We start from the raw sequence: 57,671 nt of genomic DNA, 5'->3' as shown, positions 1-57,671 counted from the left end.
ATACACGATTGCAACCCCAAAGTTCTTCCGGCCAGCGATGATTTTGACGCGGCGGAACATTAGTAAATCTGCGCGGTACGCGCCCCGGTCGAACTGCGCAATTTCGTTGGATGAGCGTGGCGGGAGAAGAAGCGAGCGCGACGCTGGTCGCATCGCGACAAAGAGGCCATCGAAGGATTGCTTTTCGGTTACGCCTAGTTTCACATGAAGACTCAACGGTGAGGCGTACGGAACAACGGCAACGCCCTTTGATGCGATGAGGTGATGGAAGTGTCAAAAATCCTGCTCATCGCGCCGACCTGCGATGGCGAAGATGTCGGCGAGGCCTGGGTGGCTTTTCAGTGGGCCCGGCGGCTTGCGGAACGCCACGAACTCACCCTGCTGACGTACCACAAGCGAGGCGCAACGCCGGCGGCGCAGCAGTTGACCGGTATCAAAATCGTGGAGTGGAAAGAGCCGCCCCTTCTCGGGCGAGCGGAACGGCTGAACAGTATGATGAAACCTGGCTACGTACCGTTCTACTTCCGCGCGCGGCGCTGGATTCGCGATGCCTTTGATCGGGGAGAGCGCTTCGATCTGGTGCATCAACCGGTTCCGGTGGCTATGCGCTATCCCTCGCCGGCGGCCAACCTGGGCTTGCCATTCGTTATGGGCCCAGTTGGAGGGGGACTGTCGTCTCCTCGGGGTTTCGCGACCGAAGAGGCGTCCACTCCATGGTTCATGGGAATGCGTCGGTTGGACGGCTATCGTTGGCGCTGGGATCCCCTACTGCGCGGCACATTTCAGAATGCAGATTGCGTGCTTGGTATCGCCGGATATGTGAAGGAACAGCTCGCCGGAATTCGTCTGCGACGCTTCGAAGTCATGAGTGAAACCGGCCTTGATGAAGTTCCGCCGCCCGTCAACCGGGTGGGACGTTCGGGACCGACGAAGCTGCTTTACGTTGGGCGTCTCGTCCGGACGAAGGGCGCGCGCGATACTATTCGTGCCATGGCCCTTGTGAAGGATCTTGCGGTCGAACTCGACATCATCGGGGAGGGGCCCGAGCGCGGTGAATGCGAGGCCCTCATTGCGTCGCTTGGCCTGAACAAACGTGTCACTCTGCATGGATGGCGCGCGAAGGAAGAATTGCCCGAATTTTATCGGCGCGCTGACGTATTCGTCTTTCCTAGCTATCGCGAGCCAGGCGGAAATGTCGCGTTGGAAGCTATGGGATATTCGCTGCCGCTTGTCGTCGTTGACCGCGGTGGACCAGGAAGCGCCACGTCGGAGCGCTGTGCGATAAAGCTTCCCATCACCACGCCCGAAACACTTGCGGCTGACGTCGCTGCAGCTATTCGCAGGCTTGCGATCGATCCGGCGCTGCGCCGCCAGATGGGGTCGGCTGCTCATGAGCATGTCACACAAACCGCCCTATGGTCAGCGAAACTCGACCGAATGGATTCAATCTACATGGATATCATTGGCGCAACTTCGCAAGAAGATATCAGACGGCCTCTCTGAATGTGAGGGCGGCGCGTAGCGCCGCTCGGTGCCCCGGCCCTAACACAACCCGCATGCTTTCGCCGACGATGATGGCAAGGCGAAACAGGATAGTGGCTATCGGTCCGTGATGCCGTCGATAGTAGCGGACGCGATTAGCGGTCATCAGTGCAGACAAGTGAGGGCTGCAATGGTAAGCGCCGCCGATGTGAACCGCGCGCGCATTTGTATCATAAACGACTGAAAGGGCCGACCGGCGAACCCTTTCCATGTAGTCGACTTCCTCACTGTACAGAAAAAATGACTCGTCCCAGTCTCCCACAATCCGCCGCGCCCGTGCTGAGATGGCAAGAATGGCGCCCGTCGCCCATTCGATGCGACCACCTTGCTGATAAAGGAGCGGGTCGGCAACGATCTCGCCTAACCCGATGCGGGCGGCAAGCTTTGTTCCGATCAGCGCGTCCGACCATGCCGTTATCGCAGATGGCTCACGTCGTAAAGAACGGCAAATCTTACCGTCCTCGCCAAGGATCTGTGGCGCCACCACGCCGACCGACGCCTCGGCCAGCCGATCGACCAATTGACGCGCCGCGCCGGGGCGAAGCCGCACGTCCGGATTGAGGACCAGAAGATCCGCGCAAGGCGCGACTGTAGCCGTGGCGGCGTTGATGCCTGCCGCGTAGCCGGCATTCCGGCCCATTCTGATGATCTTGGCGCCGATGGGGTGGGCAATTGCCAGGTCGGCCGAGCCGTCGCGCGAGGCATTGTCGACGACGATCACTTGGTAATTCGCGATCCCTTCAAGTCCCGCAGGCAGGGAATCGAGCAAGCCCGGCAGCACGGACGCGCTGTTGTATGTGACGATCACCACGGCGAGGCTGCCCGCCTCATTTGGTTCCGGCACGGCAGGGTTGCGCTGTCGACCATCCACTTGCGGCCTGTCCATTTTGTGCCCTCATATGTCCCGATCGCGAAGCCTCTCGTGATCTTTGCAGGAAGATCGCAAGCGCCAAAAGACTGTCGAGAGAGGTAGGGGTGTCGGCCTAGCGCAGACGCTGCGTCATCCAGAAAGTCAGGTGGACCGTGGCATGCGTCATCCTCTCGGAGTACGTCAGCACCATTGTCGGCAAGCGTGGCTGCGCTCCGTAAGTCTTTGAGTGCACTGGATTATCCTGCCTGATTTTCTAGGATGTTTGAGGTTTCGACGGTCCATCGACCCGTATTCGCCGAGCCTTTGGCCGTCCTTGCCGTTTCCGCAGGATAGCGACGCTCGGGAAAGCCCACATGTCGATCGAGTTTCAGCATTCGTTGCCTCCGAGAGCGGAGAGCGCACCAGGAGGCAGCAAGCTGACACGGCAATTCACGGCTGGTCCGCTCGAAAGGCTGCAGGCGCTTGAAGAAGTCTCACCTGACGCCCGCATCCGGGTCGACGAACTGATCGCGCTGGCAATGCGCGGCCTGCCACGGATGCGCAAGAAGGGGTTGTTCGCGCACACGGTGCGCGCCACTAAATCCAACTCGGGATGGTCGGAGCACCCTGAAGGCGAGAGTCTTCGCTATACGGCGATGGTCGCGCTCGGATTGTCCAAGTTGGATGAAACGGCGCAGCGGCAGGTTCTCGACGGCAACACCGCCGTCGATCTGGCGCGAACGGCGGAAGCCCGCGCTGAAGCGACCGACGATCCAGGGGCAATCGCGCTTGCCGCATGGGCCGCGGCGGAGGCGGGGCATTTTCATGCTTCCCGGCTTTTCCGCAAGCTTTCCGCGCTGCTTGCCTCACAGTCGTCGATCGCCACCGTAAATTGCGCATGGGCGCTCATTGCCGCGCTCGCCGGAAGGCCTTTCGGCGACACGCGAGAATTGGCCACCTTTGCCGCGAGCCGCCTGCTTGGCGGCCAGGCGGCGTCAGGACTCTTTCCGCATGTGCTGTCCGCCTCGATCAATGGCCGCCTGCGCGCGCATATCGGCTGCTTCGCCGATCAGGTCTATCCGATCCAGGCCCTTTCGCGACTGCACTCTGCGCACGGTCATCCCGTTGCCATAGCGGCGGCCGAGGCATGCGCCGCGCGAATCTGCTCACTGCAAGGATCAGCCGGGCAATGGTGGTGGCATTACGACAGCCGCGACGGAAGCGTGGTCGAGGGCTATCCGGTCTACAGCGTGCATCAGCACGCCATGGCGCCGATGGCACTGCTCGACCTTTGGGAGGCGGGGGGGACCGACCATTGGCGGGCACTCGTCAGCGGACTGGGCTGGCTCGATCGCCATCCGGAGGTTCTCGCGCCCCTCGTCGCCCATGACAAGAACGTTATCTGGCGCAAGGTCGCGCGCCGCGAGCCCAACAAGGCCGTGAGGGCGATCTCCGCCTTCACCACGGCGCTGAAGCCCGGCATGCATCTTCCCTGGCTGGACGCGGTCTTCCCGCCGAGCCAGGTCGATTACGAATGCCGCCCCTACGAGTTGGGATGGCTTCTCTATGCATGGCTCTCTGGAGAGCGTGCGGTGAGCAGGGCTCCTGGAGAGGGGGATGGTAATGCCTGACCTGTTGCAGAGATCCGAGATGAACCCCAACCGCCAACTATTGTTCGGCATGTATCTGGATGCCGTACGAATGGATGATGTGATCGAGGCCTGCCGCAGAGCGCTCGTCACGCGCAGCCCGATGCTGCTCGGGGTGCTGAACGCCGCCAAAATCGTCAAACTGCGCAGGGATACGCTGTTGCGCAATTCGCTCATGGAATGCGACCTTCTGTTGGCCGATGGCCAATCGATCGTATGGGCCAGCAAGCTGCTCCGGCGGCCACTGCCGGAGCGCATCGCGGGCATCGACATTTTTGAGCGGCTCCTCTCGCTGGCCCACAGGGAAAACCGGTCCATAGCGCTTCTGGGTGCTCGGCCTGAAGTGTTGCAGAAGCTGCAGGAGCGACTTCGCGAGCGCTTTCCCGGACTGCGGATCGCATGCAGCTACGACGGCTATTTTCAGCCGAGCGAGGCCGGTCGGATAGCGGCGGGGATCAGGGACTCCGGCGCGGACATGTTGTTCCTCGGAATGACGTCCCCCAAGAAGGAGATCTTTCTCGGCAAATATGGTCCGTCGCTCAACGTTCCTGTGCTTCACGGCGTCGGTGGATCGTTTGACGTGCTGGCGGGTATCACCAAGCGGGCGCCGCTTGCCTGGCAGCGCGTCGGAATGGAATGGGCATATCGCCTGCTTCAGGAGCCGCGTCGGCTGGCGTGGCGATACCTGACGACCAACGCGACCTTCATCCAGCTCTCGCTCAAGGAATTCGTCCATCCCGCCCCTGCGTTTGGACCCGAGAGGATCACGGGCAAATGACCGGCAATTCAAGCCAAACCCACCCGACGGATGCGGAGCATGTACAATGAGTGAAGCGTTCAGAGGCCGGCTGGCGATACTCGGCATGGGTTACATAGGCCTACCGACGGCCGTCGCGATTGCAACCCGAGGTGTCGACGTCATCGGCGTCGACATAAATCCCGCCACGGTCGCGGCCGTATCCCGCGGCGAGGTGCCGTTCGTCGAACCCGATCTCGCCATCGCCGTCAGCGGCGCGGTCGCCATGGGCCGGCTTACCGCGACGTCGGAGATACCGGAGGCGGATGCCTTCATCATCGCCGTCCCGACGCCCTTCAACGAAGACAGGACGGCTGATCTGTCCTATGTGGAGGCTGCGGCCAAGCAGATTGCTCCCAGGCTGCGCCCCGGCAACATTGTCGTGCTGGAATCCACATCGCCCCCAGGCACGACTGAAAAGGTCGGGGGCTGGATCGGCGACCTGCGGCCCGATCTGAGGATGCCTCGTGACGGCGAGACGGGCGCGGACATATTCGTCGCCCACTGCCCCGAAAGGGTGCTGCCCGGCCGTATCATGATTGAGATCGTCACGAACGACCGCGTCGTCGGCGGCCTGACGCCAAGATGTGCGGAGAAGGCCGCATCCATCTACCGTCTGTTTGCTCAAGGCGAAATTCTGCTCACGGATGCGGCAAGCGCGGAAATGGCAAAGCTCGTCGAAAACGCCTATCGCGACGTAAACATCGCCTTCGCCAACGAGCTTTCGCTGATCAGCGAGTCGCTTCACATCGACGTTTGGGAAGTGATCCGGCTCGCAAACCGGCATCCGCGGGTCAGCATTCTCAATCCCGGTCCCGGGGTGGGCGGGCACTGTATACCGGTAGACCCCTGGTTCATCGTTTCTGCAGCTCCGCAATTGTCCCGGCTGATCCGCACGGCACGCGAGGTCAATGATCGTCGACCGCACGACGTGGCCGAGCGCGTGGTGGCGAAGGCGCAACGGTTCCGGGCGCCAACGATCGCCTGTCTTGGGCTGACCTTCAAGGCGAACGTCGACGACGTGAGAGAGAGTCCGGCCGTCGAAGTCGTCGGCCTCATAGCCAAGGCCCTGCCGGAGGTCGAGATCTTCGTTTCGGATCCCTATGTGAGCACTCTACCGGGCCCGCTGTCAGGGTACTCCAACCTGCGCCTCGAGGGCGCTTACCAGGCCGTGGAACGGGCCGATATCGTTGTGCTGCTGGTCGAACACGAGCCTTTCAAGGCGATGCGACACACGCGCCTAGGCGGCAAAGTCGTCTACGACACACGCGGGGCGTGGCGCTGACTGCAGTTCGGCGGAATCGGGACCTGCGTCGAATTCCACCGGCAGACTTCCGACGCCGAAAAAGTGCTCGATCGCCCGGGTCGAGCGCATCGCAGCCTGCCCGTCTCCATAGGGGTTCACCGCGTGCGCCATGGCCTGATAGGCCGCCCGGTCGGTCAGCAACGTCGTCACTTCGCGCACGATGCGATCTTCGTCGGTGCCGACAAGCCGCACGGTGCCGGCGGCAACGGCCTCGGGACGTTCCGTCGTCTCCCGCAGGACAAGCACCGGCTTCCCGAGGGTCGGCGCCTCTTCCTGGACGCCGCCGCTATCCGTCAGGACGATCGAGCAGTCGCGCATCGCCCAGACGAAATCGCAGTAGTCAAGCGGCCGTGTCACCACGACATTGTCGAGGCCGACCAGCGGCGGAAGGAGCACGTCGCGCACGACTGGATTGAGGTGCGCGGGCAACAGGAACACAACCTCCGGAAATGCAGCTGCAAGCCGGGCAATGGCACGGGCCGTTCGCGCCATCGGCTCTCCCCAGGACTCACGTCGATGCGCCGTGATCAGGACGCTCCTCCTACCGGAAATCCTCTGCGTGTCAGGGTTGTCGAGTGGGCTATTGCGGGACGCGACATGGAGCAGGGCGTCGATGACCGTATTGCCGGTGACGACGATGGCGCGCTCGTTCACGCCATCGTACAGGAGGTTGGCTTTTGATGTCTGCGTCGGCGCCAGATGCAGGGAGGCGAGTTGCGTCGTCAAGCGGCGGTTCAATTCTTCCGGAAACGGATTGTAGCGGTCGCCCGTTCTCAGCCCGGCTTCGAGATGGATCAACGGAACCCTTCGATAGAAGGCGGCCAATGCCGCCGCAAAGCAACTGGTCGTGTCGCCCTGGACCAGCACGGCATCGGGCGCCTCGACCTCTATCACGCCGGCGACACCGCCTAAAACACGATTGGTGATATCCTCCAGCCTTTGTCCCTGCGTGAGGATGTTTAGGTCATGGCTCGGGCGGATGTCGAACAGGCTGTTGACCTGGTCGAGCATTTCGCGATGTTGGCCCGTCACGGCGACGATGGGCGTGCAATGGGGCGAGCGACCGAGTTCGGCGATCAATGGTGCCAATTTGACGGCCTCGGGGCGTGTCCCATAAACAATCAACACTTTGCGCATGCCGGCCTCTCCTTCTGACCATGCTGGACGCTGGGATCGTGTTAACCTTGGTGGTCCCCCTCGGTCGGGCGCGATCAATTTCCATCCGTGAACCCCACGCCTGCTCGCGTCAGTTCCCGCGCCGCTCAGCAATTGGTTCGCGCGGCGCGTCAGTAGCCGCGGTGATGGCGGCAGTTGTTCAGCACGACACCAAGTACGTTGCTTTTCTCTGACAGATACTGCTCGCAGGAATCGACTTCAGCGAGAGTGGTCCGCTCGGCCGCCGCGACCAGGATCACGCAGTCGACGTTCGGCAAAAATGCTATGACGTCGTCGGTGGCAAGCATGGACGACATATCGTACAGGATGACATCCGGGTTCATCCTTTGCCGCAGTTCCCGCAAGACCCTTGTCGTCTCGGGGCTTTGAAGCGTTTCTGCTGAAAATTGCACGGGCTGTCCGTTGACGCCGACAGCCAGATTGCTGTCGTGGCGCAGGAAAATCTCGTTGATGTCGCTCTTGCCGTTGAGGAAGTTTTCAAACGGAGGCGAGCCCGTCACCCCGAGCCTCTCGCCGATCTGCGGCCGTCTCAAATCCACGTCGACAAGCAGGGTGCGGCAATCCTTCTGGTCCGCCAGGCTGAATGCCAGGTTCAACGCGAGGAAGGTTTTGCCACAGCTAGGCGCAGGGGAGGTAATCGCGACGGACGTCCAATTGTTCTGCCGCAACGTTTGCAGGATCTTCGTGCGCATCATGTCGAATGGAGTGCGCGCTGCGGTCGATCGGTTGATGGTAACAACGCGATTTTGGGCGAGGATCGCGGGATCGATGCGAAGTGCGGGCAGGCTGTCCCAAAGTACTTCACTCTCGATCCGCGTGCAGGCGTGAATTGTCTGTTCCGAAGCTCGATCTATGGCGCGGACCTGGACGATTCCCTGGAGCGATGTGGAAATACTTTCCATGGTTTGCTGTTGTTCCTTATCGTATAATTATTGTCGTTATTTCAATAGTACAATATTATAGCATGCTTGCACGTATCAATTTGAAATAAATTTCTGAAAAATAAGATCAATTGGTGAGTAGTAGTAATGAATGGTGGCCAATGTACCTGGAATACCTGCGGCGACGAGCGCAGCCGCTATGCCTCGCGCCACCCCTCGCTTGCGGCTGGCGGCGCGCGCCTCGGCTGGCGTCGGGATATGCGGAATGGTTGCGAGCGGTTGGTATTGAAGCAATTGGGCCAATTCCGATGGCCTGCGTACAGTCCTGTTCAGGATTTCAAGAAGCGCCACCAGGGCGAGACTGAGCCCGATTCCTGCCGCGGCGCCGATGGCGACGATACGTCGCCGCTTTGGGCTTATCGGTGACTGAGGTGGCGACGCTGGCTCCAGTAGCGAAAAACGCCCGCCATCGGAGCGCAGTTCAATCTGTTCGCCGATGAGGGCCTCCGCGCGCCGCGCGATCGCGGCGTTGTATTGCGTCTGAACGTTCAGCCTGTTCCGTTCGAGCGAGTTTAGAGCCGTCTCGCTAGCCGGTGTCGCCACGATCGATTGCGTCAGATCGGCAATGCTTTGCGTGATTGCGGTCTTCTCCCGACCTATGATCTCCAGGCGCTGGTCGGTGTCCGAAAGCTGAAGCTCAAGTCCGGACAGGGCCTTCTTGCTCGCCGAGGTGTCCGTTGCCTGATTGGACATCAGCCCACGCTGCAGCGACACGATCCGAGCGCGGAGCGCTATGATATTGGGGCTGTTTTCCGAAAAGATCGCGAGTTGCTCGGCCAAGGCGCGGTTCAGATCCTGAAGCATCTGCTGCTCGGGCGTGACCGGGCCGCTGACGGCCGACGGAGTGCCTGTGGCATAAGCATCCGTGAGACTGCTGCGCCTGCTGCGAAGAGCAGCCTCCTCTCGCTCGAGCAAAGTCAGCCGCTCTTGCTGGCTGATTTGCTGCCGGCGCCGGAAATCGAGACTCTCGGGCAGCGTGTCCTTGTTCTTGCTCTTGAATTTGAGGATGTCGGCCTCGAGCCGGTTCAGCTCGGATCCAAGCCGCGCAACCTCTCGGTCGAAAAATCGCAAGGTGTCGCCCGCGCGGTCTGTGCGCTGGCGCTGGTTGCTGCGCAGGATCATCGCCACGAGCTCATTGACGGTCTTCGCCGCCAGCACTGGCTCGCCAGCCTCGAAACTCACGTCGAAGATGCTCGTTCCGGTCTTGGCGCTCAGACTGTCCAACTGTTCGAAAGTGATGCGGGACCGCATGTCCTCGACGATATCCTCGCTGGAGAGCTCCTCGCCGCCCGATAGCTTCTCGCCCGATAGATTGTTGCCGTAGAAATCGAGCTTGTCTGCCAGCGCCAGAAGGTACTCGCGCGTGGTGATCTGCTGCTGGATGATCTGGAACTGATCCACCGCAGTTGTCGGCACCGTCGAACGCGCAAGGTCCGCTGGAATCTGCGGCGCCTCTACGAGGATCTTGGCGCTGGCGCGATAGACTGGCGGTAGGGCGCGTGCGACCAGAACGGAGATTGCCAGCGCCAAGATGGTGATCGTAAGGACGTACGGCAACCTTCGCCAAAGGATCGAAATGTAGAAGCGTAAATCCACATCGCGCATCGCAAAGTGACCCGAACCTGGACTTGAGCGGCACAGTGCCAAGTGTTCATCTTCAAGCGGTTACGCGGCAGGTGATAGATGATCAATGGGGGGTGACGGAGGGCGCTTCCGCGTCCGGTACTAGTTCCTTCGAGTAGGCTCTTTCTACCTATGCCTTATGCTCGGATTCGCCTGACACATGACTATTCTCGTGCAGGTCTTTCAGCGCGGTTGGGTTTGTCTCTGCCGGACTGCGTCGGACCGGGTGCACGAGACGCGCCTGCAGGCGGCGCGTCTTTCCAGACACGCAGGCTCGCAGTGCCTTCGACTGCCGCACATTCCTGAAAATCGCCGCCGATTTGAGGCGCATGGGTCGGGCTCTCCCGGGACTGTCTGCGGGTCACGGCACTCAGCCGGTCCATGTCGGCCTTCAAGTGAAGTACCTAAAGCAGAAGGGACGCTCTGAGCAATCGGTCAGGCGGAGTGGTCTTCGCACCGTCGCCTCCATCGAAAGAAGGTAGACCATCACCTCGACGGCTGCGCTGTAAACCGGGAGTCGCCTAACCGTTCTCACCCAATCTGCTGCGGCCGTTCGCGCTTCAGGCGACTTCCAAAGATCGGCTCGCGCGGTCATGCTGTCTTAATCGGCTGCTCAGCCCGGTTGGGAAGGCTGGTCGACCGTCGCTTCTTCGTTCAACGCACGTAGGTCACAAATGCACGCTGCTCCACGTCTAAGCGTGGTCATCCCGCATCTCAACGAGCCTGACAATCTGCGTCGTTGTTTGCTCTCTCTCGATGCGCAGCGCACGGACGGCATTCCTTTCGAGATCATCGTCGTCGACAACGGTTCCGCCGAAAGGCCTGACGCCGTCTGCTCGAGTTTCATGGGGGTGCGCCTAGAGTACGAACTGGTTCCCGGTCCTGGCCCGGCCCGGAACCGGGGTGCAAGTGCGGCGCGGTCCGAGTTCCTGGCCTTCATCGATGCGGACTGTGTGGCGCAGCGCGGCTGGGTTCGTGCGATCGTAGAGTTCCTGGCAAGAAATCCTGATGTCGATGTGGTTGGTGGCGACATTGGAATTCTGTTGGCCGATCCGGAGCGGCCGACATCGATCGAACTCTATGAAAGCATCTACAGCTATCGCGCCCGTCTTTACGTCGAAAGTCACGGTTTTGCGGCCACCGGCAACATGGCGGTTCGAACGCAGGTTTTCCGTGACGTCGGTCCTTTTGGTGGCATTGCAACGATGGAGGATACGGAATGGGGCAGGCGCGCGACAGCGCTGGGTCACCGGCTGGCCTATCTGCCGGAGGCGAAAGTTCTCACGCCTTCCTGCAGGTCTTTCGCGGAGCTGGCGCGGCGATGGGACCGGCACGTCGCCCACGAATTCCGGAAGGTTGGCGATCGTCCGGCGGCGATGCTCCGCTGGCTGGCCGGCGGCGTGATGATCGGCGCCTCACCGCTGTTCGAGGGGTTCAAGATCCTGGTTTCGAACCATGTCTCGGGCAACCGCAACAGATGGCTCGCCTTGGTGTGCCTGATCCGAGTGCGGCTTTATCGCGCGGGGTTGATGTTTGACCTGGCGCTCCACCGAAACGCAGCCTCACTGGTTGAGAACTGGAACAGGGAAAAGACCTGAAACCATTTTCTGTATTACACGGGGAACAGGATAGAGTAGGTAGAGCTGAATTAAGCAACGTCGCCGCGTGGGAATAATAATCATGTCGTCGTGCAAATATAATATACTAGATCGAATTATCTAAAAGAGGTCTATTGATATCAAAGTCGCTAAATTATTAAGTTATATTGCTACAAGCAGATACTATTAATATTTGGCGACAACGCAAAAATGTATCTCCTAGCTCGAATTTATATTTGGGATAGGGCAGAGAGATCTGCGCTTGCGGTGAGTTCCACTATTGATCGTGGAGAGCGCAATGCCGAAGAATCCCAGGTTATATCCACACTGGCTTATCGCGCCGCCCGCATCGTCCGATTCAACAATCGGGCCGCGGCGGTCTTATCACGCGATCAAGCGTGGTTTCGACATTGTGTTCACATTGATGATCGCGCCATTTGCCCTGGCGCTCGTCGCGGTCCTGGTGCTGCTCATTCGCCTTGATGGGGAGAACGCTTTCTTTCGTCAGCCGCGGCTTGGCAAAGGAGGGCGGGTTTTCCATCTCTGGAAGCTTCGAACAATGGTTCCCGACGCAGAACGAAGGCTGCAGGAATATCTGGACGCCAATCCGCTGGCTCGCCTGGAATGGGATCGCACGCAGAAGCTTCAGAATGACCCGCGGGTCACGACGCTCGGCAAATATCTGCGCAAATATTCCGCCGACGAGTTGCCCCAGCTCTTGAATGTCCTTCTCGGTGACATGAGCCTTGTCGGCCCACGGCCGATGCTGCCGGACCAGCGGTCTCATTATCCGGGCAGTGCGTACTTCAGCTTACGTCCGGGGCTGACCGGGCTCTGGCAAATCAGCGAGCGCAATATGTCCAGTTTCGCTCAGCGCGCAACATATGACACACGCTACGCTGGCATCATGTCCTTCGGCACAGATCTCTCGATTCTGTCGCGGACCATCTTCGTCGTGCTGCGTGGCACGGGTTTCTGACCGCTATTCCCGCATTCTTAGGTTGTCGGCGTCCTTGTCCCCAAGCCGAGCGTCAAAGGCGCGCGAAAACATGTGTCGCGGCCGGCCTTCCTCCAATCTGCTCGGTTCAGTGATCCGGCCAGTTCGTTCCGTCGGTTGAGGGATCGCTGGGAAAAAGATCATTGATCTTATAGGCAACTTCCGTCCTGTTCGTCGCCTTGACCTTCTTCATGATGTTGCGGATGTGGACCTTGACGGTGCTTTCCCGAAGGTTGAGCTCATAGGCAATGATCTTGTTCGCTTTTCCGCGCCGTAGAGCCTCCACGACTTCGGCTTGACGCGCCGTGAACATGCCGGCCAAAGGACGCGTAACCGTGTTGCCCGTTTCGAGCAGCCGACGCATTGCGAATACGCTGCTTGCCGGAACGAAGGTCCCACCTGCCACGGCGAGGTCGATTGCCTCGATGCACACATCTATGCTGACCGAGGAAGGAATATAGCCCTTGGCGCCATACTCGAGTGCCTTCATTATCTGGGCGAGCTCGTCCGTATCGGCCAGTACAATCACCGGCACTGGTTCGAACTCGGATGCGAGCCTCCTTATTTCCTCGGCAACGGCCGGATCAACGATCTTTCGTCCGCCGACATTCAGCAGGATCGAGGATAGCGGAGGGTGTTGGTGTCGCTGTTGCCGCCATTCTTCGATCGATCCAAATGCCAGGACGCGCATGTCCGCCTTGTGGGACACTATGCTTTGCGCCAGGCATTGGCGATCAAGCGCCCGACTGTCAATAATCACAAGTAAACGCTCTGGCGCAGAAGTTTGTTCTGGAGCTTCGCCGATATTAGTGTCGGCTTGCGTGGGAATTTCATTCTGTATATCTTTTCCATTTGCTATAAATTTCATAGGTATACGTCTCCCCAATAGCAATCTCGCCGCAATATTTTTCGATATATTGATATTTATTGCTTGCGCGAGATCCTACCTTGCAGATTTCAACTGAAAACTTGGCAAATATACCCTGCCCTTAAAGCGAAATTCACTACTTAAGCAATACCTGATGTTATGGCGCCGAGGTGGCCTAAGGGCCTCGGCCGCTGCCCCCAGGCAGATCCAGGCCGTCACCCCCAGTCTGCCCTATTCCAATGTAGGGTAAAGACCCCCAAAATCTTATAGTAGACGTACCTCTTTTGCGGTACGGATGCATCATCCGCCGGTGCACGATCGGGGCAGGGAATTTGCTGCCGCTAACGGATCTCGTTGAGCTCATGGCTATAGCCCCCTTGGCGCAACTTGAACGTCGTTCGAGACATCCGACGGACGAACCCAGCGCGCCAACTTCATTACCAAAATTCGCCGAGTATATATTTAAGTAAAAACTAATAAAAAATAGACTACTATAATGGCCTTCCGGACGAAACGACCAAATTGGGGTGCTATGCGTGAAAAAAGGAGTATCTCTCATGCATGCGGCAGCGACCCAGGTCCATTGAATGATACATCTGCAGTATATACGCGCCACAACGCCTACTACCTTTGAGCAGATTCGGCTGTAATATCTTTTGCTCACCTGAGACACTGCGGCCGGTTTGTGCTCCGCAACGTGGGCTGTTCTCGTCTAATAAATCCGCGGGCGCGGCCGCTTGCCACGCTGTGCCTTTTCGCGGACAGACCGCAAGTCTGCAGGCCTTCTGTTGGCCGCGCTGAAAAGCGGTGAACCCTCATCAGGAGTATGGGTAGGTTGCGCTGTATCCGCCAAGGCCTCGCGCTTACATCCTATCGAAAACCGAGCCGCCACTGAGGCGGCTTTCACTTCATCTCGGGGGCTCCGTGTTTGGACTGAGTTTTCGAGCAGTCGTCTCTGCCCTCTCCTTGCTTCTGTTTTGCTACGTGGGTTGCGTTTGTCGGCCGTGGGCGCGCGAACGTTGAGCATCCAAGCCCCACTCGCCCACAAGAATACAAATAAAACGTAGGTTGCGTTCCAGAAGTGCACTGTCCAGCCCACCAGGAAAAAGCTGCCCATCGCAATCAGATATGCAGTTCGATATTCGTTTAATCTTTCATCAGCGCTTTGTTGGACACTTACCTGATATAGAAGCGCAAGAAATGAAATAATCATCAGAACAGCCCCGGGAAGGCCGTAGTATATCGCGTGCGTTAGCCAGAACATATCAATGCTTTCTGGCATCCATAACGGGCGATCCCACCTGTTGAAGCCGACCCCAAACAATGGATGGTTGAGTACGGATGCCGAGCCGAACGTCCAGATGAGGACCCGGTAACCTGCGGAATACGTGTCAAAAGAAAAGTGCGTGATGAAGAACTCAGGAACAGATTGATTTGATGCTATCGCGATGAGGACGTAAAGCGAGACTAGTGGGGCCAAAAGGATTTTCCATCGGTGAACGTAGCTGCGGAGCAGACAATTCCATGCAAGCATCAACGCTTGAAAGATCAACGCCGTCAACGGTCCTGAAGAAAGGGCGAGGAAACTCGTCACTGCGACAATACCCGATTTGGTCCATTTGGAATGGGACTTCTGCCGGTAGCCAAGCACTAGATGGACTAACGCAAGGATACTGCCGCAGACAACGCCAAACAGAATTGGATGGTCGAGCGTCCCCTGCACGCGTCTCAGGCCCCAACGGGACTCGGTGATTGCAACGGGTTGGGACGGCAAAACAGCGGAAAACAATTCAAGCAGAATGGCGCGATTGCTCAGCGCTTCGAGAATGGCGAAGGGCGCCAGAACTGCTACCACCAGGAACAGCAGGCGAACTACCCCATAGAAGTCATTCGCGTCACGGATATAGGTGCGAGCGAGGAGATACGTCCCTACCGTTTCTATGAAGAGTATTCCGGCGGGTTCGATGGACTGTTGGAAGCCGTGGGCCACCATGAGGCTGATCGCGCTCCAGAAGCAGTACAGAAAAAGCAGGACGTCGGGCACTCTCACCCGTCCCGCCTTCCCGCCGGCCCAGCGCAAGAGGCACGGAACAACCATAGCAATCAGGACGATGCGGTATGGCGAAAGCGCAAGCGATCCCAGTTTTATCGTCCACGGCAAAAACAGGCTCAGGAGAAACAAGCGAATTGGCCACGCCAGTTTGTCTTGCCCCAGGGCGTGGGAGTCTCTCTCGGGTCCACGCGAGACGCTATTGGATGAGGTGGCGAGGCTTCGGGCGACCCTCACCATGGACAGTGCACTCTGAGGCGCTGGCCCCGGTCGGCTGTCTTGGGCTCTTTGGCTGAGCACTTCATTCGTCCTTTTGGTCCTTCGCCCAGCTTTTAGAGTTCATCAGAGCCGGCAAGCGCCGAATCGTGCCTATGTCGGAGAAGCCACAACAAAATTCCGCTGGGAACCATCGCTGGCTACCCGCCCAAGCTCCCATAAAGTGACGTCCGCAGATGCAAACGCACCGCTGTATATTTCCGTCACTCCGCTCTAGGCTAGATTGCTGGAATCCCGGGGACCAGTGAACCCAATTTTTCGCTTGGTAGGATCGTCGCTTAGATGGACTGAATACCTCTTTAGCGACTCGGCGGGTTGCTTTTTTCGCCAATGTTAGTAGGGCACAGGAAAGTTGATGTAGCAGCGGGACATTCCGGCGAACGATGCCGCCGCAATTCAGAGATGTTTAGCTCGAAGCGCGTCGCAGATAAAATAATCTTGCGCGAAGGGGACAGGGTTGGGGCGCCCTACTTTGATCCAGCCAAAACCGTGAATCGGGGGCACATTGTCTTCGACTGAGTTTGTAATGTTAATAAATATCACTATGTCTTATTGGCGCTAAATTCAATGTAATATCCACATTGGAAAGCTATAATGGCAAATAAAATTTCAATTATTCTTCCGACATATAATCGAAGTAGTACTTTGAGCGCTGCGATTAATAGCGTCATCACTCAATCGTACAAGGACATTGAGCTGATAGTCGTCGACGACGGCTCCACGGAGGACATTGAAGAGGTCGTGCGCGGCATTGGCGATGACCGCATTCGCTATGTGAGACGAGACTTAAACGGAGGAGCCGCCGCCGCGCGAAATACCGGACTCCGGCATGCCAACGGCGACTATATCGCGTTTCAGGACAGCGACGATATCTGGCTGCCTGGGAAGCTGGAAAAGCAACTTGCGCTGCTATGCTCCCTTCCCGCTTATGTGGGGGCAGTGACGGGCGCAAAGATAGTCTATGGGAGAGACACCAACTTCAACTATGGACCTACGCGAATAGCCCTTGCTCCCCCTCCCGAAGGGCGCCTTTGTTCCGATGAGGACCAACTCGAGCGACTTTTGACCGAGAATCGCGTCAGCGTCCAGAACACCTTGTTCCGAAATAATTGCTTGCCGAGTTTGGAATGGTTTGACCCCTGCGCGAGGGCCAACGAGGATTGGGAGTTTGCGATCAGGTTGGTCCAGCACACAATTGTGTATGAGGACATTGAACCTGTCGTCTTGGGGTTTGTTTCAGCCGACAGTATATCCGCAAGTGGCCGCAAGCCCATCATAGGGCGTCTACGTATTCTGAGAAAAAACAGAGCCATCCTCAGCGCCCGGAGAAGGCAGAGATCTCTGATAATGCTCGACGTTGTTAGATATTTTTATATTGTGGGTAAGAGAAGGTCTGCCCTAAAATTTCTCGCTGCGGTGATCGGAGATTACCCGCCGCACGTAAAGTTTATCTTGTGGGCCTTGGCAAAAAAACTGGGCAGTTGGTTCCTCGCCCCCTCCCAACGCCGATGATTGTGGACGCGCGCATCGCTTGCCCGACAATGCGGCCTTTCTTTGCCGTGTTGCCTACTCCCCCAGGACTGGGGGCCAACTACCCGACCGGACAGTGAGGAGGATCTCTTGCTCACGTGAGCCTTTCGCTCGCTTGCGAAATGGATCGTGGTTTACGATTTCAAGCATCAGCGATAGGCGCGCCGAGTGCAGTGCTTCAACGAACCGGCAAAGCGGTGGATTGGCCAAGACTCGATCGTACACGTCCAACTGAATGCGTGCCGCTCGCTGCAAGCCGAAGCGCTTGGTGACCATTTCACGACCGAACCGGCCAAGGGCCGCCCGCCGCGCCGGATCCCTGATTAGCTCTTCCATCTGCGCCGCAAGCCGGCCGGCGCCGGCGGCGCCGTCGGCCAGGCCGTAGAAGCCTTGTCTCAGGAATAGGTCGAATGTCGATGGCTCGAAGATTTCGGAAAACGCCTGTTCTCCCTGCACGATGAGCGGGCGGGCGATGGCAAGCGCGCGTAGCGCCGAACTCCCCATGCCGATGACCAGGTCGGCGGCCGCGTAGGCACTGCGCGGGTCCAGGTCGGCACCAGGCAGCACCACGACCTCACGCTCGTGCCGACGGTTCACGACGGCTGCCCTCGCCGTCAGTGCTTCTCGTGCGGGACCGTCGCCGAGAAGTATGAGCCTCAGCGGGTATGACCCTGCCAGCATATCCACGGCATCGATCGCTCGCACGAGGGCATCGAGCTTGAGGTCGATCGCGAGGCGGGAAACGCTGACGACAAGAAACTCATTGTCGGCGACGCCGTGCTTATTGCGGAATGCGCTCCCGTCGACGAAGGGCGTGTCATGATCGACATCGATTGGCGGTTCGATCACCCAGACCTGGCCGCGATGCGTCTTGCGCGCCTCTATGGCAAGGTCGGAGGTTCCCATGATCAACGGTACCGAGGCTGGGACGTGCGGCGGCACCTGCATGCTGAGAACGGTACAGAGCAAGGGAACTTTCAGGAGAAGACCGGCGCCATAATAGGCGTCGAGGCAGGTTGGCCACTCGTACGCGTGGATCAGATCGATGTGTTCGCTCTGCGCAAGGGCGGCGATCTGGACTATTCGCGAAGGGGCGGGGCGATATTTCAGAGGTCGCGCCGGCACGTAACGCAGGCCACGCTCCTCGATATAAGAGACGAGCGGGCCGGGGATGCCGTAGACGATCACCTCGTGGCCTGCCGCGGCTACGGCGGCGGCGAGATCGATGGCATTTATCTGACTGCCGCCGATCGAAAGGTCATGTGGATACACGAGCACGCGCAACGCTTTGGTTCCCGTATCTGCCTGCTGGCGGCCAAGCCGTCCTTGGGTCTCGTGGAAATGGCAGAGAAATGTAGCGCCAGCGTAACGCTGGCTGTGCCTTTCCTTGCAACCTCTCACTTTGGCCGAAGAAGAATGCCGGACTCTCCGACGGCAAACGAGATGCACTGAGCGAAATCATCAATGCTCTGTACGTTGCTACGCCTTTCGATGCACTCGGTACTGCATTTTGTTTTCTTTACTGTTTGGCCGAAAAGAATTCTTCTGATTCGCAGAATTTATTGATTTACCTGAAGAATTGAGAACTCGACAAATACGCCGCATCACGGCCGCGAGTTTGATCACACGATTGGGAAACAGGGATATTGGCAGCATGATCGCGTCCGATGTCACGCTGCATGACGATGTCGTCATTCTTCATCCGGATCTCGTCAATCTCTATGGTTGTGCGGTCGGCGCGGGTTCGCGGATCGGCACGTTCGTGGAAATTCAGAAGAACGCGGCGATCGGTAGGAACTGCAAGATCTCCAGCCATTCCTTCATCTGCGAAGGGGTGACGCTCGAGGACGGTGTCTTCATCGGTCACGGCGTCATGTTCACCAACGACATCTATCCACGTGCAGTAAATGCGGATGGCGGTCTCCAGTCGCAGGCCGATTGGACGGTCGTGCCGACACGGGTCAAGCGGCGCGCCTCCATCGGCAGCAATGCCACCATCCTGGCGGGCGTCACGATCGGGGAGGCCGCCCAGGTAGGCGCCGGCGCCGTGGTGACCAGGGATGTACCAAACTTCGCGATCGTTGCCGGCGTGCCCGCCCGGATCATCGGCCGCGTCAAGGATGCCACGATCGAGACTGCGGAGGCGTGAGATGATCGGCGTTGCTGTCGTCGGCTACGGTTACTGGGGACCAAACCTCGTGCGCAACTTCTGGGAAACGCCCGGCGCGCGCCTCATCTCCGTGTGCGACCTGCGCATGGATCGATTGGCGACGGTCCAGACCCGTTACCCGGCCGTTGACATCACGGACGATTTTGAAGAGGTGCTTCGCGACCCGCGGGTCGATGCCGTTGCGATCGCGACGCCGGCTGCCGCGCATTTCAAGCTCGCCATGAAAGCGCTGATGGCGGGAAAGCACGTGCTCGTCGAAAAACCGATGGCGGCAACATCGGACGAGGCTCGTCGTATGGTCGAGGAGGCGGCGCGTCGCCGCCTCGTGCTCGCCGTCGACCACACCTTCGTGCACACGGGCGCCGTTCGCAAGATGCGGGAGCTCGTCGAAGACGGGCTCGGCGACGTCTATTATTACGACTCGGTCAGGGTCAATCTCGGCCTCTTCCAGCACGATGTCAGCGTCATCTGGGACCTTGCAGTGCATGATCTGTCGATCATGGACTACGTGCTGCCAGAGCGGCCGGTCGCGGTATCGGCCACGGGCATGAGCCACGTTGCCGGCGAGCCGGCAAATATCGCCTATCTCAATCTCTTCTTCGAAAGCCAGTTGATCGCTCACATCCACGTCAATTGGCTCGCCCCGGTCAAGGTTCGTCGGACGCTGATCGGCGGCAGCAGCAAGATGATCCTCTACGACGACCTGGAGCCCAGCGAGAAGATCAAGGTTTATGACAAGGGGATAACGCTGAACGGCAACCCGCAGAAGAATGGCGAAAAGGTCTACCAGATGCTGGTCGGCTATCGCACCGGTGATATGTACGCCCCCCATCTCGACGTCGCCGAGGCGCTCGGCATCGAATTGCGCCAGTTCATCGATTGCATCGAGCGAAATGAAAAGCCGGTTGCCGACGGAAACGCCGGGCTGCGCGTGGTGAGAATCCTCGAAGCCGCCACCCAGTCGCTCGCCGAGCGCGGCCGGGTCATCGAACTGGAGCATATGAGGCGTATCGCATGATCCCCTTTCTCGATCTCCGGGCGCAGTACACATCGATCAAGGACGAGATCGATGCGGCGGCGCTACGCGTGCTCGCGTCGGCGCAATATGTTTTGGGCGAGGAGGTCGCTGAGCTTGAACGGGAGTTCGCCTCCTATTGCGGCACGCGGCACGCAATCGCCGTCAACACCGGTACCAGTGCCCTCCATCTTGCGCTGCTCGCGCTTGGCGTTGGTCCCGGCGACGAAGTCATTACGGTACCTTTCACGTTCGTCGCCACCGTTTCGGCGATCTGCTACACCGGCGCGCTGCCGGTCTTCGTCGATGTCGAGCCGGTGACGCTGACCATGGATGCAACGAAGATCGAGGCGGCAATCACACCTCGAACCAAGGCGATCGTCCCGGTGCATCTTTACGGACAAATGGCCGACATGAACGCCATCAAGGCCATTGCAGACCGGCATGGCCTACCCATCATCGAGGATGCCTGCCAGGCCCACGGCGCCGAATACAAGGGCCGCCGGGCGGGAAGCATCGGGGTCTCGGGCTGCTTCAGTTTCTATCCAGGAAAGAACCTCGGCGCCTGCGGCGAAGGCGGCATGGTCGTTACCAGCGATGACAGCCAGGCGCGGACGATGCGCATGCTCAGGGATTGGGGTCAGGAAAGCCGATATCACCACGTGCTCAAGGGCTTCAATTACCGGATGGACGGCATCCAGGGGGCCATCCTGCGGGTGAAGCTCAGGCATCTCGATGCCTGGACGCAAGCGCGCCGCGCGCATGCGGCGCGCTACTCTGCGCTGCTTGCGGGCTCCGATCTTGTGAAGGCGCCTCTTGACGTCGCCGACCGGCGTCATGTCTACCACATCTATGCCGTCCGGTGCCGGGATCGGGAGGCGCTGCAGCACGCCCTCAGCATCGAGGGCATACAGTTCGGCCTGCACTATCCCATTCCGGTGCATCTGCAGAAGGCCCATGCCGACCTCGGTTACGCGCCGGGCGATTTTCCGAGATCGGAGGCCGCCGCCCGATCGGTTCTGTCGCTCCCAATCTATCCGGAAATGACGGTCCGGCAGGTCGAGCAGGTAGTGTCCGTAGTGGAGCAGGAGGCCCATGTCCACTGATCCCTCTGCGGGCATCCGAATTGTCCATGCGGTGCACGGCCGCCGAGAAGCCGTTGCCGATCCGAGCTATCAGCCGGCGCTGGCCGAAGCGCTGAAACAATCCTACGGCACGGAGGGGCTGGTCGCGCTCTACGGCCGCTTCATGTCTGGCGACGGCTTCGTCGACCTGCTGATGCGCAAGGCGATCTGGCAAGGCGTTGCGAAGAGCTGCGGCTCCGGCCTGCAGATCGGTAGCGGCGCCGGTTTCAAGCATCCCGAAACGTTCGAGATCGGCAACAGCGTCTTCATCGGCGCACAGGCTTACATCCAGGGCCGCCATGACGGCAGATGCGTGATCGGCGACAATGTCTGGATCGGCCCGCAAGCCTATCTCGATGCCCGAGATCTTGTCATGGAGGAGTTCGTCGGATGGGGGCCGGGCGCCAAGATTCTCGGCTCAAGCCACACCGGCCTTCCCGTCGACGTGCCGATCATCCGCACAGACCTCGAAATCAAGCCGGTTCGCATCGGCGCGTGGGCCGATATCGGGACCAACGCGACGATATTGCCGGGCGTCACGATTGGCAAAGGCGCCGTCGTGGGGGCGGGTGCGGTGGTTGTCTCGGACGTCGAACCCTTTGCGGTTGTTGCGGGCGTGCCTGCGAAATTCCTGCACTGGCGAACCGACAGCGCTCCAGCGAAACCATGAACGAAGAGGCGGGCGATGAAAGACAAGCGGATTCTGATCACGGGCGGAGCGGGTCTCATAGGTTCGCACATTGCCGATCTCGTCGCGCTCGAGCAGCCACGGGAAATCCTGATCCTCGATAATTTCGTGCGCGGCCGACGCGAAAATCTCCGTGAGGCGGCGAGCACCGGCCCGCTCAGGATCATCGAAGGCGACATCAGGGACCGGGCGCTCCTGGCGCGTTCGCTTGAAGGCGTCGACATCGTGTTCCATCAGGCGGCCATCCGCATCACCCAATGCGCCGAGGAGCCGAGGCTCGCCTTCGATGTCCTGGCGCAAGGTACGTTCGATGTGCTCGAGGCGGCAGTCGCTGCCGGTGTGTCGAAGGTGATCGCAGCCTCCTCGGCCTCCGTGCTCGGCCTTGCAGAAAGCTTCCCGACCACCGAGGAACACCATCCCTACAACAACCGCACGATCTACGGTGCGGCCAAGGCATTCAACGAGGGGCTGCTGCGCAGTTTCGCCGAGATGTACGGGCTCAACTATGTCGCGCTCCGCTACTTCAACGTCTACGGCCCGCGCATGGATGTCTACGGCGCCTATACGGAGGTGTTGATCCGCTGGATGGAGCGCATTGCGACGGGACGACCGCCGATCATCTTCGGCGACGGCACGCAGACGATGGATTTCGTGCATGTGCGCGATATCGCCCGGGCAAACCTCATGGCTGCAAAGTCGGATGTGACGGACGAGGTGTTCAACGTCGCAAGCGGTGCGGAAACAAGTCTGCGGGCGCTGGCGCAACTGCTCACCCGTGTCATGGGGCCCTCGCTCGAACCGCAGCTTGAGCCGGCGCGCAAAGTGAACGCGGTCACGCGCCGGCTGGCGGATACAAGCAAGGCGGAGCGGCTCCTGGGATTCAAGACAGAAATCACGCTCGAGGAGGGACTGCGCGATCTCGTCGCCTGGTGGCGCCGCGAGCGGGCCTCGACAGGTGGAGAAGCCGCATGAGTGAGGCACCTCGCCAGATCCCGGTTGCCAGACCGGTTCTCGATGAACGGGAAGTCGAGGCGGTGCGACGGGTCATACTTTCAGGATGGGTGACGCAAGGCCCCGAAGTTGCGGCGTTCGAACGGGAGTTCGCCGCCTTCGTTGGGGCGGCCCATGCCTGTGCAGTGTCGAACTGCACGACGGCGCTTCATCTTGCTCTGCGTTGCGTTGGCGTCGGTGCCGGCGATGAAGTGATCACGGTCAGCCATTCGTTCATCGCGACCGCGAACGCCATCCGCTATTGCGAGGCACTACCCGTCTTCGTCGATATAGAGGCCGGCGGCTACAACATGGATGCCGATCTGGTCGAGGCTGCGATCACGCCGCGCACAAGGGCAATCCTCTGCGTGCACCAGCTCGGCATGCCCTGCGATCTTCGCCGCATCGTGGAAATCGGCAAACGATACTCCGTTCCGGTTATCGAGGATGCCGCCTGCGCTGCCGGAAGCGAGATACTGTGGGATGGGCACTGGCAAAGAATCGGCAAGCCGCACGGGGATATCGCCTGCTTCTCATTCCATCCGCGCAAGGTCGTTACTACCGGCGACGGTGGCATGCTGACGACGGCAAGTGACGAATACGACCGAAAATTCCGGCTGTGGCGCCAGCACAGCATGAGCGTTCCGGATACCGTCCGGCATGGCGCGAAGCAGGTGATCTCAGAGGACTACCCGGAAATCGGTTACAACTACCGCATGACCGATGTCCAGGCAGCGATCGGGCGGGAACAGCTGAAGCGGCTTCCTGCACTCGTCAAGCGGCGCAGGGGACTGGCCAGGCAATATACCAGGCGCCTTTCGGGGGTTGCCGGGCTGCAGGCGCCGGTTGAGCCCCGTTGGGCCCGGAGCAATTGGCAGAGCTATTGCGTGACATTGCCCGCCTGGATCGATCAGCGGCAGACGATGCAGGCGCTGCTCAATTGCGGCATCTCGACCCGCCGCGGCGTCATGAACATCCACCTGGAGGAAGCCTACGCCGGAAGCGGCACGCACAGGGCTGCCACCGACCTGGCGCGAAGCGTTGCCGCACAACAGCGGTCGGTGATCTTGCCGTTCTTTGCGCAGATGACGGATGCCGATGTGGCGTGGGTCGTCGAGGAGCTTCTGTCCATTCCGGCGATCGTCGAACCCGCAGCGCTGCGGGCGGTCTGACCTGCGGGCATCTCCCGTCGTTTCGCGAGCTCACGCGGATCTTGAGCGCCAGGCCCGCAGCGCCGCGGGCAATGACGCCAGCGGTACGAGTTCTGCGAGCATCCGCAGCGAATGGGCTCCGCTCAGCATCGCCGTCACGAGACCGAAGACAGTTGCCGGCCAGGGCGGCAGTACGAAGAGGGCACCGAAGACGAGCCCCGACGCCGGCAGGAAGATCAGGGCGAGTTTGCGATTGGCCGAAGACCAACGGAAGCCCGAGAGGTGCCGAACGATCGTGTAGATCAGCAGGCCGTGCCAGACGTAAAGTCCGAAAAACGCTGCACCTGCGCCGACCGGGCCGAACGACCGGACCAGGAGCCATGCGAGACCGACATGGACCAGGGTCGCCGCGACCTCCGTCCAGAAAAAGGCTTTTTTCGCGCCCTTGGCAAGGACGATGAACCCCATGGGCCAGGCAATGACACGCAGCATCATGCCGAGGCAGATCCAGCGAAGCAGGTCCACTGCGGCGTAAAACTCGGGCGAATAAAGCAGCCTCATGATCAGTGGGGCGGCGGTCAGGGTGGCGATGAGCCCAGGCCCCGCGAGAAGCATGCTGATCTGCGCCTGCTCATTGACGAGGCGGTTGCATTCGGCATCGTCTTGCGCGACCGCAGTCAGGCGCGGATAGAAGTCGGTGCCCATCGCCTGCAGAACGAAGCTGGCATAGAAACCGCCGAGCGTCCAGGCTGCCTGGTATAGCCCCGCGCCAGCGATGCCTTCCGCTCTCATCACGATGAGACGGATCGCATAGGCCGCGCCGAGCGTCAGGAACCCACTGGCCATAAAGACGACGCCGAGTTTCAGGAGGGCGGCGGTTTCCTCGCGAACCTGCCGCGCGGACATCGGAGGCGTGTGGAGGCGTATCTGCCTGCGGTGCCACCAGGAGGTGGCGAGCGTGGCCGCGGCTGCGGCGACGAGCAAGGGCACGATCCCCGACGTGCCGAAGAGATAAATCAGCGGGATGCTGATCGCGGTGCTGAAGAACGCTGCAAGGATATTGATGCGGGCGAGGCTGGCAATGTCTCGCATGCCTTGGATCAAGGCCGTCTGCCCGTCCGAGAGCAGGCGCAAGAAGATTGCCGCGGAAAGCAGTGCGACGCCGCCGGCATAGCCGGGACCGCCGAAGGTGAAATCCGCGATCGGATAGGCGAGTGCCGCGAGCAGAACGGCGCCGAGAAGCCCGAGCACCAACGACGTCCGCCTCAACACGATCGCCGTTCGAGCAACCCTGTCCGCGTCGCCGCTGCCGACCGCTTCGGCAATCTGGCGGACGCCGCTTGCCTGGATCCCGAGCCCGGCGAGCGCACAAGCAATATCGGCGATGGAACTGTAGAGGCCGATCAGCCCGACGCCTGCAGGACCGAGAAGCAGAGCCATTGCCTTGTTGCGGATGATGGAAAATAGCACGTTGATTACGGACGAGCCGCCGATCAGGGCCGTCGACTTGAGGATCTGGCTGTAGCTCGGTCCACGATCAGGGGTCGCGGGCGCTTCCATCGGCGTCACTCACTTCCCATGGCCTGCCGACTCTCGGGGATTTGCGGCCATTGACCGGCATAGAGGAGGCGGCGGACGACTGTTTCCACGCTTGTTTGCCAGGCGGGCAAGCGTCGGCCGAATGTTTTCTCGAACTTGTCGGTGCAAAGGCGCGAGTCCTGTGGGCGCCGGGCTCTTGTCGGATAATCGGCGCTGGCGATGTCCCGCACGGACGCGGACGGGCCGCCATTTGCGCGGCTCACCGCAAGTATGTGCCTCGCGAAGCCCGACCAGTTGGTCTCGCCTGTCCCCGCAAGGTGATAGAGGCCGAAGCGATCTTTGTGCGGCTGGGTGGCGATCTCCAGTATGGCGGTCGCCAAATCCAGTGCCGAAGTCGGACTACCGTATTGGTCGGAGACCACCGTCAAGGTGTCCCGGCTTTCGGCGAGCCTCAGCATCGTCTTGACGAAATTGTTGCCGAACGGGCTGTAGACCCAGCTTGTCCGCAGGATGATGTGGTGAGGCGTTATGCTTGCCACCGTCCGTTCGCCTTCGAGCTTGGTGGCGCCGTAGAACGTGCGGGGTCTTGTCTCGTCGTCTTCCCTGCGCGGACGGCGATCGTCGCCGGAAAAGACGTAATCGGTCGACAGATGGATGACGGGTACGCCGAGCTTTGCCGCTGCTTCGGCAACGCACGCGGCGCCCACCACGTTGACCGCATGAGCCAGCGCCGGCTCGTCCTCTGCACGATCGACCGCCGTGTAGGCGGCGGCCGAGATGATCACGCCGGGTCTTGCGGCGACGATCGCCTCTCGCATCGGGATCGGCTGCGTAAGGTCGAATTCGGGGCGGCCGATGGCAATCAGTTTGACGTCGCGCAGTGGTGCCGCACGCTCGATCAGGCTGCTTACGAGCTGGCCGCTCGTACCGGTGACGAGCACTTTCATCGGGCCGCCACCGACTTGCCGAGGCGCTCACCCCGATAGCTGCGCTCGCGGATCGGCTGCCACCACCAGCCGTTGTCGAGATACCAGTCGATCGTCCGCGCCAGTCCCGTTTCGAAGCTTTCCCTCGGCCGCCAGCCGAGTTCACGCTCGATCTTGGCCGTGTCCATGGCGTAACGCCGGTCGTGACCCGGCCGATCGTCTACGAATGCGATGAGGTCGCGGTAGCTCTTCAGGTTTCGGCGGGGGCTCTTGCGGTCGAGGATATCGCAGATCGTCTCGACGACGCCCAAATTGGTGCGTTCCGAGCTTCCGCCGATATTGTAGCTTTCGCCGGTCGCGCCTTTGGCGGCGACGAGCTCCAGTGCTCGCGCGTGGTCGTCGACATACAGCCAATCGCGGACGTTGGCGCCGGTGCCGTAGACCGGCAGCGGCTTTTCTTCCAGTGCGTTGAGGATGATCAGGGGCACCAGCTTCTCCGGGAAGTGAAAGGGACCGTAGTTGTTGGAGCAGTTGGTGATCACCACCGGCAGGCCAAAGGTGTGGTGCCAGGCGCGGACAAGGTGATCGGATCCTGCCTTCGAGGCGGAATAGGGTGAAGAGGGGGCATAGGGCGTATCTTCGTCAAAGGCGCCGGCATCAAAGGGAAGATCGCCGAATACCTCGTCCGTCGACACATGGTGAAAGCGGAAACGTTCGGCCGCCGCTTCGGGAAGGCTGCGCCAGAATTTCAGCGCGGCCTGGAGCAGCCTGAAGGTGCCGAGGATGTTCGTCTCGATGAACGAGCCGGGCCCGTCGATCGACCGGTCGACATGTGTCTCCGCCGCGAGATGCATGATGCGGTCGATCTTTTCGGCACGCAGGATGCAAGCAACGGCCTCCTCGTTGCAGATGTCGCCCTGGATGAAGCGGTAGTTGGGGAGGTTCTCGATTTGCCGGAGCGAGGCCGGATTGCCGGCATAGGTGAGCTTGTCGAGGTTGATTACGCGGTTCTCCGGATCCGCCACAAGATGCCGGCAGAGCGCGGAACCGATGAACCCGGCACCGCCGGTGACGAGGATGTTCATGGACATTCTTCCCCCTCAACGAAGTCGAACACCTCGGCCTGTCTAAGCTGCGGAGCCGTGCGATCCTTCTCGGACAGTTGAAGTTGCGCGACGGGCAGCGGCCAGGCTATCGCGATCTCGGGGTCGTCGAAACGGATCGCGCGGTCATGAGTGGGCGAATAGGGATTTGTGACCTTGTAGATCACCTCCGTGTCCGGCTCGAGTGTCAGGAAGCCGTGGGCGAACCCCTTGGGAACAAGGAGTTGATTCCATTTGCGGGCGGATATCTCTATGGCGACCCATTGCGCGAAAGTGGGCGCGCCACGACGGATATCGACTGCGACATCGAAGACGGCACCTTTGACCACCCTCACCAGTTTGTCCTGTGCGTAGGGCGGAAGCTGGTAGTGAAGTCCCCGCAGGACGCCTCGCGAGGCGGAATATGAGTGGTTGTCCTGGACAAAATGGAGTGCGACGCCGTGTTCGGCGAATTGCCGGGCGTTCCAAGTTTCGGAAAAGAAGCCGCGCTCGTCTCCTATCCTGCGTGGCAGGATCTCCAGGACTCCGGCAAGGTCGAGCGGTCTGACCTCCAGGCTCATGCAGCGTGTTCCTCGACGAGGCGGCGGAGATAGGACGCGTAAGCAGTCCTCCCCAGCATGCTGGCGCGCCTCAGGACGTCCTCGGGACCGAGCCAGCCCATATCGAGCGCGATCTCTTCCGGACAGGCTATCTGGACGCCCTGTCGACGCTCGACCGTTCGCACGAACGATGAGGCGTCATGCAGGCTGTCATAGGTGCCGGTGTCGAGCCAGGCATAGCCGCGTCCGAGCTGGCAAACATGTAACTGGTCCTGTGCGAGATAGATGTTGTTGACGGTGGTGATTTCGAGTTCGCCTCGCGCCGAGGGTTCGATCGAAGCGGCAATGTCCACGACGTCGTTGTCATAGAAATAAAGGCCAGTCACCGCCCAGTTGGATTTCGGCCGTGCCGGCTTCTCTTCGATCGTCTTGGCCTTGCCGGTCCTCTGATCGAAGGTGACCACGCCGTAGCGTTCCGGATCGTCGACGCGATAGGCAAACACCGAGGCGCCGGTTTCACGGGATGCGGCCTGCCGGCAGACATTTGGCAGACCGTTGCCGAAGAAGATATTGTCGCCGAGGATCATCGCGACATTGCCGTTGCCGATGAACTCGCGGCCGATGATGAAGGCCTCGGCGAGGCCATTGGGATGCGGCTGTTCGGCATAGGAGAGGTTGAGCCCAAAGGCGGAACCATCGCCGAGGAGCGCCTCGAAGCAGGGCAGGTCGCGCGGCGTGGAGATGATCAGGATTTCCCTGATGCCGGTGAGCATCAACACGCTCAGCGGATAGTAAACCATTGGCTTGTCGTAGATCGGCAGGATCTGCTTGGAGACCGCAATGGTGAGCGGGTAGAGGCGGGTGCCGCTTCCTCCCGCCAGGATGATCCCCTTCATTTCGCCTCCCCCTTGAATCTGCTCCGATTGTGTGGAGCTGCGGCCGGCCGTGACCGAGGCGAGCTCTCGTCGATCATTGGCTGGCCTGGCTCGGTTGCGGGTCGGTTGAACGAGACGAGGTAGGCTGCTCGGACATTATCGCCATCCGTCGAAGAACGACCTTGATAACGTCGCCGGGCATCAGCGCCGTCGTCTCGGACGCCGGAAACTCGCCGATCTTGCCGTCGGCGCGACGGATAATGACGAAGCTGGTTACCTCTCCACCGCGCTGCACCGAATCCTCGGTGGCCGAGAGCTTGTCCAGCAGCAGCCTCTCCGTAGTGGCACGTTTCAATTTCAGCTGTTCGAGCGTCGCTTGTTCCGATTGCAGTTCGCTGGCGACCTCCGCCTGACGATTGTCATAAAGGCCCTCGAGGCTCCGCGTCGTTTCGCTGATGTTCTGCCGCGCACGCATGATGGCGGTTACGAAATCCAGGCGACCGGCGCGATCGCTCGCAAGTTCACGCTCCAGGTCCGACTGTCGCGATGCGACGGCGACGCCTCGTTCGACGAGGGTTCTAACGCCTTTGAGCTCCCGCTCGGCTGTTTCTATGCTGGCTTCCGAGGCTTTCACCTTTTCTTCGAGGACCCGGATTTCCTGGTTGAGCAGATCGCGCAGTTCGGAGAGGGACTTCGATTGCCGAGCGAGCACGTTTGCACGTGTCGAAAAGATGATCCGCTCCTGGTCCTGGATCTTCGCGACAAGCCTGGCGTCGGCGTTCAAGGGCGGGGCGAAATCTATTTCCCTTGCCCCCGACAGTTCGGCCTCCAGCCGCGCTATCCTCGCGTTGCTGCGCAACAGCGCGTTGTCTGTTCCCCGCAGCTCACCGACAAGCGTTATATTGTCGTGCGCCGGCCCGGAGCCGGTCTCGCGAAGCTCACCGCCACTCATGGCCAAGGCCTGCAGCGTGGTCAGTCCGGGGCGGAATTTATATTCTCCTGGCGTCGTCACGTCTCCGACGACATACACTGGCGGGTATTCGACAATCTCCACGGTCGTCTGCGGCGCTTCCACCAGCCCGATCTTGCTTTGCAGGCGCTTGGCGATTTCGGCAGCAAGCCCAGCCTTATCGAGATTGCCGATGGTCACGGTTCCGATGACCGGCACCGAGATGGCACCAGCTTCGGAAATAACGAATTCGCCCCCGAGCGCCCACGGCACGTATTCGCCCTTGGTCGGCATCCACTGCATGATCGTCAGGCGAATTTTCGTTCGAGGTCCAAGTTCGGGTGCATCGGCCCAGGCGGGTGTCGATACAGCGCCGACGACGGCGAGTGCAGCCGCAAAGGAAAGGTTTCGGAGGAAATTGCGGCAAGTGCGGCAGGATGCACTCATGTAATTCTCCAACCTGCAAAGCAGCGCCTTCGCCGTACTGTCGAACAACAAATCCTGACCGACAAGCTTATCGTCACATGACGTGCGTAATGCGCATGTCTGCCGGATTTCGACGCTGCAATAGCAAGTGTGCAAATTTTCCGAATATTTGAAAGAGCAACCGCCGTGGCTCGGCTTCATCAATATTGGTGAAGCAGGGTGGCGGCCGATTCAACCGGGACCAAGGGGCGTTGTTATCGCTCGTGCTTGTCCGACATTTGGATGATACGAGCGAAGTGAAGGCAGAAGAGTATTGTTGACCCTATCAATAGATGGAGGGTGATCGTCACATTGAACTAGTTCCTTCGGATAGGGCCGGCGGAAAAGCATTTTGTTGCGGGGCGCCCTTCTAGGCATGCCTCAACCCTTTTGCGCCGTCGCGACCGCGCGCGGTGTGGGCTAAGCTCGTTTGCCGTGTAGCAGACATACCGTTTGCGCTGCTCGGCAATGACGCTGTCGATCAACGCAATTCCGCGGAGAGGGACATGCCTTGATGAGCAGGGGTAATTACGACGGTGGCGGCATGGGGAGACACACGGACACCGAGCGCCGGCGAGAGCCGCAACGCGTCGTCTTGATCATAGCCAACGCCGGGACAATTTCGGAGAGGCTGATCCACGCTCTCGAAGGAGAGTTTCCATCGGTCGTTGTCGAACAGGTCGAGCATGTCGGGGCGGCACTCGGCGTCTTTTCCCATCCCGTGTCGCTGATCCTCGTCGACGTCACACTGTTAAACGAAGCCGAAGAGAGATCGGCAGAACTCCTCCTTGCCCACCCTCAGGCCCTTACCGCCGTCATCGAGCCGCATGACCAGAGCTTGGACGCGTCCTTCATCAAGGTGCCCGAATCGCCATTGGTTCGCAGTGTGCTTCCGATGAATCTCAGGCTCGATCTATGGCTGTCGGTGATCAGGCTGATGCTCTGCGGAGGCGAGTATCTTCCACCCGGATTGATCCTGCGTGCGAGGAAGAATGGCCATAGCACGGCCCTGCCGTCTGGGAATGGCGGTATGTCACCTCGGCCCCGAAGCGACGAGACGCGTTTCGCAGAGCTGACCGCTCGCGAACTGCAGATTCTCGAAATGGTCTCCCGCGGATTGCAAAACAAACTGATCGCCGCGGAGTTTCGTCTGTCCGAGCATACGGTGAAGATTCATCTGCACAACATCATAACAAAGCTGGGCGCGCACAACAGAACTGAAGCCGCCGCGCGATTCCGGAGTTTGAAAGAACGCCACTGACCGCCGACCGTCCACTGACCGGCAGTGATGCAGCGCATCGCCGACCGGCGCGGCCGGCATCGTTCCCGAAAGGCTCGACCTCGAGCGGGATCGACGTTATCTGTCTCCCCCGTTGCACATTGATGGGCACTCGACAGGACCTCCATTGCCGTCGAGGAGGAGAGCAGATCGAGGCCGGGTTGGCGCGCAGCCCTCCATCACGGAGCGCCGAGCGCCGGCGAGCGGCGGTCCCACTGCGCTGGAAAATTTGAAAGTCTTTCGCCTGCAGCGTTGGAATGGGTGGCTAGCGATCATTTGCGCGAAGACGCACAATCATGTCGCTCTGCATGAGGCAATCGCTGCGCTCATCCGGGGCGGGCCGAAGGGCCGAGATGGCCGCCCGACGTCATGAATCCGGGGCTGGCCAAAAAAGCAAAATGGTCGGGAAGTTGGAGGAGCATCTACCCGGTCTCTGTCGTTCGGCTGCGTCGTGACGGCGTCTGCCAAGGGAGGAAAAATGTTTGAACGACTTTTCAAGCTGAAAGAGCATGGGACGACGGCCCGCACCGAGGTGGTTGCCGGCCTCACGACATTCCTGACGATGTCGTACATCATCTTCGTCAACCCCGACATTCTGTCGACGACCGGCATGGATCGCGACGCGATCTTCGTTGCGACCTGTCTTGCCGCCGCACTCGGCTCGATCGTGATGGCTCTCGTCGCCAATTGGCCGATCGGCATGGCGCCGGGCATGGGGCTTAACGCCTTCTTCGCCTTCACCGTGGTTGCCGCCCTGGGCTTCACTTGGCAACAAGCGCTCGGGGCCGTGTTCATCTCCGGTCTCATCTTCCTGTTGCTGACGGTCACGGGCGTGCGGAGCTGGCTGATTGCGGGCATCCCGCATTCGCTGCGCAGTGCTATTGCGACCGGTATCGGCCTGTTCCTCGGCATCATCGCGCTCAAGAACGCCGGCATCGTCGTCGACAATCCGGCAACACTCGTCGGTCTCGGCGATCTCAAGCAGACTGGGCCGTTGCTCGCGATCCTCGGCTTCTTCGTCATCGCCGTACTGGATTCGCTCAAGATCCGCGGCGCGATCCTGATCGGCATCCTGGTCGTCACGATCCTGTCGATGCTGCTCGGTGTCAGCGAGTTCAAGGGTATCGTTTCGGCGCCGCCGAGCATCGCCCCGACCTTCCTGCAACTCGACATCGTGGGTGCACTGCACGGCGGTCTGCTTCACGTCATCCTTGTCTTCGTGCTCGTCGAAGTGTTTGACGCCACCGGCACGCTGATCGGTGTCGCCAAGCGCGCGAAACTGGTCGAGGAAGGTAAGCCCAGCCGTCTTGGCCGCGCTCTGCTTGCCGACAGTTCGGCGATCATCGCCGGCTCGCTGATGGGCACGAGCAGCACCACGGCCTATGTGGAGAGCGCTTCTGGTGTTCAGGCCGGCGGACGCACCGGCCTGACCGCGCTGACCATTGCCGTACTTTTCCTCGCGGCTCTGTTCATCTCGCCGCTCGCTGCCGCGGTACCGTCCTATGCAACGGCGCCGGCGCTGCTCTACGTGGCCGGCCTGATGATGCGCGAACTCACTGAGGTCGAATGGGACGACCTGACCGAAGCGGCACCGGCGGCCCTGACGGCGATCGCCATGCCCTTCACTTATTCCATCGCCAACGGCCTTGCCTTCGGCTTCGTGAGCTACGTCGTGCTCAAAGTATGCACCGGCAAGTGGAGCGTCATCCACCCGGCGACACAGATCGTGGCGGCGCTGTTCGTCGTTCGCTTCGCATTCTTCAGCAGCTGATCGGTTGATGTCGGGGGGGCGTGGTTCCCGCCCCCGACTGCGGCGACAACTATAACGGCCGGGTCTGCTTCTGCAGCCCGGCCTTTTCTGTTGTTCAACGACGTGGCGGCGGGGCTACTGCGTGTTTCCTTAAATCCTAGCCGACTCAACGATAAAACATGCAGCAATTCAAAAGTGCCACGACGTCCTTTGCCCGTCCCGTGAGACCGCGGGACGCTGTAGTCATCGGTAACATCGCCTGGCGATATCCGGCGCACGACTTGGCCGTCCTCCAATGTTGATCCACGCTTCCGGGACCAGATAACGGAGCCGTTTTGACTTGTCCGATAGTTGTAAAAATATGTTGCCTTCGTGGCAGGTTCTGCCATGATTTGAAAAGAAAAAACGGGTGCGATTCCGCGCGCGTCACTTGAGAATTTGTAAAATTGGATACCGCATGGATGTTGTGCAGAACAGGCTCCTGATCGTTGCCGATGACCTCACCGGCGCGCTCGATACGGCGGCACCGTTTGCTGTCCATGGCTTTTCGGTCGACGTCGTCGCAGACCAGAGCGGGCTCGGCGAAGCGATCGAGGGCGGCTCCGATGTGATCGCGGTGACGACGCGCAGCCGCGAGATCGAGCCGGCAGAGGCGGCGCGGCGCGTCCTCCTTGCGCAACAGGCGATGACGCCAGGCATGCGGCTTTTCAAGAAGGTCGACTCGCGTTTGAAAGGGAACGTCGAGGCGGAGCTTTCCGTTCTGGATTTTGCACGGGCCATCGTCTTGCCGGCGATCCCGGAATTTGGCCGGGTCGTCCGCGATGGCCAGATCCGTGGGTTCGGGGTCGATCAGCCGATCTGCGTTGCCGAGCGTCTGGGCGCCATCGCCCATCGCGCCGTCATTCCGGACGCGGAGACGGTGGAGGAGATGCGGACCGCCGTCGAAGCGATTGCGCCTGGTGACCTTCTTGTCGGCGCCCTGTCGCTCGCCAATGCGTTGGCAAGCAGAACGGGCAGGCCGCAGGCCGAGCCCTTTGCCGCGCGGGAAGGGCGCCTCCTGATGGCAATCGGTTCCCGGGACCCGATAACGGTGTCGCAAATCGAGGAGTTGCGACGAGCGGTAACGGATCTCCTCTATCTCGCAGCACCGGCAGGACGGGTGGAGCGGGCTCGTCACGGATCCGAACGCGCTGGCGATGTGACCTTGGTGCAGGCGGTGGAGGGCCCGCTGCCAGCGAAGGCGTCGGACGTGGCTGCGGCGCTCGCGGAATCGGCAGTCGCGTTTGCCGGTGAGTGCCGGACGATGCTGCTCTCGGGTGGTGCGACGGCCGAAGCCTACTTCGACCGGCAGGGCATCCGTGTCCTTCGTCTCCTCGGAGAGGTGCTGCCGGGCCTCCCGGTTGCCGAGCATGGCGGCCAATTCTACATTACCAAATCGGGTGGCTTTGGGGATTTCGACACGCTTTGCAGGGTCGTCCGCGCCATGACGAGGAAAGAGGTATCGGCCTGATGCGCGCCGGAGAGCAGCTTTCGCACCGCAAGAGCCTGAGCGAAGTCGTCTTCGAACGGCTGCAGCACGCGATCAAATCGGGCGCCTACCAGAGCGATGAGCGTCTGCCGACCGAGCACGAGCTGGCAGCGGAGTTCCAGGTCTCCCGTCCGGTTGTGCGTGACGCCTTGAAAAGACTTCGCGATCAGGGCCTTGTCTATTCACGGCAAGGTGCGGGCAGTTTTGTTCGAATACAGGGGTTGCGGCAGCCGCTTGGCTTCGGGCCACTCGAAAACATCGCCGACCTGCAGAACTGTTACGAGTTCCGCATGACGATGGAACCCGAGGCGGCGGCACTGGCTGCCGAGCGGCACAGCGAAACGCAGATCCGCGTGATCAGGCTTGCGCTTGAAACCCTGCAGGATGCGACCAATCGGCAGCGCCACCGGGAGGATGCCGATTTCATGTTTCATCTCGCAATCGCGCAGGCGTCCGGAAACAATTACTTCTCGACCGCCATGGAAGCGCTCAAGGAACACATCGCCATCGGCATGCAGTTCCATGGCCTGTCGCTGAAAAACTCCGTCGCCGGCCTGCGCCACGTCTATGACGAGCACGCAGCGATCTACGAAGCCATTCGCGACCGGAAACCAAACCAGGCACGCGAGCTTATGCGTCAGCATATTCGCGGTTCCCGCGATCGGCTTTTCGAGGGCCGCCGGCCGGACATCACTTAGAGCAATTCCAGGAAAAGTGTGTAACGGTTTCCCGTCCGGAATTGCGTAGTTTCAAAGAGTTGGATCATTTCACTGTTTCCATGAAACAATGAAATGATCTACAGCGCCGTGCGTCCATCAAGACGCACAAAGGACGCTGTAAGTCTTTGAATCTACGCATCGTGCTTTCCGAAAATCGATTCCGATTTTCGGCCCGATGCGCTAGGGCAGTTGGCCTTTCACCTCGCTTTCGCGACGCACCGCCAACGCGCGTTGATCGATCAGGCACAGCATGCGCACCTGCCAGCGTCTGCCGCTGGCCGATGGCTAAGGATAACTGAACCGTCACGCCATCCATGGCGCAAATTCATGTGAGCCGGCGGCCCTCAGAGCGTCGCCCGATAGATGCCGAGCACGTCGCTTGCGGACATGTCGCGCGGATTGTTGTCCATCAATCTGCGGATGGCGTGGGCCTCTCCTGCCCAGCTCTCCAGCGCGGCAGGATCGGCCCCGTGAGCCGACAGCCGCATTTCGACGCCGAGATCCTCGCAGAAGCGGTGCGCAGCGTTCAGGACCTGTGACTCATCGTCAAAGACCGGAAGGCCGAGCGCCTGAAGAATTTCCGCCGTCTTCTCCTTGCGCACCGGCGCGTTATAGGCAAGCACGTGTGGGAAGATGATCGCGTTCGCCAGTCCGTGCGGCAGCCCCAGACGCGTGCCGAGCGGATAGGCAAGTGCATGGCCTGCAGCGGTGTTGACCGGGCCCAGGCAAATGCCGCCGTAGTAGGATGCGAGCATCATGCCGGCGCGCGCTTCAGTGTCGCGGCCGTTCTCCACGGCCCGCGCGAGATATTTGCCGACAAGGCGAATGCCCATGCGGGCATAGCCGTCGATGAGGTCATGGGCGCGGATATTGGTGAAGGCCTCCACGCAGTGCGCCATCGCGTCGATGCCGGTAGCAGCGGTCACGGCCGGCGGCACGGACCAGGTCAGTTCCGGGTCGAGGATCGCGATATCTGCAAGCAGGTGAGGGCTCTCGACCGCTTTCTTGGAATGCGTGGCGCTGTCCGTGATCAATGCCCGAATGCCGGCTTCGGATCCCGTGCCAGCCGTTGTCGGCACCTGCGCCAGCCGGGTCCGGCGGCCTTCGACCTTGTCCGGCCCGACGACATCGTCGAGCGACTGGGAGCCATCCCACAGGGCGGCGACGAGCTTGGCGACATCCAGCACCGAGCCGCCGCCGAGCCCGACGACGAGGTCGGGCCTGAGCGCGCGAGCGGCCTCCCGGGCGGCGCCGAGTGCCCTGTCGTCCGGCTCGGCCGGAACGTCGGAAAAGATCGATGCCTTGTTGCCGAGACCGAGCCTTTCCGCAAAGCCGATCGTGTGTTCCGACGCGATGATCAGCACGCGCTGGGCGTTCTCGGCCCATGCACCGAGCCTCGCCGAGGCACCCGCGCCGATCTCGAGGCGCTTCGGTTGGTGGAGCGTGATCGGTCTTGCCATTCCTTCCATGTTCGCCACCTCACGCCTCTTCCAGCTGTGCCATGCGTGCCCAGACCGCCTCGCGCTCCGCGTCGGTCAGTTCCACGAGCGGGGGATTGACGCGCAGCCAGGAATTGTCGCCGCGCCGGCGCGCCACCATTGCCTTGACGGTCGGAAGCTGGACATAGGCGTTGGTGAGTTCGCGCCAGGCGACGATCCTCTCCTGGGCGGCTTTCACCTCCGTCTCCTTGGCGGCGACGTTCCAGTTGTTGAAGACGAGGCGGAGGTCGCCGGCCACCAGGTTCGAGCTCGCCGTGATGCAACCGGCGCCGCCCGCCTGCAGCAATGGCAGCAGCAACGGGTCGGCACCAGCCAGAACACCGAAGCCCGGGAAGGCCTTGACCATGGCCTTCATGTTTTCGAGATCGCCCGAACTGTCCTTGATCCCGACGACGATGCCCGGGAAATCCTTCAGTAACCGGCCGATGACCTCATGCGGAATCGCCACGCCGGAAACCTGCGGGATGTGGTACAGCACCACCCTCAGCCGGTCGTCGCCGACACCGTCGATGATGCGCGCATAAGCGCGATAGATGCCCTCGGCGCTGACGCCCTTGTAGTAGAAGGGCGGCAGCATGACGACGCCGCGCACGCCGGTCCCGACGGCGTGGCGGGTAAGTTCGATCGTGTCGGCAACAGCAGACTGGGCCGTTCCCGGCAGGAGTTGCTCCGGGCGGATGCCACCGGCAATGGCCCGGTCAAGAATTTCCATGCGGTCCTTCAATCCGAAGGAATTGGCTTCTCCGGTCGTGCCCAAAAGGGCGATGCCGTGGCAGCCTTCTTCCAGCAGCTTCCGGCAATGGTCTATGAACAGGCGGAAATCCGGCCTGCCATCGGTCGTTACGGCTGTGGTTGCGGCGCAAAATACGCCGCCGATTTCGAAATCAGACATTTGCGTTCCTCCCAGCGATAAGCTTGCGCGCGTAGGCGATGGCGGCATTCATGTTGACATGCTTGGCTTTGCCTGTACCGGCGATGTCGAAGGCGGTCCCGTGATCGACCGAAGTCCGATCGATCGGTAAACCCACCGACACATTGACCGCCGTATCGAAGGCGACCAGCTTGATCGGGATGTGACCCTGATCGTGATATTGCGCGATTACGAGATCGAAGCCGCCCTGGTAGGCGCGATGGAAAACCGTGTCCGCCGAGATCGGACCCTGCACGTCGATGCCCTCTACGCGCGCTTCGGCCACGGCCGGCGCGATGTGCTCGTCATCCTCCGTCCCGAAGAGGCGGTTTTCGCCGCAATGGGGGTTGATGCCGGCGACCGCGATCCTGGGGCTCTCATAGCCGATGCGTTTCAAATGCTCGTTGCCCGCCCTGATCGTCGCCAGAATGCGCTCGGGCTTGGCGCGCCCGATCGCGTCCTTCAGTGAAACATGGGTCGAGACATGAATGACCTTGAGCCGCTCTGACGCCAGCAGCATGAAGGCGGACTTCGAGCCGGTCAGCGCGGTCAGCATGCCGGTGTGACCGTCATAGTGGTGCCCGGCCGAATTGAGTGCCTCCTTGTTGATCGGCGCGGTGACGATACAGCCGATCTTCCCTGCCATCGCCGTCTTGACGGCGAGGTCGATGAAACGAAAGGACGCATCGCCGGAGACTGCGCTGAGCCTGCCCCAAGGCAGTGGTGCCCCTTCGACCCGAACGTCCTCGACGATGTCGCGGAGGTCGAGTTCGATACCGAGAACTGCCTTGGCGGCCTCGAGCTGCGCCAGGTTCCCGAACACGCGCGTTGCGGCCCGGTCGGCCGCACTCATCTCGGCAAGAGCCTTGACGATGATCTCCGGTCCGACGCCTGCCGGATCGCCCATGGTTATGCCAACGATATTGCTCATTTCGGGTCTCCATCGATCCAGCCCTTGGCGAGCCGGACGTATTTGATCGCGCGCCGATGGAAGGTGAAGGCGATGTGAAGGCTGCCTTCACCGTCTTCGAGAAGCGCCGGATAGGAAAGCTCATGATTCCGGCCATCGAGCGAATTGTTCGAAAGGCAAGTGCCGAAGCCATCTTCCACCACGCGCCGAAGCGGGAAGGTCCTGCCGCCGTCCGTCGAAACGCAAAGCGTCAGCGGCGCCCGGGGAACGCCCCAGATCGGTTTTATGCCGCCCTCGGCGTTCGGACGATGATCCTCTTCGCCAAGTTCGTCGTAGAGCGACTCGCGTCGGTCGCTCGATGTTGCCGACGAGACGGGATTGCAGAGCAGCGCCACCCGTCCGTCTGCGAGACGGACGGCCGCGATCGAGGAATTGTTGTTGGGCACGTCCGTCGCCTCCGGAGCCGTCCAGCTCCGCCCGCCGTCACGGCTTGTCGAACGGTAGACGAAATCAGCCTGACGGCGGCGGTAGAACGCGACCATCTCATTGCCGTCGAGCGGCACGATCGTCATGTGGACGCAGCCATGGGACTGCGGGACGTCGATGACCGACCAGTTCGCGCCCTCATCACTGCTGATCGCCACGGCCGCCGTGTCGTGCGTGCCGGTCCAGCGTGCGCCGGGACGAGGGTTGCACAGAAACAACGGTAGCATCCAGGCGCCATCGTCACGCCGGACGATCGTCGCGCGGATGAACGTCCCGGCGGCCAGCCCAAGGTCATGCGCTGGCCCGGAGGCGATCTTTCCGTTCTCAAGGGTCAAGGGCCTTTCGCGCACTCGGCTTTCGTCCTGGTTTCCTGAAGGCTGTGCCGTGTGAAAGAGGCTGACGCCGCCGTCCGGGCGAACAAAGATCATCGGGTTTTGTTCGGAGCGCTCCGGATCGTCGCTGACCTGGACGGTCTCCGACCAGGTGCTGCTCCCGGGCGCAAGCGTTGAGAGGTGAATGGAAATGTCCGATTTGCCCTCGAGCGTTCCGGCAAACCAGGCGCAGGCGAGCGAACCATCCGGCAGGAATGCCAGGAATGGCGCGTGATTGTGAATCTTGGGAGAGTGCAGAAAGGCCTCTTCGCGGTCCACCTCCGTGCGGGCGAGGTGCCCGTCCATGCGTCTTCCGATCTCGTCCGGCGTCAATTTCACTCCTCCTTCTCCCGTCGATGCGCAAAAAGAATTCAAACAAATTACATGTTGTCAAGTTGAATATGATCAATTCAGGGGGTGATAATCGTACTGATCACGAAATCTATTCAAGGAAATCAATGGTATAAAGCAATGCAAAAAATGCGGGCGCAGAAATCGTTGAGCACGAGTTGACAAATTGTGGGCGTTGCTCCAGTCTGGCTTCAATGAACGAGAGGAGCGTGGCGGAAGACGCATGGCCGCAATCGTCAATCATCAGGGTGAGCGACCGACGGCCATGGCGCTGTGGTGTGTCGCTGCGGCCGCCGCACTGGCTGCGGCGGATGCGGCCATAGTCCGCCTCCTTGCGGGTGAAGTGCATGCGTTTGTCATCGGCTTCTTTCGCAGCCTTTTCGGCTTGGCGGCAATCGTCCCGTTGATCGTGGCGCGCCCTCGTGTCCTGAAGTCCGGTTATCGCCTCCAGCATGTCACTCGTGCGGCGCTGAAGCTTGCCGCGCTGGTTTGTTTTTTTATGGCCTTCGCTGCCGCGCCGCTTGCCGATGCGATGGCGATCATGTTCACGGCGCCGATCTTCCTGATGCTGGGCGCCTGGCTGTGGCTCGGCGAAAAGCTGACGCCGGCACTCGTTTTCGCGCTCGTCGCGGGCTTTGCCGGTGCGCTGATCATCATCGATCCCGCCGGCCACGGCGGTATGGCGCCGGCCTTGCTTCTGGCGCTCGCCGGCGCCGCGCTTCAGGCTCTCGTTCAACTCATGCTGAAGCGCATGTCGGAACTGGATTCGACCGAGACGCTGGTGGTCTGGAACCTTATCGTCACGGTGCCGCTGGCCGCTGTACCTGCGGCATTCTACTGGACGACGCCCGACCTGCGCGAGTTCGCCTTGCTCGCACTGCAGGGCGCCATGGGAGCCGCCAACATGGCGTTGATGACCAAGGCGTTCAGCATCGCGGATGCATCGCAGATTGCGCCCATGGATTTTCTCCGCCTGCCGCTCGTTGCCGTCATGGCCTGGATCCTGTTCGGCGAGGTCGCGGGACTCTCCACCTGGCTCGGTGCCGCAATAATCTTCGCCGCGACGATGATCGTCGTCGGAGGAGGGCGCCTGAAGCGGCGGGTGGCGGAGGATTGAGACAACCTGTCGCCAGTCGGCGGCAACCGATAGCGACGGCTCCGCAGCGCGGCCGGACACTGAATTTTGAAAGCGCTAGCTCATCAGGGAGGAGTAGATGAAGGGCAAGAGACTGTTGTTGGGCTTGATGATGACCGCGTCGGCGGCAGCGTCGGCCTGGGCCCAGGAGGCAAAGGACATCACGGTCGTTCTCGATGAGGAAGTCGACCTTGTGGAGCCTTGCATGGCGACGCGTTCGAATATCGGGCGCATCATCCTGCAGAATGTCTCCGAGACACTGACGGAGCTCGACGTTCGCAACAACAAGGGGCTGATGCCGCGGCTGGCCGAGAGCTGGGAGGAGGCGAGCCCCGGAACCTGGCGCTTCCATCTGCGCAAGGATGCGAAGTTCTCCGACGGATCCGCCTTTGACGCCGGTGACGTCAAGCACTCGATCGAACGCGCGATGAGCGACAAGATCTCATGCGAAAGCCCGCGCTATTTCGGCGATACCAAGCTGGAAACCAAGGTCGTCGACGACAATACGATCGATATCACCGCGACGCCGGCGCAGCCCATCCTGCCGCTGCTGATGACGCTGGTGACGGTCGTTCCCGCTGAAACGCCGATCGAATTCACGCGTGAGCCGATCGGTACGGGGCCTTACAAGCTTACGGAATGGAAGGCGGGCCAGAGCATCACGCTGACGCGCCGTGACGACTACTGGGGAAGCGCGCCGGAGGTGACGAAGGCGACCTATGTGTTCCGGGCGGATCCTTCCGTGCGGGCGGCCATGGTCGCAGCCGGCGAGGCCGACATCGCGCCGTTGATCTCAGAACTCGACGCCAATGATGCGGAGATGGATTTCAGCTATCCCAACTCCGAAACCTTCTACATGCGGCTCGACCATTCCATCCCGCCGCTCAACGACAAGCGTGTGCGCCAGGCGCTCAACATGGCGCTCGATCGCGATGCCTTCATCGGCACGCTGCTGCCGAAGGGTGCGATTAAGGCAACGGCAATCGTGCCGCCGACAACGCTCGGCTGGAACCCCGACGTGAAGGTGGCGCCCTATGATCCGGAAGGCGCCAAGAAGCTGCTTGCCGAGGCGAAGGCCGATGGCGTTCCGGTCGAAACACCGATCACTATCGTCGGACGCACCAACAACTTCCCGAATGTCGTGGAAGTGCTCGAAGCCGCCCAGCAGATGTTCGAAGAGGTCGGCTTCAAGACGAAGCTGCAGATGTACGAAGTTGCGGAATTCGAGAAGCAGTATTCCAAGCCCTACCCGGAAAACCGCGGACCGCTGCTTGTCGCTGCCCAGCACGACAATGCGCGTGGCGATCCGGTCTTCTCGATGTACTTCAAGTACGACAGCAACGGCCGTCAATCGGGTATCGCCAATCCTGACGTCGACAAGATGATCGCTGAAGCGACCGCGGCAACGGGTGAGGCACGCGCGGCCGATTGGAAGAAGCTGATCGCGTACCTCCATGACGACGTGGTTGCCGATGTGCTGCTGTTCCATATGGTGGGCTTCGCACGGGTCAATCCGCGTGTCGACTTCACGCCGACGATCGCAACCAACTCGCAGCTGCAATTGTCGGAAATCCACTTCAAGTAAGCGGATCCTGAAACGGGAAGGGTGGCGGAAACTCCGCCCTTCCCTACAGCGCCGTGCGTATTCAGGCGCGCAAAAGGTCGCTGTAGCACTTTGAATTACTGCGTGTTTTTTAAATCGGCTCCGATCTAAGATACCCGCGCAGTATGACAATCGGGAGTTGGACCGATGGGAAAAAAGATGATGAGGCGGATCGTGTCGAGTTTCTTCTCGCTCGTCGCGCTCGTGGTGATGGTGTTCTTCCTGTCGCGGCTGACGGGCGATCCGGCAGCCTTGTTCCTGCCGATCGATGCGACGCAGGAAATGCTCGATCAGTTCCGCGAACTGCATGGATTGAACGATCCTCTTATCCAGCAATTCGGGCGTTATGTCTGGGATGTGCTGCATCTCGACTTCGGCGACTCGATCCGTAAGGCGCGTCCTGCGATCGACGTGGTTCTTGAATCCTTCGCCTGGACGCTGCAATTGGCGTTGATCACCATCGCGCTGGTGACGGCGCTCGCCATCACTATCGGCTCGATAGCAGCCTTCCGCCCCGGCGGCCTGTTCGATCGTTTCGTCTCGCTCGTTTCACTGGTCGGCGCCTCGGCGCCCGATTTCTGGATCGCGATCGTCGGCATCGTCGTTTTTTCCATCACGTTCGGCTGGGTTCCGACCTCCGGCACCGGCACTGTATGGCACTGGATCCTGCCGGTGGCCGTGCTCTTCATCAGGCCGTTCGGCCTGATTCTGCAGGTGGTGCGCGGATCGATGCTGACGGCTTTTGGATCTGCCTATGTCAAAACGGCTCGCGCCAAGGGCGTCGGAAACCGTTCGATCATTTTCATCCATACGCTGCGCAACGCCATGCTGCCGGTGATCACGGTCATCGGCGACCAGGCGGCCGCGATGCTTAACGGTGCGGTTGTCGTCGAGACGATCTTCGGCTTCCCCGGCGTCGGCAAGCTGATGATCGATTCCATCCTGCAGCGCGACTTCAACGTGATCCTGGCGGCAATCATGGTCACGGCGCTTGCGATCTTCGTCATGAACCTGCTGATCGACATTGCCTACGCATTGCTCGATCCGCGCCTCAGGACCTGAAGGCCATGACCATGTCCAGTACTTTGCCATCCACGCAGATCTCGACCAAGCAGCGCGGCAAGGCGCATGTGCTCATCGGCATGCTCTGGCGCGACAAGTTCGCGTTTTTCGCGACGATTTTCCTCATTATTGCGGTCCTGTGCGCGCTCTTCGGGCCGATCTTGCTGCGCGAAGCCGCCGTCGCCCAGAACCTGCGCGCCCGCAACCTGGCGCCGTTTACGGTCGATAGGGGCTGGCTCTTCCTGCTCGGAGCCGACGCTCTCGGCCGGCCGTTGCTCGCCCGCATCGTCGTGGCCGCGCAGAACACGCTGATGATCGCCGCTGGGGCGGTCGTCTGTTCCGGTGTGGTCGGCGCGTTGCTCGGCCTCGTTGCCGGCTACGCGTCGGAGCGAGTATCGAACTTGATCATGCGGCTTGCGGACGTAATCATGTCGTTTCCGTCGCTGCTCCTCGCGGTCATCGTGCTCTACATGCTGGCGCCATCGGTTGGTAATATCGTGATCGTTCTCGCCATCACACGGATCCCGGTCTATCTGCGCACGACGCGGGCCGAGGTCCTCGAAATCCGCCAGCGCATGTTCGTGCAGGCGGCGAAGGTCATGGGGGCCTCGTCCCTCCGGATCGTCTTTCGTCACATTCTGCCTATGGTCGTCCCGACGCTCGTGACCATAGCGACGCTGGACTTCGCCTTCGTCATGCTGGCCGAGTCCTCGCTCTCCTTCCTCGGCATCGGCATCCAGCCGCCCGAAGTGACCTGGGGCCTGATGGTCGCGCAAGGCAAGCAATACCTCACCAACGCTTGGTGGCTGGCGTTCTGGCCGGGCCTGGCGATCATTCTGACGACGCTGTCGCTCAACCTGCTGTCGAACTGGATGCGTGTCGCCCTCGATCCGGCACAGCGCTGGAGACTCGAAATCGGAGGCCGCAAGAATGGCTGAGCATCTGCTTGAGATTCGAAACCTGTCCGTTCAGTTCCACACGGCCGGCGGCACGGTGCACGCGGTGCGCAACATAAGCTGGCATCTCGACCGCGGCGAGACGCTGGCAATCCTGGGTGAAAGTGGTTCGGGCAAGTCCGTCTCCGCTTCCGCGATCATGAACCTGATCGACATGCCGCCAGGCGAGATCACCAGCGGCGAGGTTATTTTCGCTGGTAAAAACCTGCTCGCAATGTCGGATGACGAGCGCCGCGCGATCAATGGCAAGCGGATCGCAATGATCTTTCAGGACCCCTTGAGCCACTTGAATCCGGTTTTCACCGTCGGCTGGCAGATCATCGAAGTCATGCGTATTCATGGAGTGCCCGCAGACGCGGCGCGCGCACGCGCGCTCGATCTTCTGAAGCGCGTCGGCATTCCCGCGCCCGACACGGCGATGCGCAAATATCCGCACCAGTTTTCCGGCGGTCAGCGGCAGCGTCTGATGATCGCCATGGCGCTTGCGCTCAAACCCGATATCGTGATTGCCGACGAGCCGACGACTGCGCTCGATGTGACGGTGCAGGCCGAAGTGCTTGCGCTCCTTGGCGAGCTGCAGAAGGAAACCGGCCTCGGACTGTTGCTGATCACCCACGACCTCGGTGTCGTGGCCGACATCGCCGACCGGGTTGTCGTGATGAACGCAGGCGAGATCGTGGAGACCGGAACGCCGGACGAGGTCTATCACAATCCCAAGCATCCCTACACGCGCAAGCTGATCGCGGCCGCTCCCGGCCGGGGCGAGATGCATGAACCGAATGCCACCGGCGAGCCGCTGCTGAAGGTCGAAAATCTCTGCAAGTCCTATGGCTCCTTCACGGCATTGAAGGGCGTGTCCTTCACGCTGCAGCCGGGGGAGACGATGGCCGTCGTCGGCGAAAGCGGATCGGGAAAATCGACGCTGGCGCGCGCGCTGCTGCGGCTCGACGAAGCAGATTCGGGACACGCCTATTGGAAGGGCCAGGACCTTCTGAAAATGCCGGCCAAGGAACTCTATAAACTGCGGCGCCAGTTGCAGATGGTGTTCCAGGATCCGACCCAGTCGCTCAATCCGCGCATGACGGTCTACCAGCTGGTATCCGAGGCCTGGGTGATCCATCCCGAGATCCTGCCGAAGCCGCAATGGCGCGCACGGGTTGAGGAACTGCTGACGCAGGTGGGCCTGTCGCCCGCCCATGCCGAGCGCTACCCGCACCAGTTCTCCGGCGGCCAGCGCCAGAGGATCGCGATCGCCCGCGCGCTGGCTCTCCGACCCGAACTCATCGTTTGCGACGAGGCGGTCTCCGCATTGGACGTATCGATCCAGGCGCAGGTGATCGCGCTGCTCGACAACCTGCGGCGTGAACTCGGCATCGCCTTCATCTTCATCGCCCACGATCTGCCGGTTGTGCGCGATTTTGCCGATCATGTGATGGTGATGCAGGCGGGCGAATGCGTAGAAGTCGGCACGGTCAGGCAGATTTTCGAGAACCCGCAGCGCGACTATACCCGCCGCCTGCTGGACGCCGGCCTCGACCCGGACCCGCGCGTCCAGGCCGCGCGGCGAATGCCAAACGCGCGGATTGGCGCCGAAGTGGGCTGAGCAGCCTACCGCCGGCGGCGCCGGAAGGAGGGATCTTCGGGCTCATTTCGCTCTTAATGGCGGATTACCGCAACAGGAACGGCTCCTCGAAGAAATGTTCCTCCAGGTTCACGCCTTCGCCGCCGCGGTCGATCACCGCGAAATCGGAAACACCCTGCAGGGGCGTCAGGATGCCGTGCCAGACGTTGCGGGCTATGTTGACCCCCTGGCCCGGTGCCGTCAGGAAGGCGTGGGGCTCGCCGGGCCCAGCCACCGTCTCCTCGGAAACCACGACCAGGAACGGGTTGCGGCTGAGCGGGATGAAAGCCTGGCTGCCGAGCGGGTGACGCTCCACCATGGTTAGTGTCAGGGGCAGGACGTAGGGCTCGCCGCGCACGATGCTGATCATCGGGCGGGCGTTCTCGCCGGTGGTCTCGATCCTGGCGAGGTCGTGAAAGCGCATGCAGCGGCCGCCATTGATCGGAAAACTCTGGGCGTTTTCGGTCTCGATGACGTCGCCGAAAGGCGCAAAAGCCTCGCAGGTCAACGGCTGGATGGCGATTTCCTTCAACTTGTGGTCTCCACGATCCGCCCAAAAAGCGCAGACGGCTGACGCCGCCTTCCGGCCGTCATCCGCATGTCCCTTATTTTGGCAGCATGTCCTGCAGGCGGAGGAGCGCGATCCTTTCCACCTGGCGACATGCGGTCTCGAATTCGGCTTCGCGGTCGTTGCCGATCCGGTTTTCGAAGGCGGCGAGGATCTCGTCCTTGCGCCGACCCTTGACTGCCATGATGAAGGGGAAGCCGAACTTTTCGACATAGGCGCTGTTGAGGGTCGTGAACCGCTCACGCTCGCTATCCGTCAGCGCGTCGAGCCCGGCCGAAGCCTGTTCGTTGGTGGAGCTCTCGGTCAGGCGCTTGGCCTGGGCAAGCTTGCCGGCAAGATCCGGGTGCGCATTGAGAACCGCCAGCCGCTCCTCTTCCGTCGCGCTGCGAAAGGCGTGGACGAGCGCGGCGTGAAGGCCGATCGCCGTGTCGTTGGCGGGGGAAAGTTCATCGGCGAAGGCGCGTTTGGCAATCCACTTCGAATGTTCGAAGACGCCGCCGAAACGGGCAATGAAGGCCTCTTCGGAAAGCCGGGAAGGACGGTCGCCATTGGGCTGGAAAGGATAAGCTTGAGCCCAGTAGCGGGCGATGTCGATGCGGCGGGCAAGCCAGACCTTCTCATGCCCCCTCACATAATCGAGGAACCGGGCGAGCGCGGCGATCCGGCCCGGCCGGCCGGCGAGGCGGCAGTGAAGCCCGATGCTCATCATTTTCGGCGAACCGGCGGCGCCTTCGGCATAAAGAACATCGAAGCTATCCTTCAGATAGCTGAAGAACTGGTCGCCGCTGTTGAAGCCCTGCGCTGTCGCAAAGCGCATGTCGTTGGTGTCGAGCGTGTAGGGAATGACGAGCTGGTGCCTGCTGCCGCGCTCATGCCAGTAGGGAAGGTCGTCGGCATAGGAGTCGGAGACATAGTCGAAGCCGGCGGCCTCAGTCACGAGATCGAGCGTGTTTTCCGAACAGCGGCCGGTGTACCAGCCGCGCGGCCGCTCGCCAGTGACGATCGTATGGAGGCGGATCGCCTCGGCAATTTCGGCGCGCTCCCTTTCAAGGCTGAAATCCTTGTGCTCGATCCATTTCAGCCCGTGCGAGGCAATCTCCCAACCGGCCTCCTGCATAGCCGCGACCTGAGCGGGTGAGCGCTTGAGCGCCGTTGCCACGCCATAGACGGTGGCGGGCACGTCGCGATCCGTGAACAGGCGATGCAGGCGCCAGAATCCGGCGCGCGCGCCATATTCGTAGATCGACTCCATGTTCCAGTGGCGCTGGCCCGGCCAAGCCTGGGCACCGACGATCTCCGACAGAAAGGCCTCCGATGCCGCATCGCCATGCAGCACGCAGTTTTCGCCACCCTCCTCGTAATTGATGACGAACTGGACGGCCATCCGCGCTCCGTCCGGCCAGACGGCTCGGGGATGTGGGCCATGGCCGTGAAGATCGCGGGGGTATCTCATGAAATGGGCTCCTCCAGACAGTGTCTTTTGAGCACGATTGGTAACGAGAAAGCCGCTCGCTCATTCCCCCCAAAAAATTTGAAAGTCTCGAAGGCTGAGGCCGCTACACAAGCGCATCTCCCCTCCGGATACTGTGTAGTGGAGAGCTGATTTCGGGAGGAGCGAAACGCATGCAATCTCAAGGTGGAAACGCCGGGCGCCTGACGACCCATGTGCTGGACACGGCAAGCGGCAAACCGGCCGGCAACCTGCGCATCGACCTCTACCGGTTCGATGGCGAGCGGGCGCAGCATCTCGTCTCCGCGAGGACGAATGACGATGGCCGCTGTGACCAGCCGCTGCTCGCCGGCGAACGTATGGAAAGCGGGACCTACGAACTGCGTTTCCACGCCGGCGAATATCTCGGCCCCGCCGCAGAGCGCGGTGCAAATCCCTTCCTCGACGTCATCCCGATCCGCTTCGGGATCGCCGACCAGGCGGCGCATTATCATGTGCCGCTCCTGCTTTCGCCCTATGGCTATTCGACCTACCGCGGGAGCTGACCGGCCATGATGACTGAAATCCGCAACACGATCCGCTTCTTGCTGAATGACCGGCTCGTCGAACTTGCAGACGTTTCGCCGGTCCAGACCCTGCTCGATTTCCTGCGCATTGACCGCAGTCTGCGCGGAACCAAGGAAGGCTGCGCCGAGGGCGACTGCGGTGCCTGCACCGTGCTGGTCGGTCGGCTTCTTGGCGGTCAGTTGAGATACGAATCCATCAACGCCTGCATCCGCTTCGTCGGTTCGCTCGACGGCTGCCATGTCGTCACCGTCGACGCACTGGCTCAGCCGAACGGTCCGCTTCACCCGGTGCAGCAGGCGATGGTCGACACGCACGCCTCGCAGTGCGGCTTCTGCACGCCGGGCTTCGTCATGTCGCTCTACGGCCTCTGGATGGAAAAACCGAAGCCGAGCGTTCAGGAGATCGAAAAGGCGCTGCAGGGCAATCTCTGTCGCTGCACCGGCTACGCCGCGATCATCCGTGCGGCGGAAGCGATTTCATCGATCGGGGAGGTCGGAAAGGATCCGCTCGTCACGGAGCGTGAAAATATCGGCAGGCAACTTGCCGCGCTCCAGGATGGCCGCCGCGTCGTGATCGGCAACGAGGCTGAACGCTTCGTGCTGCCGGCCTCTGTCGAAGACTTCGCTGCCGTCTTCGAAGCCGACCCGAAGGCGACGATTGTCGCGGGCTCGACCGACGTCGGTCTCTGGGTAACGAAGTTCATGCGCGACATCGCGCCGGTGGTGCACATCTCGCATCTCGAAGAACTGCGCCGGATTTCCGTCGACGGCGAAGGCATCACGCTCGGGGCCGGTGTCAGCTATACCGAAGCCTTTCCGGTGATCGTGGAACACTTTCCGCAACTGCGCGAACTGTGGGACCGGATCGGCGGGCAGCAGGTGCGCAACATGGGCACCGTTGGCGGCAACATCGCCAACGGCTCGCCGATCGGCGACACGCCGCCGGCTCTGATCGCGCTTGGCGCATCGGTGACGCTGCGCAAGGGCGCACGGCGCCGGACCCTGCCGCTCGAAGCCTTCTTCGTCGAATACGGCAAGCAGGATCGCGAACCCGGCGAATTTGTCGAAACGGTGCGCATTCCGTTCCTCGACGAAGGAATCCGCTTTGCCGTCTACAAGGTGACGAAGCGCCTCGACGAAGACATTTCCGCCGTTTGCGGTGCCTTTTGCGCGTCTCTCGATGACCAAGGCAAGGTCGCCGAAGCGACCATCGCCTTCGGCGGAATGGCCGGCACGCCGAAGCGTGCCTCGAAGGTGGAGGCGGTGCTCGAAGGAGCGGACTGGAACGATGCGACGATTGAAGCCGCCGTCGCTGCGTTTGCCGAGGATTTCACGCCTTTGACCGATTGGCGCGCCTCGGCCGAATACCGCATGCTCGTGGCGAAGAACCTGCTCCGCCGCTTTTACCTGGAAACGCAGGAGGCCGGGCACGTCCGGCTCGATCGCGCCATCGCCGTCGCGGTTTAGAGCGGGATGAGGAAAAGTGTGCGCGGTTTTCCGCCCCGCATCCCGCTCTAACTTATTAGAATCGATCACGATTATGATTTTTGGGTCGATTCGACCCAAAAATCATCGTGATCTAAAGGAGGTTTGAGCCATGAATGTGATGCAGCCCATCGACCGCATCCGCGGTGGCGTTCACGAGAAGGAAAAGCACGAGTCCGGCCACAAGCATGTCTCGGGCACAGCCGAATATATCGACGACATCCCCGAGCCCGCCGGGACATTGCACGCCTATCTCGGCCTGTCCGCCCGGGCGCACGCGGAAATCCTGTCGATCGACTTTGCGGATGTGAGCGCCAGCGCCGGCGTCGTCGGCATTCTGAAGGCGGACGACATTCCGGGCGAGAACGACATCAGTCCCGCGCACAAGCATGACGATCCGGTTTTTGCGACCGGCAAGGTCGAGTTTCACGGCCAGCCGATCTTCGCCGTGATTGCCACGTCACGCGATGCGGCGCGGCGGGCGGCTGCAAAGGTCAAGATCGACTATCGCGACTTGCCGCATGTCACGGACGTTCAGGAGGCCGTGACGGCGAACTATCCGCTGGTGATCGATCCGCTGAAGCTCGAACGCGGCGACATCGACGCCGGCTTCGCCAAGGCGAAGAACGTCGTTCAGGGCGAAATGCGGATCGGCGGCCAGGATCATTTCTACCTGGAAGGCCATATTTCCTTCGCGATCCCCGGCGAGGACGACGAAGTAACCGTCTACGCCTCGACCCAGCATCCGAGCGAGACGCAGCATATGGTGGCCCAAGTGCTGGGCGTGCCTTCCAACGCCGTGACGGTAAATGTCCGGCGCATGGGTGGCGGCTTCGGCGGCAAGGAGACGCAGGCGAATCTCTTTGCCGCGGTCGCTGCCATGGCGGCGCGGAAGTACCGCCGTGCCGTCAAGATCCGCCCCGACCGGGACGATGACATGACGGCGACCGGCAAGCGCCACGATTTCCACGTCGACTACAAGATCGGCTTTGACGACGACGGCCGGATAGAGGCGGTCGACGCGGTCTTTGCCGCGCGGTGTGGCTTCTCGGCGGACCTCTCCGGTCCGGTGACGGACCGCGCGCTTTTCCACGCCGACAACTGCTATTTCTATCCGAACGTCCGGCTGCGCTCGCGGCCGATGAAGACCAACACGGTGTCAAACACCGCCTTCCGTGGCTTCGGCGGACCGCAGGGCATGGTCGGCGGCGAGCGGATGATCGAGGATATCGCGTACACGCTCGGCAAGGATCCGCTCGAGATCCGCAAGCTCAACTTCTATGGTGGCGAGGGCCGCAACCTGACGCCCTATCACCAGAAGGTGGAAGACAACATCATCGGGCGCATCATCGAGGAACTGGAAACGTCGGCGGATTATGCCGCCCGGCGTGAGGCCGTTCTCGCTTTCAACCGCGAGAACCACGTGATCAAGCGCGGTATCGCGCTGACGCCGGTGAAGTTCGGCATCTCCTTCACCAAGACGGAATACAACCAGGCCGGCGCTCTGGTCCATGTCTACACCGACGGCTCGATCCATCTGAACCACGGCGGCACCGAGATGGGGCAGGGGCTTTACACCAAGGTCGCCCAGGTCGTGGCGGACGAGTTCCAGGTCGACCTCGACCGCATCAAGGTGACCGCGACCTCCACCGGTAAGGTGCCGAACACATCGGCGACCGCCGCCTCGTCCGGCTCGGACCTGAACGGCATGGCGGCCGCCAATGCGGCCCAGCAGATCAAGGCGCGGCTCGTCAGTTTTGCGACGGAACGCTATGGCGTCAGCGAAGCGGATGTCGCTTTCGAGCCGAATGTGGTGCGGATCGGCAGCGAGCGCGTGTCCTTCCCCGATTTCATAAACATGGCCTATGCGGCGCGCGTTCAGCTGTCCGCCGCCGGGTTCTACAAGACGCCGAAGATCCACTGGAACCGCTCCGAAGGCCGCGGCCGTCCGTTCTACTACTACGCTTACGGCGCGTCCTGCTCGGAGGTCAGCATCGACACGCTGACCGGCGAATACCAGGTCGATCGCACTGACATCATCCACGATGTCGGCAAGTCGCTCAATCCGGCGCTCGACCTCGGGCAGGTCGAGGGCGCCTTCGTGCAGGGCATGGGCTGGCTGACGACGGAAGAACTGTGGTGGGATGCCAAGGGGCGGCTGCGCACCCATGCGCCTTCCACCTACAAGATCCCGCTCGCCTCCGACCGGCCACGTGTCTTCAACGTGCGTCTGGCGGAATGGTCGGTCAACCGGGAGGAAACGATCCGCCGCTCCAAGGCCGTCGGCGAACCGCCCTTCATGTTGGGTATTTCCGTTCTCGAAGCTATATCCATGGCAGCGGCGAGCGTTGTGGAATATCGAATCCCGCCGCGCATCGACGCACCGGCGACCCCCGAGCGCGTGTTGATGGCCATCGAGCGTCTGCGCGGGCAGGCACGGAGATAACGCGGTAGTATTTGATGCGGCGCATGGCCGACCGGGCGTCGGACCATGCGCGGAAACAGGAACCACGAACATGCCGGCGACCAGAGAGGATATCCGGGCTTTCCTGAACCGAGAAGCGGCGTGCGTCCTCGTCGAGGTGGCAGTCGCAGCCGGCTCGACCCCTCGCGATACCGATGCCTGGATGCTCGTCTCGAAAGACCGCACCTTCGGCACGATCGGCGGCGGCCAGCTGGAATACATGGCGATCGATCACGCTCGAAAGCTCCTCCAGGGAGCGAGCGCTGATCATGCGCTGACGATCCCGCTCGGCCCGGAGATCGGCCAATGCTGTGGCGGTCGCGTGGCGCTCGCCTTTAAGACGATCGACAAGGAAACCCGTGCGGCACTGATCGAGCGCAGCGAAAGCGAGATCGCGCGTCGCCCGCACGTCTATGTCTTCGGCGCAGGCCATGTCGGCGATGCGCTCGCAATGGCGCTTTCGCTGGTGCCGCTTCGCACCATCCTCATCGATACGCGCGAGCACGAGCTTTCGGCTGTCGATGTGCCCGGGATCGAGACCTGCCTCACGGCAATGCCGGAGGCGGTCGTGCGCGACGCTCCGGCGGGAAGTGCGTTCGTTATTCTCACCCATGACCATGCGCTGGATTTCCTGATTGCCGCCGAAGCGCTCGGCCGCGAGGATGCCTGCTACGTCGGCATGATCGGCTCGAAGACCAAGCGCGCCACGTTCAAGAGCTGGCTTTCACGGGAAATAAGACGCCCGGAGCTCCTCGACAGGCTGGTCTGTCCGATCGGTGGGACGACCGTCAAGGACAAGCGGCCGGCCGTCATCGCAGCGCTGGCCGCCGCCGAAATCATGACGGCTGCCCTGAACCATGATCACCCGAAGGACGGTCTCCCGTCGCGTAAATCCGGAAAGCCGGTCAGGGCGTGAGGCGGGTCAATCGTCGCTCTCGCTCTGTACGCTGGACCGAGGCCTGATGACGCAATCCGCAAGATGGTCGAGCTCATTCAGCTCCGCCGCGTGGCGCTGACCCCATTCGCAGAGCGCAAGCAGTACGGGTTCGAGGCTGAGGCCGAGTGCTGTCGCCGAATATTCCACGCGCGGCGGGACCTCGCGAAAGATCTCCCGATGAACAAGACCATGCTCCTCCATCTCGCGGAGTTGCTGGATCAGAACCTTTTGACTGACGGCGGGCACCAGTCTCTTGAGCTCGGATAGCCGCTTTGGCGCGTCGAACAGGTGATAGAGGATGACGGCCTTCCAGCGCCCGGAGATCACCTTCAGGGCGCGTTCGGAGGGCAGAACCGGCAATCTTTTCATGATCTCGACCATGGTTACCAGCTGGTCAGTATGGAACGAAAGAGTATGTAGATCCCTCTTGGGCAGTGGACCTAAATAGCGGCTAAAGCAATTCCAGGAAAGTGTGTAACGGCTTCCCGTCCGGAATTGCGTCGCTTCTAACCCACCACGATCCAAGGCAGATGCACATGAAAGCGATTCAGTTCCGCCACTTCGGTCCGCCCGAGGTGCTTGAAATCGTTGATATCCCGAAGCGGGCGCCGGCAGAGGGGGAGGTTCTCGTCCGCACACGTGCCATCGGCGTGAATTTCTTCGAGGTGCTGATGCGAGAAGACCGTTATGCGGTGACGCCGGAACTGCCGATGATCCCCGGCGTCGAGGTCGCGGGTGTCGTCGAGGCCGCGGGCGCCGGCGTTTCCGGCACCATCATCGGCAGCCGGGTCGCCGTTCCCATGTTCGCCTTTGGCCGCGGCTCCGGTTACGCCGAATACATCACGATTGACGCTGCGACACTGGTGCCGGTTCCGGACGTCCTGCCGTTCGAGACGGCGACCGCGCTGATGATCCAGGGGCTGACTGCGTTGCACCTCATTCGCCAAAGTCCGCCAAAGGGAAAGACGATCCTGGTGACCGCTGCCGCAGGCGGCGTCGGTTCGCTGCTGATTCAACTGGCGAAGAGCGCGGGGGCCCGATCGATTGTGGCGACAGCAAGCTCCGATGCGAAGCTGGAACTGGTGCGCTCTCTCGGCGCCGACATCGGCGTCGACTACTCGCTGCCGAATTGGACGGCGGGCCTTAAGGAAACGCTCAACGGCAGAGGCATCGATATCATCTACGACCTGATCGGTGGCCCATTCACGAAAGCGGCGCTGGATCTGCTCGCGCCCGGCGGCGAACTGGTTTTCGGCGCCTTAGGCCGGTTCGGTCTCGGCTCGGGCGAGATGGAGGCGATGTTCTCGCGAAACCAGTCCTTGCACGGGTTCGCCCTGCTTCCTCTCCTGACAGCGGCCGGCTTGAAGGCCGATCTCGCCGATCTCTTCCATCAGGCCGAAAAGGGAACGCTCAGGGTGATCGACGGCGGGCGTTTTCCGCTCACGCGGGCCGCCGATGCGCACCGGGCGCTCGAGAGCCGGCAAACAACCGGGAAGATCGTGCTGATCTCTTGAATTGCTGCGGTGTCCCTTGCGCGCCCGATTGGACGCGGCGCTGCTGTCCGCTCCAGTCACGCCGGAACAAGGAAGGCAACGGCGAAGCCGCGTAGCACATCCGCCACAGGAAGATGGTGATGAGGTTCGACGAGGTCGCCTGTGGCGAGGTTTCGCAAGCGCATGAGATCGCGGCCATCGGGCCATACGAGACAGGTGTCCTTCCAGAGGCCCGGGAGAACGGACAGCCGGTCCCCGTCCGTATGGCGGAATATGAGGCGCGGGACCACCGTGATTGAAAAGTCGTTCTCGGTGTGGCGCATGAAAGCGGCTGCGTGGCGGGAGGCGGGGCCTCGTACTTGCAAGGGAATATAGCCGCCTCTCATCAGCAGATTCGAGCCCCTGTTTCGACGATGATTCAGGCATATTCCGATCAGCGTTTGCTTGCAGTCTTCGAAGGTACTCGCGGTCGGCACGTGCGGAAGGGCGGGCGATGACGGATGTGGTGAAAAAGGCCGGCGGTTATCAGGATCGACGAGGCTGACGTCGAGACGCTCGCTGCCTTGATAAACATCCGGAACGCCCGGTGCGGTCAGTTTGACCAGGGTTTGCGAGAGGCTGTTGATCAAGCCGGCCTGGATGAAAGGCCTCGCCGCTCTCCCAAAGTCTTCGAAAAAGGTTCGGTTCTGCAAATCGAGGAGGTCAGAGAGAAACGCCGTCACTGCCGTTTCGTAGTACTCATCCGGAGACTCCCAACTCGTCCTGAGTTTTGCTTCCCGGAGCGCCTTAACGGCAAATCCGCAAAGACGCTCGCGTAAAGCGGAAAATTCGTCTTCGTCGAAAGAGGAGTTGATAGGCCAGATGCCAAGCAGGCTCTGGTAGAGGAACTGCTCCACCGAGGCTTCCGGCGCGCCGCCACCCGGGGAACGGCGGATCCGTGCGGCATTCATGTCGTGCCAGCGCGCGACCGAGGCTGTCCAGACGTCCGGTGCCTCGCTCACCGCATAGAGACGGGCACGTGCGTCCTCACCGCGCTTGGTGTCATGCGTCGACGTTGCCGACAGGCCGTTTGGCATGTCGCGGGCGCGATCCTGCATCATCTCATGAAAGCGGTCGGTGCCCCCCGGTCTCCAGAAAGGATCGGCCCCCACCTCATTCGCCGCGAGATAGTCGGTCCTTCTGTAGAAGAAGGTATCCTCGACCGCCTTGGCCATGACGGCGCCGCTCAATTGCTGAAAGCGCGTACGGAACTCGGATTGCGGTTTTCGATTCGCCAAGCCACTCCTTGATTTCAGCGCGGCAATGATGAGGGCAATTTCGGCGCCGGCAACCGGCGCTGCGGTCAAAGCGTTCAATTCCATTTCGTCGAGGATGCGGCCGTCGCGCTCGGCTACGCCGCGGTCGCTGACATAGGTCCGGTAGATCGGTAGTGCTGCGATCAACCGACGAACGGCTTCGATGATGCGGCCGTTGGGATGCGAGGAGCCGCCGTTGTTTTCGATGAGCGCGGCAAGTCTGGCGAGCCGCGTGGCTTCGGCGTTGAAATTGTGGCTCAGTAGCTGCAGCTTGCAATCGAGGACCGCCTTTTCCGCCGCCGATCTTCGTGCCTCGCTCGAAAGCCGGGCAGAAGACTGCTCGTTGGTCAGAAGCTCGGCCAGGGCGGAGATGAACTCGTAGCCTGTGGTGCCGTCGACGGGCCAATCCTGCGGCAGCGTTTCATTCACTCCCAATATCTTCTCGACGACGATGTAGGTGCTGTTGCCTGCGTGCTGCCGCAGCCTGTGAAGATAGG

48 protein-coding genes (1 of these 48 only partly in view) are annotated in these 57,671 nt (G+C 61.1%); 27 read left to right on the top strand and 21 right to left on the bottom strand.

What is annotated here, in order from left to right; translation table 11 throughout:
- The first annotated feature begins 264 nt into the window (after positions 1–264).
- On the top strand, positions 265–1,503 hold the full coding sequence (locus FKV68_RS30960; protein WP_209647364.1) for a glycosyltransferase family 4 protein: 1,239 nt from the start codon (positions 265–267) through the stop codon (positions 1,501–1,503).
- Here FKV68_RS30960 and FKV68_RS30955 read toward each other — a convergent pair.
- Positions 1,487–2,428: a glycosyltransferase family 2 protein gene (locus FKV68_RS30955; RefSeq protein WP_180942717.1), complete on the bottom strand. Its 942-nt coding sequence runs from the start codon at positions 2,426–2,428 to the stop codon at positions 1,487–1,489. The two genes, FKV68_RS30960 and FKV68_RS30955, sit on opposite strands and share 17 nt — an antisense overlap.
- A gap of 338 nt (positions 2,429–2,766) precedes the next feature.
- On the opposite strand from FKV68_RS30955, the gene FKV68_RS30950 reads away from it, so the two are divergent.
- Genes FKV68_RS30950 through wecC form a run of 3 tightly spaced genes read left to right on the top strand, consistent with a single transcriptional unit; the run spans position 2,767 to position 6,122 of the window.
- Complete coding sequence (locus tag FKV68_RS30950; RefSeq protein WP_245181883.1) at positions 2,767–4,023, top strand: hypothetical protein; 1,257 nt, start codon at positions 2,767–2,769, stop codon at positions 4,021–4,023.
- On the top strand, positions 4,010–4,819 hold the full coding sequence (locus tag FKV68_RS30945; RefSeq protein WP_245181884.1) for a WecB/TagA/CpsF family glycosyltransferase: 810 nt from the start codon (positions 4,010–4,012) through the stop codon (positions 4,817–4,819). The genes FKV68_RS30950 and FKV68_RS30945 overlap by 14 nt, the downstream gene beginning before the upstream one ends.
- A gap of 46 nt (positions 4,820–4,865) precedes the next feature.
- The gene (wecC, locus tag FKV68_RS30940) at positions 4,866–6,122 is read left to right on the top strand and encodes a UDP-N-acetyl-D-mannosamine dehydrogenase (RefSeq protein WP_180942716.1); all 1,257 of its coding nucleotides are present in this window, start codon (positions 4,866–4,868) and stop codon (positions 6,120–6,122) included.
- Here the strand turns inward: wecC and wecB are convergent.
- From wecB to FKV68_RS30925, 3 genes are all read right to left on the bottom strand, one after another.
- Positions 6,078–7,280 carry a non-hydrolyzing UDP-N-acetylglucosamine 2-epimerase gene (wecB, locus tag FKV68_RS30935; protein WP_180942715.1) on the bottom strand — a complete coding sequence of 401 codons (1,203 nt, stop codon included), beginning with the start codon at positions 7,278–7,280 and terminating at the stop codon, positions 6,078–6,080. The genes wecC and wecB overlap by 45 nt on opposite strands.
- 149 nt (positions 7,281–7,429) lie before the next feature.
- Positions 7,430–8,221, bottom strand: coding sequence for a CpsD/CapB family tyrosine-protein kinase (locus FKV68_RS30930; protein ID WP_425347635.1), 792 nt, complete (start codon positions 8,219–8,221; stop codon positions 7,430–7,432).
- A 75-nt stretch (positions 8,222–8,296) separates the two neighbouring features.
- Complete coding sequence (locus FKV68_RS30925) at positions 8,297–9,865, bottom strand: GumC family protein (RefSeq protein WP_180942714.1); 1,569 nt, start codon at positions 9,863–9,865, stop codon at positions 8,297–8,299.
- A gap of 692 nt (positions 9,866–10,557) precedes the next feature.
- Between FKV68_RS30925 and FKV68_RS30920 the strand changes: the two genes are divergently transcribed.
- Together FKV68_RS30920 and FKV68_RS30915 are read left to right on the top strand one after the other, a co-directional pair.
- Complete coding sequence (locus FKV68_RS30920) at positions 10,558–11,481, top strand: glycosyltransferase family 2 protein (RefSeq protein WP_180942713.1); 924 nt, start codon at positions 10,558–10,560, stop codon at positions 11,479–11,481.
- A gap of 298 nt (positions 11,482–11,779) precedes the next feature.
- Positions 11,780–12,460: a sugar transferase gene (locus tag FKV68_RS30915; protein ID WP_180942712.1), complete on the top strand. Its 681-nt coding sequence runs from the start codon at positions 11,780–11,782 to the stop codon at positions 12,458–12,460.
- Between the two features lie 106 nt (positions 12,461–12,566).
- Here the strand turns inward: FKV68_RS30915 and FKV68_RS30910 are convergent, their stop codons facing one another.
- Together FKV68_RS30910 and FKV68_RS30905 are read right to left on the bottom strand one after the other, a co-directional pair.
- Positions 12,567–13,346 (bottom strand): response regulator transcription factor, encoded by a 780-nt coding sequence (locus tag FKV68_RS30910; protein ID WP_180942711.1) that lies wholly within the window; start codon positions 13,344–13,346, stop codon positions 12,567–12,569.
- 712 nt (positions 13,347–14,058) lie between these two features.
- Complete coding sequence (locus FKV68_RS30905) at positions 14,059–15,528, bottom strand: O-antigen ligase family protein (RefSeq protein WP_180942710.1); 1,470 nt, start codon at positions 15,526–15,528, stop codon at positions 14,059–14,061.
- A 738-nt stretch (positions 15,529–16,266) separates the two neighbouring features.
- Between FKV68_RS30905 and FKV68_RS30900 the strand changes: the two genes are divergently transcribed.
- Positions 16,267–17,184, top strand: coding sequence for a glycosyltransferase family 2 protein (locus FKV68_RS30900; RefSeq protein ID WP_180942709.1), 918 nt, complete (start codon positions 16,267–16,269; stop codon positions 17,182–17,184).
- Positions 17,185–17,238: 54 nt separating this feature from the next.
- Here the strand turns inward: FKV68_RS30900 and FKV68_RS30895 are convergent, their stop codons facing one another.
- Entirely contained in the window at positions 17,239–18,480 is a 1,242-nt protein-coding gene (locus FKV68_RS30895; RefSeq protein WP_246452791.1) for a glycosyltransferase family 4 protein, read from the bottom strand.
- Positions 18,481–18,856: 376 nt separating this feature from the next.
- Here FKV68_RS30895 and FKV68_RS30890 point away from each other — a divergent pair, with 376 nt between their 5' ends.
- From FKV68_RS30890 to FKV68_RS30865, 6 genes are read left to right on the top strand one after another with little or no spacing between them, the layout of a single operon-like run.
- Positions 18,857–19,351, top strand: coding sequence for an acyltransferase (locus tag FKV68_RS30890; RefSeq protein WP_180942707.1), 495 nt, complete (start codon positions 18,857–18,859; stop codon positions 19,349–19,351).
- 1 nt (position 19,352) lies between these two features.
- Positions 19,353–20,390: a Gfo/Idh/MocA family protein gene (locus tag FKV68_RS30885; RefSeq protein ID WP_180942706.1), complete on the top strand. Its 1,038-nt coding sequence runs from the start codon at positions 19,353–19,355 to the stop codon at positions 20,388–20,390.
- Positions 20,387–21,493 (top strand): DegT/DnrJ/EryC1/StrS family aminotransferase, encoded by a 1,107-nt coding sequence (locus FKV68_RS30880; protein WP_180942705.1) that lies wholly within the window; start codon positions 20,387–20,389, stop codon positions 21,491–21,493. Before FKV68_RS30885 ends, FKV68_RS30880 begins: the two co-directional genes overlap by 4 nt.
- On the top strand, positions 21,483–22,181 hold the full coding sequence (locus tag FKV68_RS30875; RefSeq protein WP_180942704.1) for an acyltransferase: 699 nt from the start codon (positions 21,483–21,485) through the stop codon (positions 22,179–22,181). The genes FKV68_RS30880 and FKV68_RS30875 overlap by 11 nt, the downstream gene beginning before the upstream one ends.
- 15 nt (positions 22,182–22,196) lie before the next feature.
- Positions 22,197–23,171, top strand: a complete 975-nt coding sequence (locus FKV68_RS30870) for an NAD-dependent epimerase/dehydratase family protein (RefSeq protein WP_180942703.1) — start codon at positions 22,197–22,199, stop codon at positions 23,169–23,171.
- The gene (locus tag FKV68_RS30865; RefSeq protein ID WP_180942702.1) at positions 23,168–24,361 is read left to right on the top strand and encodes a DegT/DnrJ/EryC1/StrS family aminotransferase; all 1,194 of its coding nucleotides are present in this window, start codon (positions 23,168–23,170) and stop codon (positions 24,359–24,361) included. The genes FKV68_RS30870 and FKV68_RS30865 overlap by 4 nt, the downstream gene beginning before the upstream one ends.
- Before the next feature lie 30 nt (positions 24,362–24,391).
- Here the strand turns inward: FKV68_RS30865 and FKV68_RS30860 are convergent, their stop codons facing one another.
- The 6 genes from FKV68_RS30860 to FKV68_RS30835 form a co-directional block, all read right to left on the bottom strand.
- Positions 24,392–25,900, bottom strand: a complete 1,509-nt coding sequence (locus tag FKV68_RS30860; RefSeq protein WP_180942701.1) for an O-antigen translocase — start codon at positions 25,898–25,900, stop codon at positions 24,392–24,394.
- A 5-nt stretch (positions 25,901–25,905) separates the two neighbouring features.
- Positions 25,906–26,826: a dTDP-4-dehydrorhamnose reductase gene (gene rfbD, locus FKV68_RS30855; RefSeq protein ID WP_180942700.1), complete on the bottom strand. Its 921-nt coding sequence runs from the start codon at positions 26,824–26,826 to the stop codon at positions 25,906–25,908.
- Positions 26,823–27,890, bottom strand: coding sequence for a dTDP-glucose 4,6-dehydratase (gene rfbB / locus FKV68_RS30850; RefSeq protein ID WP_180943972.1), 1,068 nt, complete (start codon positions 27,888–27,890; stop codon positions 26,823–26,825). The genes rfbD and rfbB overlap by 4 nt, the downstream gene beginning before the upstream one ends.
- The gene (gene rfbC / locus FKV68_RS30845; protein ID WP_180942699.1) at positions 27,887–28,468 is read right to left on the bottom strand and encodes a dTDP-4-dehydrorhamnose 3,5-epimerase; all 582 of its coding nucleotides are present in this window, start codon (positions 28,466–28,468) and stop codon (positions 27,887–27,889) included. The genes rfbB and rfbC overlap by 4 nt, the downstream gene beginning before the upstream one ends.
- On the bottom strand, positions 28,465–29,343 hold the full coding sequence (gene rfbA, locus FKV68_RS30840; RefSeq protein ID WP_180942698.1) for a glucose-1-phosphate thymidylyltransferase RfbA: 879 nt from the start codon (positions 29,341–29,343) through the stop codon (positions 28,465–28,467). Before rfbA ends, rfbC begins: the two co-directional genes overlap by 4 nt.
- A 73-nt stretch (positions 29,344–29,416) precedes the next feature.
- Positions 29,417–30,718 (bottom strand): polysaccharide biosynthesis/export family protein, encoded by a 1,302-nt coding sequence (locus FKV68_RS30835; protein WP_180942697.1) that lies wholly within the window; start codon positions 30,716–30,718, stop codon positions 29,417–29,419.
- A 532-nt stretch (positions 30,719–31,250) separates the two neighbouring features.
- On the opposite strand from FKV68_RS30835, the gene FKV68_RS30830 reads away from it, so the two are divergent.
- The 4 genes from FKV68_RS30830 (at position 31,251) to FKV68_RS30815 (ending at position 35,991) form a co-directional block, all read left to right on the top strand.
- Positions 31,251–31,997, top strand: a complete 747-nt coding sequence (locus tag FKV68_RS30830) for a response regulator transcription factor (RefSeq protein WP_180942696.1) — start codon at positions 31,251–31,253, stop codon at positions 31,995–31,997.
- Between the two features lie 496 nt (positions 31,998–32,493).
- A complete protein-coding gene (locus FKV68_RS30825; protein WP_180942695.1) occupies positions 32,494–33,786 on the top strand; it encodes an NCS2 family permease in 1,293 nt (430 codons plus the stop codon).
- A gap of 436 nt (positions 33,787–34,222) precedes the next feature.
- Positions 34,223–35,275 (top strand): four-carbon acid sugar kinase family protein, encoded by a 1,053-nt coding sequence (locus FKV68_RS30820; protein ID WP_180942694.1) that lies wholly within the window; start codon positions 34,223–34,225, stop codon positions 35,273–35,275.
- On the top strand, positions 35,275–35,991 hold the full coding sequence (locus FKV68_RS30815; RefSeq protein ID WP_180942693.1) for a FadR/GntR family transcriptional regulator: 717 nt from the start codon (positions 35,275–35,277) through the stop codon (positions 35,989–35,991). Before FKV68_RS30820 ends, FKV68_RS30815 begins: the two co-directional genes overlap by 1 nt.
- A gap of 365 nt (positions 35,992–36,356) precedes the next feature.
- On the opposite strand, the gene FKV68_RS30810 is transcribed toward FKV68_RS30815, so the two are convergent.
- From FKV68_RS30810 to FKV68_RS30795, 4 genes are read right to left on the bottom strand one after another with little or no spacing between them, the layout of a single operon-like run.
- Positions 36,357–37,481 (bottom strand): iron-containing alcohol dehydrogenase, encoded by a 1,125-nt coding sequence (locus FKV68_RS30810; RefSeq protein ID WP_180942692.1) that lies wholly within the window; start codon positions 37,479–37,481, stop codon positions 36,357–36,359.
- 10 nt (positions 37,482–37,491) lie between these two features.
- Positions 37,492–38,403: a dihydrodipicolinate synthase family protein gene (locus FKV68_RS30805; protein ID WP_180942691.1), complete on the bottom strand. Its 912-nt coding sequence runs from the start codon at positions 38,401–38,403 to the stop codon at positions 37,492–37,494.
- Positions 38,396–39,352 (bottom strand): 4-hydroxythreonine-4-phosphate dehydrogenase PdxA, encoded by a 957-nt coding sequence (gene pdxA / locus FKV68_RS30800; RefSeq protein ID WP_180942690.1) that lies wholly within the window; start codon positions 39,350–39,352, stop codon positions 38,396–38,398. The genes FKV68_RS30805 and pdxA overlap by 8 nt, the downstream gene beginning before the upstream one ends.
- Complete coding sequence (locus tag FKV68_RS30795; RefSeq protein WP_425347638.1) at positions 39,349–40,521, bottom strand: sialidase family protein; 1,173 nt, start codon at positions 40,519–40,521, stop codon at positions 39,349–39,351. The genes pdxA and FKV68_RS30795 overlap by 4 nt, the downstream gene beginning before the upstream one ends.
- Positions 40,522–40,762: 241 nt before the next feature.
- Here FKV68_RS30795 and FKV68_RS30790 point away from each other — a divergent pair, with 241 nt between their 5' ends.
- The 5 genes from FKV68_RS30790 (at position 40,763) to FKV68_RS30770 (ending at position 46,898) form a co-directional block, all read left to right on the top strand.
- Complete coding sequence (locus FKV68_RS30790; protein WP_180942689.1) at positions 40,763–41,656, top strand: DMT family transporter; 894 nt, start codon at positions 40,763–40,765, stop codon at positions 41,654–41,656.
- A 97-nt stretch (positions 41,657–41,753) separates the two neighbouring features.
- Entirely contained in the window at positions 41,754–43,259 is a 1,506-nt protein-coding gene (locus FKV68_RS30785; RefSeq protein ID WP_180942688.1) for an ABC transporter substrate-binding protein, read from the top strand.
- A 165-nt stretch (positions 43,260–43,424) separates the two neighbouring features.
- Positions 43,425–44,339: an ABC transporter permease gene (locus tag FKV68_RS30780; protein WP_180942687.1), complete on the top strand. Its 915-nt coding sequence runs from the start codon at positions 43,425–43,427 to the stop codon at positions 44,337–44,339.
- An 11-nt stretch (positions 44,340–44,350) separates the two neighbouring features.
- Complete coding sequence (locus tag FKV68_RS30775; RefSeq protein WP_245181886.1) at positions 44,351–45,277, top strand: ABC transporter permease; 927 nt, start codon at positions 44,351–44,353, stop codon at positions 45,275–45,277.
- On the top strand, positions 45,270–46,898 hold the full coding sequence (locus FKV68_RS30770; RefSeq protein WP_180942685.1) for an ABC transporter ATP-binding protein: 1,629 nt from the start codon (positions 45,270–45,272) through the stop codon (positions 46,896–46,898). The genes FKV68_RS30775 and FKV68_RS30770 overlap by 8 nt, the downstream gene beginning before the upstream one ends.
- A 64-nt stretch (positions 46,899–46,962) precedes the next feature.
- Here the strand turns inward: FKV68_RS30770 and FKV68_RS30765 are convergent, their stop codons facing one another.
- Together FKV68_RS30765 and puuE are read right to left on the bottom strand one after the other, a co-directional pair.
- On the bottom strand, positions 46,963–47,448 hold the full coding sequence (locus tag FKV68_RS30765; protein ID WP_180942684.1) for an ureidoglycolate lyase: 486 nt from the start codon (positions 47,446–47,448) through the stop codon (positions 46,963–46,965).
- A 73-nt stretch (positions 47,449–47,521) separates the two neighbouring features.
- Positions 47,522–48,937, bottom strand: a complete 1,416-nt coding sequence (puuE, locus tag FKV68_RS30760) for an allantoinase PuuE (protein WP_180942683.1) — start codon at positions 48,935–48,937, stop codon at positions 47,522–47,524.
- Between the two features lie 170 nt (positions 48,938–49,107).
- Here puuE and uraH point away from each other — a divergent pair, with 170 nt between their 5' ends.
- From uraH to xdhC, 4 genes are all read left to right on the top strand, one after another.
- Complete coding sequence (gene uraH, locus FKV68_RS30755; RefSeq protein ID WP_180942682.1) at positions 49,108–49,479, top strand: hydroxyisourate hydrolase; 372 nt, start codon at positions 49,108–49,110, stop codon at positions 49,477–49,479.
- 6 nt (positions 49,480–49,485) lie between these two features.
- Complete coding sequence (gene xdhA / locus FKV68_RS30750) at positions 49,486–50,967, top strand: xanthine dehydrogenase small subunit (RefSeq protein ID WP_180942681.1); 1,482 nt, start codon at positions 49,486–49,488, stop codon at positions 50,965–50,967.
- A 130-nt stretch (positions 50,968–51,097) separates the two neighbouring features.
- Positions 51,098–53,431 (top strand): xanthine dehydrogenase molybdopterin binding subunit, encoded by a 2,334-nt coding sequence (xdhB, locus tag FKV68_RS30745; RefSeq protein ID WP_180942680.1) that lies wholly within the window; start codon positions 51,098–51,100, stop codon positions 53,429–53,431.
- A 70-nt stretch (positions 53,432–53,501) separates the two neighbouring features.
- Entirely contained in the window at positions 53,502–54,365 is an 864-nt protein-coding gene (gene xdhC / locus FKV68_RS30740; RefSeq protein ID WP_180942679.1) for a xanthine dehydrogenase accessory protein XdhC, read from the top strand.
- A gap of 6 nt (positions 54,366–54,371) precedes the next feature.
- Here xdhC and FKV68_RS30735 read toward each other — a convergent pair whose 3' ends face one another.
- Positions 54,372–54,767: a winged helix-turn-helix transcriptional regulator gene (locus tag FKV68_RS30735; protein WP_180942678.1), complete on the bottom strand. Its 396-nt coding sequence runs from the start codon at positions 54,765–54,767 to the stop codon at positions 54,372–54,374.
- A 155-nt stretch (positions 54,768–54,922) separates the two neighbouring features.
- On the opposite strand from FKV68_RS30735, the gene FKV68_RS30730 reads away from it, so the two are divergent.
- The gene (locus tag FKV68_RS30730; protein ID WP_180942677.1) at positions 54,923–55,900 is read left to right on the top strand and encodes a quinone oxidoreductase family protein; all 978 of its coding nucleotides are present in this window, start codon (positions 54,923–54,925) and stop codon (positions 55,898–55,900) included.
- A 56-nt stretch (positions 55,901–55,956) separates the two neighbouring features.
- On the opposite strand, the gene FKV68_RS30725 is transcribed toward FKV68_RS30730, so the two are convergent.
- Positions 55,957–57,671 carry the 3' portion of a malto-oligosyltrehalose synthase gene (locus tag FKV68_RS30725; protein WP_180942676.1) on the bottom strand. Its footprint extends 916 nt past the window's final position, so only the last 1,715 of its 2,631 coding nucleotides appear in the window; its start codon lies off the right edge, out of view; its stop codon occupies positions 55,957–55,959.

Source organism: Sinorhizobium mexicanum (assembly GCF_013488225.1).
Lineage (GTDB): Bacteria > Pseudomonadota > Alphaproteobacteria > Rhizobiales > Rhizobiaceae > Sinorhizobium > Sinorhizobium mexicanum.
Note: the sequence above shows the minus strand (reverse complement) of the source record. Positions and strands in the feature narration are given on the sequence as shown.

Bases quoted from the DNA above. Each gene is read 5' to 3' on its own strand.
- FKV68_RS30880 (WP_180942705.1), top strand. From the start codon at position 20,387: ATGATCCCCTTTCTCGATCTCCGGGCGCAGTACACATCGATCAAGGAC.
- FKV68_RS30925 (WP_180942714.1), bottom strand. From the start codon at position 9,865: ATGCGCGATGTGGATTTACGCTTCTACATTTCGATCCTTTGGCGAAGG.
- FKV68_RS30790 (WP_180942689.1), top strand. From the start codon at position 40,763: ATGGCCGCAATCGTCAATCATCAGGGTGAGCGACCGACGGCCATGGCG.
- FKV68_RS30820 (WP_180942694.1), top strand. From the start codon at position 34,223: ATGGATGTTGTGCAGAACAGGCTCCTGATCGTTGCCGATGACCTCACC.
- FKV68_RS30900 (WP_180942709.1), top strand. From the start codon at position 16,267: ATGGCAAATAAAATTTCAATTATTCTTCCGACATATAATCGAAGTAGT.
- FKV68_RS30805 (WP_180942691.1), bottom strand. From the start codon at position 38,403: ATGTCTGATTTCGAAATCGGCGGCGTATTTTGCGCCGCAACCACAGCC.
- rfbC (WP_180942699.1), bottom strand. From the start codon at position 28,468: ATGAGCCTGGAGGTCAGACCGCTCGACCTTGCCGGAGTCCTGGAGATC.
- FKV68_RS30870 (WP_180942703.1), top strand. From the start codon at position 22,197: ATGAAAGACAAGCGGATTCTGATCACGGGCGGAGCGGGTCTCATAGGT.
- FKV68_RS30835 (WP_180942697.1), bottom strand. From the start codon at position 30,718: ATGAGTGCATCCTGCCGCACTTGCCGCAATTTCCTCCGAAACCTTTCC.
- puuE (WP_180942683.1), bottom strand. From the start codon at position 48,937: ATGAGATACCCCCGCGATCTTCACGGCCATGGCCCACATCCCCGAGCC.
- FKV68_RS30865 (WP_180942702.1), top strand. From the start codon at position 23,168: ATGAGTGAGGCACCTCGCCAGATCCCGGTTGCCAGACCGGTTCTCGAT.
- pdxA (WP_180942690.1), bottom strand. From the start codon at position 39,352: ATGAGCAATATCGTTGGCATAACCATGGGCGATCCGGCAGGCGTCGGA.
- FKV68_RS30920 (WP_180942713.1), top strand. From the start codon at position 10,558: ATGCACGCTGCTCCACGTCTAAGCGTGGTCATCCCGCATCTCAACGAG.
- wecC (WP_180942716.1), top strand. From the start codon at position 4,866: ATGAGTGAAGCGTTCAGAGGCCGGCTGGCGATACTCGGCATGGGTTAC.
- rfbB (WP_180943972.1), bottom strand. From the start codon at position 27,890: ATGAACATCCTCGTCACCGGCGGTGCCGGGTTCATCGGTTCCGCGCTC.
- FKV68_RS30735 (WP_180942678.1), bottom strand. From the start codon at position 54,767: ATGGTCGAGATCATGAAAAGATTGCCGGTTCTGCCCTCCGAACGCGCC.
- FKV68_RS30780 (WP_180942687.1), top strand. From the start codon at position 43,425: ATGGGAAAAAAGATGATGAGGCGGATCGTGTCGAGTTTCTTCTCGCTC.
- FKV68_RS30910 (WP_180942711.1), bottom strand. From the start codon at position 13,346: ATGAAATTTATAGCAAATGGAAAAGATATACAGAATGAAATTCCCACG.
- FKV68_RS30825 (WP_180942695.1), top strand. From the start codon at position 32,494: ATGTTTGAACGACTTTTCAAGCTGAAAGAGCATGGGACGACGGCCCGC.
- rfbA (WP_180942698.1), bottom strand. From the start codon at position 29,343: ATGAAGGGGATCATCCTGGCGGGAGGAAGCGGCACCCGCCTCTACCCG.
- rfbD (WP_180942700.1), bottom strand. From the start codon at position 26,826: ATGAAAGTGCTCGTCACCGGTACGAGCGGCCAGCTCGTAAGCAGCCTG.
- FKV68_RS30830 (WP_180942696.1), top strand. From the start codon at position 31,251: ATGAGCAGGGGTAATTACGACGGTGGCGGCATGGGGAGACACACGGAC.
- FKV68_RS30890 (WP_180942707.1), top strand. From the start codon at position 18,857: ATGATCGCGTCCGATGTCACGCTGCATGACGATGTCGTCATTCTTCAT.
- FKV68_RS30730 (WP_180942677.1), top strand. From the start codon at position 54,923: ATGAAAGCGATTCAGTTCCGCCACTTCGGTCCGCCCGAGGTGCTTGAA.
- FKV68_RS30810 (WP_180942692.1), bottom strand. From the start codon at position 37,481: ATGGAAGGAATGGCAAGACCGATCACGCTCCACCAACCGAAGCGCCTC.
- FKV68_RS30950 (WP_245181883.1), top strand. From the start codon at position 2,767: ATGTCGATCGAGTTTCAGCATTCGTTGCCTCCGAGAGCGGAGAGCGCA.
- FKV68_RS30955 (WP_180942717.1), bottom strand. From the start codon at position 2,428: ATGGACAGGCCGCAAGTGGATGGTCGACAGCGCAACCCTGCCGTGCCG.
- uraH (WP_180942682.1), top strand. From the start codon at position 49,108: ATGCAATCTCAAGGTGGAAACGCCGGGCGCCTGACGACCCATGTGCTG.
- FKV68_RS30770 (WP_180942685.1), top strand. From the start codon at position 45,270: ATGGCTGAGCATCTGCTTGAGATTCGAAACCTGTCCGTTCAGTTCCAC.
- FKV68_RS30775 (WP_245181886.1), top strand. From the start codon at position 44,351: ATGTCCAGTACTTTGCCATCCACGCAGATCTCGACCAAGCAGCGCGGC.
- FKV68_RS30960 (WP_209647364.1), top strand. From the start codon at position 265: ATGGAAGTGTCAAAAATCCTGCTCATCGCGCCGACCTGCGATGGCGAA.
- FKV68_RS30915 (WP_180942712.1), top strand. From the start codon at position 11,780: ATGCCGAAGAATCCCAGGTTATATCCACACTGGCTTATCGCGCCGCCC.
- xdhB (WP_180942680.1), top strand. From the start codon at position 51,098: ATGAATGTGATGCAGCCCATCGACCGCATCCGCGGTGGCGTTCACGAG.
- wecB (WP_180942715.1), bottom strand. From the start codon at position 7,280: ATGCGCAAAGTGTTGATTGTTTATGGGACACGCCCCGAGGCCGTCAAA.
- FKV68_RS30875 (WP_180942704.1), top strand. From the start codon at position 21,483: ATGTCCACTGATCCCTCTGCGGGCATCCGAATTGTCCATGCGGTGCAC.
- FKV68_RS30885 (WP_180942706.1), top strand. From the start codon at position 19,353: ATGATCGGCGTTGCTGTCGTCGGCTACGGTTACTGGGGACCAAACCTC.
- FKV68_RS30945 (WP_245181884.1), top strand. From the start codon at position 4,010: ATGGTAATGCCTGACCTGTTGCAGAGATCCGAGATGAACCCCAACCGC.
- FKV68_RS30930 (WP_425347635.1), bottom strand. From the start codon at position 8,221: ATGGAAAGTATTTCCACATCGCTCCAGGGAATCGTCCAGGTCCGCGCC.
- xdhA (WP_180942681.1), top strand. From the start codon at position 49,486: ATGATGACTGAAATCCGCAACACGATCCGCTTCTTGCTGAATGACCGG.
- xdhC (WP_180942679.1), top strand. From the start codon at position 53,502: ATGCCGGCGACCAGAGAGGATATCCGGGCTTTCCTGAACCGAGAAGCG.
- FKV68_RS30860 (WP_180942701.1), bottom strand. From the start codon at position 25,900: ATGGAAGCGCCCGCGACCCCTGATCGTGGACCGAGCTACAGCCAGATC.
- FKV68_RS30785 (WP_180942688.1), top strand. From the start codon at position 41,754: ATGAAGGGCAAGAGACTGTTGTTGGGCTTGATGATGACCGCGTCGGCG.
- FKV68_RS30815 (WP_180942693.1), top strand. From the start codon at position 35,275: ATGCGCGCCGGAGAGCAGCTTTCGCACCGCAAGAGCCTGAGCGAAGTC.